This window comes from Vibrio eleionomae, from assembly GCF_009874545.1.
GTDB classification, from domain to species: Bacteria; Pseudomonadota; Gammaproteobacteria; order Enterobacterales; family Vibrionaceae; genus Vibrio; species Vibrio nitrifigilis.
The window spans coordinates 1-48,693 of sequence record NZ_WEKT01000037.1; the positions used below are offsets into that span (position 1 = coordinate 1).

General features: G+C 42.2%; 37 protein-coding genes. 19 read left to right on the forward strand and 18 right to left on the reverse strand.

Translation table 11 applies throughout. The features are described 5' to 3' along the window. Positions 1 to 246 precede the first annotated feature (246 nt). Entirely contained in the window at positions 247 to 2,901 is a 2,655-nt protein-coding gene (gene gyrA / locus F9817_RS16525) for a DNA topoisomerase (ATP-hydrolyzing) subunit A (RefSeq protein WP_161157264.1), read from the reverse strand. 371 nt (positions 2,902 to 3,272) lie between these two features. On the opposite strand from gyrA, the gene ubiG reads away from it, so the two are divergent. The 4 genes from ubiG (at position 3,273) to yfaE (ending at position 8,246) form a co-directional block, all read left to right on the forward strand. Continuing rightward, entirely contained in the window at positions 3,273 to 3,980 is a 708-nt protein-coding gene (gene ubiG, locus F9817_RS16530) for a bifunctional 2-polyprenyl-6-hydroxyphenol methylase/3-demethylubiquinol 3-O-methyltransferase UbiG (protein ID WP_161157265.1), read from the forward strand. A 447-nt stretch (positions 3,981 to 4,427) separates the two neighbouring features. Further along, positions 4,428 to 6,713 carry a class 1a ribonucleoside-diphosphate reductase subunit alpha gene (gene nrdA / locus F9817_RS16535; protein WP_161157266.1) on the forward strand — a complete coding sequence of 762 codons (2,286 nt, stop codon included), beginning with the start codon at positions 4,428 to 4,430 and terminating at the stop codon, positions 6,711 to 6,713. 121 nt (positions 6,714 to 6,834) lie between these two features. Then, complete coding sequence (nrdB, locus tag F9817_RS16540) at positions 6,835 to 7,968, forward strand: class Ia ribonucleoside-diphosphate reductase subunit beta (protein WP_161157267.1); 1,134 nt, start codon at positions 6,835 to 6,837, stop codon at positions 7,966 to 7,968. Beyond that, positions 7,968 to 8,246 carry a class I ribonucleotide reductase maintenance protein YfaE gene (gene yfaE / locus F9817_RS16545; protein WP_161157268.1) on the forward strand — a complete coding sequence of 93 codons (279 nt, stop codon included), beginning with the start codon at positions 7,968 to 7,970 and terminating at the stop codon, positions 8,244 to 8,246. The genes nrdB and yfaE overlap by 1 nt, the downstream gene beginning before the upstream one ends. An 88-nt stretch (positions 8,247 to 8,334) precedes the next feature. Here the strand turns inward: yfaE and F9817_RS16550 are convergent, their stop codons facing one another. Both F9817_RS16550 and F9817_RS16555 read right to left on the reverse strand, forming a co-directional pair. Continuing rightward, positions 8,335 to 8,589, reverse strand: coding sequence for a 30S ribosomal protein S6 modification protein (locus F9817_RS16550; RefSeq protein ID WP_161157269.1), 255 nt, complete (start codon positions 8,587 to 8,589; stop codon positions 8,335 to 8,337). A gap of 271 nt (positions 8,590 to 8,860) precedes the next feature. Further along, positions 8,861 to 10,096 (reverse strand): CinA family nicotinamide mononucleotide deamidase-related protein, encoded by a 1,236-nt coding sequence (locus tag F9817_RS16555; protein WP_161157270.1) that lies wholly within the window; start codon positions 10,094 to 10,096, stop codon positions 8,861 to 8,863. Between the two features lie 533 nt (positions 10,097 to 10,629). Between F9817_RS16555 and F9817_RS16560 the strand changes: the two genes are divergently transcribed. Next, positions 10,630 to 11,145, forward strand: coding sequence for a glycine cleavage system transcriptional repressor (locus F9817_RS16560; RefSeq protein WP_161157271.1), 516 nt, complete (start codon positions 10,630 to 10,632; stop codon positions 11,143 to 11,145). Positions 11,146 to 11,496: 351 nt separating this feature from the next. Next, positions 11,497 to 13,107, forward strand: coding sequence for a methyl-accepting chemotaxis protein (locus F9817_RS16565; RefSeq protein WP_161157272.1), 1,611 nt, complete (start codon positions 11,497 to 11,499; stop codon positions 13,105 to 13,107). Positions 13,108 to 13,187: 80 nt separating this feature from the next. On the opposite strand, the gene nspC is transcribed toward F9817_RS16565, so the two are convergent. The 7 genes from nspC to F9817_RS16600 all read right to left on the reverse strand — a co-directional run bounded on the left by nspC (position 13,188) and on the right by F9817_RS16600 (position 25,041). Next, positions 13,188 to 14,321 carry a carboxynorspermidine decarboxylase gene (gene nspC / locus F9817_RS16570; RefSeq protein WP_161157273.1) on the reverse strand — a complete coding sequence of 378 codons (1,134 nt, stop codon included), beginning with the start codon at positions 14,319 to 14,321 and terminating at the stop codon, positions 13,188 to 13,190. 89 nt (positions 14,322 to 14,410) lie between these two features. After that, a complete protein-coding gene (locus F9817_RS16575; RefSeq protein WP_161157274.1) occupies positions 14,411 to 15,661 on the reverse strand; it encodes a carboxynorspermidine synthase in 1,251 nt (416 codons plus the stop codon). Between the two features lie 14 nt (positions 15,662 to 15,675). Continuing rightward, the gene (locus F9817_RS16580; RefSeq protein ID WP_161157275.1) at positions 15,676 to 18,564 is read right to left on the reverse strand and encodes a pyridoxal phosphate-dependent class III aminotransferase; all 2,889 of its coding nucleotides are present in this window, start codon (positions 18,562 to 18,564) and stop codon (positions 15,676 to 15,678) included. Between the two features lie 705 nt (positions 18,565 to 19,269). Next, positions 19,270 to 20,439, reverse strand: a complete 1,170-nt coding sequence (gene nhaA / locus F9817_RS16585; RefSeq protein WP_161157276.1) for a Na+/H+ antiporter NhaA — start codon at positions 20,437 to 20,439, stop codon at positions 19,270 to 19,272. A 351-nt stretch (positions 20,440 to 20,790) separates the two neighbouring features. Beyond that, positions 20,791 to 21,915, reverse strand: coding sequence for a lipocalin-like domain-containing protein (locus tag F9817_RS16590; RefSeq protein WP_161157277.1), 1,125 nt, complete (start codon positions 21,913 to 21,915; stop codon positions 20,791 to 20,793). Further along, positions 21,915 to 24,389 carry an ABC transporter permease gene (locus tag F9817_RS16595; protein ID WP_161157278.1) on the reverse strand — a complete coding sequence of 825 codons (2,475 nt, stop codon included), beginning with the start codon at positions 24,387 to 24,389 and terminating at the stop codon, positions 21,915 to 21,917. Before F9817_RS16595 ends, F9817_RS16590 begins: the two co-directional genes overlap by 1 nt. After that, complete coding sequence (locus tag F9817_RS16600; protein WP_161157279.1) at positions 24,370 to 25,041, reverse strand: ABC transporter ATP-binding protein; 672 nt, start codon at positions 25,039 to 25,041, stop codon at positions 24,370 to 24,372. Before F9817_RS16600 ends, F9817_RS16595 begins: the two co-directional genes overlap by 20 nt. Positions 25,042 to 25,459: 418 nt before the next feature. Here F9817_RS16600 and F9817_RS16605 point away from each other — a divergent pair, with 418 nt between their 5' ends. After that, on the forward strand, positions 25,460 to 26,911 hold the full coding sequence (locus F9817_RS16605) for a DUF2867 domain-containing protein (RefSeq protein ID WP_161157280.1): 1,452 nt from the start codon (positions 25,460 to 25,462) through the stop codon (positions 26,909 to 26,911). A gap of 129 nt (positions 26,912 to 27,040) precedes the next feature. On the opposite strand, the gene F9817_RS16610 is transcribed toward F9817_RS16605, so the two are convergent. The 3 genes from F9817_RS16610 to rsuA form a co-directional block, all read right to left on the reverse strand. Then, positions 27,041 to 27,700 (reverse strand): DUF2913 family protein, encoded by a 660-nt coding sequence (locus F9817_RS16610; RefSeq protein WP_161157281.1) that lies wholly within the window; start codon positions 27,698 to 27,700, stop codon positions 27,041 to 27,043. Beyond that, positions 27,700 to 28,899, reverse strand: a complete 1,200-nt coding sequence (locus F9817_RS16615; protein WP_161157282.1) for a Bcr/CflA family multidrug efflux MFS transporter — start codon at positions 28,897 to 28,899, stop codon at positions 27,700 to 27,702. Before F9817_RS16615 ends, F9817_RS16610 begins: the two co-directional genes overlap by 1 nt. 310 nt (positions 28,900 to 29,209) lie before the next feature. Next, the gene (rsuA, locus tag F9817_RS16620) at positions 29,210 to 29,905 is read right to left on the reverse strand and encodes a 16S rRNA pseudouridine(516) synthase RsuA (RefSeq protein WP_161157283.1); all 696 of its coding nucleotides are present in this window, start codon (positions 29,903 to 29,905) and stop codon (positions 29,210 to 29,212) included. 85 nt (positions 29,906 to 29,990) lie between these two features. On the opposite strand from rsuA, the gene radD reads away from it, so the two are divergent. The 4 genes from radD to F9817_RS16640 all read left to right on the forward strand — a co-directional run bounded on the left by radD (position 29,991) and on the right by F9817_RS16640 (position 34,286). Next, entirely contained in the window at positions 29,991 to 31,748 is a 1,758-nt protein-coding gene (gene radD, locus F9817_RS16625) for a DNA repair helicase RadD (RefSeq protein WP_161157284.1), read from the forward strand. A gap of 134 nt (positions 31,749 to 31,882) precedes the next feature. Beyond that, positions 31,883 to 32,275: a PepSY domain-containing protein gene (locus F9817_RS16630; RefSeq protein WP_161157285.1), complete on the forward strand. Its 393-nt coding sequence runs from the start codon at positions 31,883 to 31,885 to the stop codon at positions 32,273 to 32,275. A 3-nt stretch (positions 32,276 to 32,278) separates the two neighbouring features. Beyond that, positions 32,279 to 32,938 carry a response regulator transcription factor gene (locus F9817_RS16635; RefSeq protein ID WP_161157286.1) on the forward strand — a complete coding sequence of 220 codons (660 nt, stop codon included), beginning with the start codon at positions 32,279 to 32,281 and terminating at the stop codon, positions 32,936 to 32,938. Further along, positions 32,928 to 34,286, forward strand: coding sequence for an ATP-binding protein (locus F9817_RS16640; protein ID WP_161157287.1), 1,359 nt, complete (start codon positions 32,928 to 32,930; stop codon positions 34,284 to 34,286). The genes F9817_RS16635 and F9817_RS16640 overlap by 11 nt, the downstream gene beginning before the upstream one ends. 136 nt (positions 34,287 to 34,422) lie before the next feature. Here F9817_RS16640 and F9817_RS16645 read toward each other — a convergent pair whose 3' ends face one another. Further along, a complete protein-coding gene (locus F9817_RS16645; RefSeq protein WP_161157288.1) occupies positions 34,423 to 35,157 on the reverse strand; it encodes a glycosyltransferase family 2 protein in 735 nt (244 codons plus the stop codon). A gap of 375 nt (positions 35,158 to 35,532) precedes the next feature. Here F9817_RS16645 and rplY point away from each other — a divergent pair, with 375 nt between their 5' ends. The 5 genes from rplY to F9817_RS24085 all read left to right on the forward strand — a co-directional run bounded on the left by rplY (position 35,533) and on the right by F9817_RS24085 (position 37,651). Then, entirely contained in the window at positions 35,533 to 35,811 is a 279-nt protein-coding gene (rplY, locus tag F9817_RS16650; RefSeq protein WP_161157294.1) for a 50S ribosomal protein L25, read from the forward strand. Positions 35,812 to 36,465: 654 nt separating this feature from the next. Next, positions 36,466 to 36,642 (forward strand): Hcp family type VI secretion system effector, encoded by a 177-nt coding sequence (locus tag F9817_RS24070; protein WP_230389363.1) that lies wholly within the window; start codon positions 36,466 to 36,468, stop codon positions 36,640 to 36,642. Between the two features lie 26 nt (positions 36,643 to 36,668). Further along, the gene (gene tssD / locus F9817_RS24075; RefSeq protein WP_230389453.1) at positions 36,669 to 36,938 is read left to right on the forward strand and encodes a type VI secretion system tube protein TssD; all 270 of its coding nucleotides are present in this window, start codon (positions 36,669 to 36,671) and stop codon (positions 36,936 to 36,938) included. After that, positions 36,935 to 37,189 (forward strand): hypothetical protein, encoded by a 255-nt coding sequence (locus F9817_RS24080; protein WP_230389364.1) that lies wholly within the window; start codon positions 36,935 to 36,937, stop codon positions 37,187 to 37,189. Before tssD ends, F9817_RS24080 begins: the two co-directional genes overlap by 4 nt. Positions 37,190 to 37,204: 15 nt before the next feature. Next, on the forward strand, positions 37,205 to 37,651 hold the full coding sequence (locus tag F9817_RS24085) for a DUF4225 domain-containing protein (RefSeq protein ID WP_329604829.1): 447 nt from the start codon (positions 37,205 to 37,207) through the stop codon (positions 37,649 to 37,651). Positions 37,652 to 38,334: 683 nt separating this feature from the next. On the opposite strand, the gene F9817_RS16665 is transcribed toward F9817_RS24085, so the two are convergent. Next, the gene (locus tag F9817_RS16665) at positions 38,335 to 40,164 is read right to left on the reverse strand and encodes an FG-GAP repeat protein (protein WP_161157289.1); all 1,830 of its coding nucleotides are present in this window, start codon (positions 40,162 to 40,164) and stop codon (positions 38,335 to 38,337) included. Between the two features lie 245 nt (positions 40,165 to 40,409). Next, the gene (locus F9817_RS16670) at positions 40,410 to 40,688 is read right to left on the reverse strand and encodes a DUF968 domain-containing protein (protein ID WP_161157290.1); all 279 of its coding nucleotides are present in this window, start codon (positions 40,686 to 40,688) and stop codon (positions 40,410 to 40,412) included. 166 nt (positions 40,689 to 40,854) lie between these two features. Here F9817_RS16670 and F9817_RS16675 point away from each other — a divergent pair, with 166 nt between their 5' ends. Then, positions 40,855 to 41,352, forward strand: coding sequence for a hypothetical protein (locus F9817_RS16675; RefSeq protein ID WP_161157291.1), 498 nt, complete (start codon positions 40,855 to 40,857; stop codon positions 41,350 to 41,352). A 135-nt stretch (positions 41,353 to 41,487) separates the two neighbouring features. Here F9817_RS16675 and F9817_RS16680 read toward each other — a convergent pair whose 3' ends face one another. Further along, positions 41,488 to 43,455, reverse strand: a complete 1,968-nt coding sequence (locus F9817_RS16680; RefSeq protein WP_345789741.1) for a hypothetical protein — start codon at positions 43,453 to 43,455, stop codon at positions 41,488 to 41,490. An 819-nt stretch (positions 43,456 to 44,274) separates the two neighbouring features. Here F9817_RS16680 and F9817_RS16685 point away from each other — a divergent pair. Together F9817_RS16685 and F9817_RS16690 are read left to right on the forward strand one after the other, a co-directional pair. After that, the gene (locus F9817_RS16685) at positions 44,275 to 45,558 is read left to right on the forward strand and encodes a diguanylate cyclase (RefSeq protein WP_230389367.1); all 1,284 of its coding nucleotides are present in this window, start codon (positions 44,275 to 44,277) and stop codon (positions 45,556 to 45,558) included. 240 nt (positions 45,559 to 45,798) lie between these two features. Beyond that, entirely contained in the window at positions 45,799 to 46,188 is a 390-nt protein-coding gene (locus tag F9817_RS16690; protein WP_161157292.1) for a hypothetical protein, read from the forward strand. A 136-nt stretch (positions 46,189 to 46,324) separates the two neighbouring features. Here the strand turns inward: F9817_RS16690 and F9817_RS16695 are convergent, their stop codons facing one another. Then, the gene (locus F9817_RS16695) at positions 46,325 to 48,523 is read right to left on the reverse strand and encodes a TonB-dependent receptor (RefSeq protein WP_161157293.1); all 2,199 of its coding nucleotides are present in this window, start codon (positions 48,521 to 48,523) and stop codon (positions 46,325 to 46,327) included. Positions 48,524 to 48,693: the final 170 nt, after the last annotated feature.

Genomic DNA, 48,693 nt, shown 5'->3' on the forward strand with positions numbered 1-48,693 from the left:
CTATCAAACAAACAACCAAAACAACCGAGCAATTAATTAATGATCAAAATGTATGATCACATTATATTCGCATGATCATTAAAAGATCCTTTATTTGATCCCGATAATTTCTCTATTCTTGATAAAAGAAAAACAGCATCTATAGGTTATTTAACGCGCATTAAAAAGCCGGATTTTTAAATCCGGCTTTTATATTTCTTAGGCAAGAAAAGTTATCTAACCAAAATAATGGAAAGAGGTTTAATGCTATTCTTGCTCGTCTTCTGCATCAGAGTCATCACCTTCTTCAGGTGCAGCAGAATCTGTAGTTTCTTGAGAATCAACAACTTGTTCTTCTCCGTCCACAATTTCTTCTACTTCTTCTAACTCTTCAATTTCTTCGATGCGCTGCAAAGCAACCACTTGTTCGCCTTCAGATGTACGAATCAGTGTGACACCTTGGGTGTTACGACCGACTTGGCTCACTTCAGACACACGTGTACGAACCAGCGTACCCGCGTTAGTGATCATCATGAATTCGTCAGCTTCGTCTGCTTGGATCGCACCCACAACGGATCCGTTACGCTCAGAGACTTTGATCGAAACAACACCCTGAGTCGCACGACTCTTCGCTGGATATTGTTCTAGCTCTGTACGTTTACCGTAACCATTTTCAGTCACAGTTAGTACATCACCATCAGTCTTCGGTACGATGAGTGATACCACTTGGTCACCATCAGCGAGCTTCATACCACGTACACCAGATGCAGTACGACCCATTGCACGAACTTGATCTTCTTTAAAGCGTACTACTTTACCGAATTTCGAGAACAGCATGATATCGTTTTCGCCGTTAGTGATATTAACACCAATCAACGAGTCATCGTCACGCAGGTTAACAGCGATTAGACCGTTAGCACGAACATTAGCGAACTGAGAAAGCGTAGTTTTTTTCACAGTACCGTCGCCAGTCGCCATGAAAATATAACTATCTTCTGTGTATTCACTCACTGGAAGAATCGCAGAAATACGCTCACCTGCTTCAAGAGGCAAAATATTAACAATTGGCTTACCACGAGCGGTACGTGTTGCATGCGGCAATTGATAAACTTTCAAGCGATATGCTTTACCACGAGTAGAGAAGCACAGAATGTTATCGTGAGTATTTGCCACCAGCAGACGATCGATGAAGTCTTCATCTTTCATGCGCGTTGCACTCTTACCACGACCACCACGACGTTGCGCTTCGTAATCACTTAGCAGTTGGTACTTAACGTAACCTTCGTGTGACAGTGTCACTACTACATCTTCACGAGCAATCAGCTCTTCTAGGTCGATGTCATGGCTCGCTGCAGTGATTTCAGTACGGCGCGCATCACCAAAGCTATCACGAACAATTTCAAGTTCTTCGCGAATCACTTCCATCAAACGAGTTGTGCTTGAAAGAATCAATAGATATTCAGCGATTTGATCAAGAAGACCTTTATATTCATCCAAGATTTTTTCATGTTCTAGACCAGTTAAACGGTGTAGACGCAAATCAAGGATTGCTTGAGCTTGTTGTTCAGTTAAGTAGTAAAGACCGTCGCGAATACCATATTCTGGTTCAAGCCATTCTGGACGAGCAGCATCTGAATCATCACCGGCACGTTCCAGCATCGCTGCAACATGACCCAGTTCCCAACCACGTGCAATTAAGCCTTCTTTCGCTTCTGCTGGTGTTGGTGCTTTACGAATCAGTTCAATGACTTCATCGATGTTTGCAAGAGCCAGAGCCAAACCTTCAAGGATATGAGCACGGTCACGCGCTTTGCGCAATTCATAGATGGTACGACGAGTCACCACTTCACGGCGGTGGTTAACGAAGCACTTCAGCATATCTTTCAGGTTGAACAACTGAGGTTGGCCTTCGTTTAGCGCTACCATGTTGATACCGAAAGTAGTTTGTAGCTGAGTATTGGTATAAAGGTTGTTTAAAACCACTTCACCAACTGCATCGCGTTTACACTCGATAACAATACGCATACCGTCTTTATCAGACTCATCACGTAGCGCACTGATGCCTTCTACTTTTTTATCTTTTACTAATTCTGCAATTTTTTCGATCAGACGAGCTTTGTTCACCTGATAAGGGATTTCCGAAACAATAATGGTTTCACGACCATTTTTATCTTGTTCGATATCCGCTTTAGAACGCATGTATATTTTACCGCGCCCTGTTTTGTATGCGTCAACAATCCCTTTGCGACCACTAATGATCGCCGCTGTTGGGAAATCAGGTCCTGGGATGTATTCCATTAGCTCATCGATCGTGATCTCTTCATTTTCGATGTAAGCCAAACAACCATTGATCACTTCGGTCAAGTTGTGTGGTGGAATATTTGTTGCCATACCTACCGCGATACCAGAGGCACCGTTAACCAGCAGGTTAGGAATTTTTGTTGGTAGAACAGCAGGAATTTGTTCTGTACCGTCGTAGTTATCAACAAAATCGACGGTTTCTTTGTCTAGGTCAGCCAGCAACTCGTGCGCAATTTTCGCCATACGTACTTCGGTATAACGCATTGCTGCTGCGGAGTCGCCGTCGATCGAACCAAAGTTCCCTTGACCATCAACCAGCATGTAACGCAGTGAGAAAGGCTGTGCCATACGAACAATAGTGTCGTATACAGCAGTATCACCATGCGGGTGATATTTACCTATTACGTCACCCACGACACGGGCAGATTTTTTATAAGGCTTATTCCAGTCATTACCCAGAACATCCATCGCGAACAAAACACGACGGTGAACCGGTTTTAGGCCATCACGCACATCAGGAAGAGCACGACCAACGATAACTGACATCGCATAGTCTAGGTACGAACCACGAAGCTCATCTTCAATGTTAACGGGCGTGATCTCTTTAGCTAGATCGCTCATAGAGCCATTATCCCTCTATAGTTTGATCGGTATATCTAAGTAAGAACAACATGTCATTTTATTAGTGGTATTTTTACCACAAAAAATGAGCAGTGCGGTTTTCTAGATATAATTGATACATATAAGGTGAAAAAATATAACACAAATTTCTGGGTGTAGGCATCACTTTCCTTGTCCTTTTATTATGTTGTGACCTCCGTTGAGATTCACTTGACGACAAATTATACATTCTTGACGTTTTGCTTAAATAAGCGCTCAAAAAAACATCACCCGGACCAGATTCAAGGATAAGCACTGGTGAACTTCTGATGCAGGGTTATAATGCATCCACAATTTAATTGGTTAATGATGAGTATCATAGGCAAATAATTATGGCTCAAACACAAAACGTCGACCCGAACGAAATACAAAAATTTGAAGATATGGCCTCACGCTGGTGGGACCTAGAAGGTGAATTCAAACCTCTTCATCAAATTAACCCTCTGCGTCTTAACTATGTATTGGACAAAGCAGATGGTCTATTTGGCAAAACCGTATTAGACGTTGGTTGTGGCGGCGGTATTTTAGCTGAGAGCATGGCACGCGAAGGTGCTAACGTGACTGGCCTTGATATGGGTAAAGAGCCACTTGAAGTCGCACGTCTACACGCGCTAGAAACTGGCACTAAACTCAACTACATTCAAAGTACAATTGAAGATCATGCACAGCAACATCCCCAGCACTATGATGTTGTTACTTGCATGGAGATGTTGGAGCACGTGCCCGATCCTCAATCAGTGATTGATGCCTGTGCAAAACTTGTAAAACCAAACGGTCATGTCTTTTTCTCAACCTTGAATCGTAATTTCAAATCCTACTTGTTTGCGATTGTTGGGGCTGAAAAGCTACTGAAAATTGTGCCTGAAAACACCCATGACCATGATAAATTCATTCGTCCATCAGAAATGATGAAGATGATTGACCACACTCCTTTGCAAGAAATGGGTATCACAGGATTACTTTATAATCCGTTAACTGACACCTATCGCCTTGGTCGAAATGTTGATGTGAATTACATCGTTCACACGCAATTATTCTAATCTGGATATTGATCGTGCAAGAACGTTCGTATGTGTAAATATTTACCGTACTTTGAACGGTTTTTGTGCGCTTGATTCCACTTTGTACAGTGCCTTTTTGAAGGTCATTTTCGGGCAAAGATCAAGAAGTTTTTTTTTGATCCTGGTTATCTATAAAACAATCTGAGAAATGGTTTTTTTTCACTTCAATCCTGCTCTTAGATCATCAGTAAGTAGACACTAACTGTTTTTTTTAGTTTTGTAAGTTATCCACAAACTGTCCAGAATCTCTCACTTGCAATAGCCCTCTGATGGCACTATCTTGTAATGCGAAACGACACAGACCCCTATATATAGTGTTTTGACCCATTATCTATAGGGTTTGCTTTTTGAGAAAAGTTCGCAAAATATTGACAACAACTACACAAAATGCCGCTTTTATCAGTTTTGTTAGGGAAATAAAGCAGAATGAACCAAGAACTTACTGTCACTAAGCGTGATGGCCGTAAAGAAAAGATCAATTTAGACAAAATTCACCGCGTAATCACATGGGCGGCTGAAGGTTTAGATAACGTATCTGTTTCACAAGTAGAACTACGCGCTCACATCCAGTTCTATGAAGGCATCACGACATCTGACATTCACGAAACCATCATCAAGTCCGCCGCCGACCTTATCTCTGAAGAGACACCAGATTATCAATACCTGGCTGCGCGTCTTGCTATTTTCCATCTTCGTAAAAAGGCGTATGGCCAATATGAGCCACCGACGTTGTTTGACCATGTTTCAAATATGGTTGAAAAAGGCAAATACGACCGTCACCTACTTTCAGACTACACTCGTGCAGAACTAGAGCAACTTGATAGCTTTATTGATCACCGTCGCGATCTGAACTTCTCTTATGCTGCTGTTAAACAGCTAGAAGGTAAATATTTCGTTCAGAACCGTGTAACAGGTCAAATCTACGAAAGTGCACAGTTCTTATACATTTTAGTCGCCGCTTGTCTGTTCGCCAACTATCCCAAAGAAACACGTTTGGACTACATCAAACGTTTTTACGACGCGACATCGACATTTAAGATTTCTTTACCTACGCCAATTATGGCGGGGGTACGCACACCAACTCGTCAATTTAGCTCTTGCGTGCTTATCGAATGTGGCGACAGCCTCAACTCAATCAACGCAACAGCAAGCTCTATCGTTCGTTACGTATCGCAACGCGCTGGCATTGGTATTAACGCTGGTCGTATTCGCGCACTCGGTTCAGAGATTCGCGGTGGTGAAGCATTCCACACTGGCTGTATCCCATTCTACAAATACTTCCAAACAGCAGTAAAATGTTGTTCGCAAGGTGGTGTACGTGGTGGAGCTGCGACTGTGTTCTACCCACTTTGGCATGGCGAAGCTCAATCACTCCTCGTACTGAAGAACAACCGCGGTGTTGAAGAAAACCGTGTTCGTCACATGGACTATGGTGTTCAATTAAACAAATTGATGTATCAACGCTTGGTTGAAGGTGGCAATATCACCCTATTCTCTCCTTCTGACGTTCCAGGGTTGTACGATGCATTCTTTGAAGACCAAGATGAGTTTGAACGTCTATACGTTAAATACGAAAACGATGCGAGCATTAAGAAAACCACTGTCAAAGCTGTTGAACTGTTTTCACTTCTAATGCAAGAACGTGCGTCTACTGGCCGTATTTACATTCAAAACGTCGATCACTGTAATACACATAGCCCGTTTGATGAGAAAGTCGCGCCTGTACGTCAATCGAACTTATGTCTTGAAATCGCACTACCAACTAAACCACTAGCCAATGTAGAAGATGATGAAGGCGAAATCGCCCTATGTACTCTGTCTGCATTCAACTTGGGCGAGATCAAATCACTGGATGATTTTGAAGAACTGTCAGAGTTGGTTGTTCGCGCTCTCGATGCCCTGCTTGATTACCAAGATTATCCACTGCCAGCTGCGCGTAAATCATCAATGAACCGCCGCACTCTTGGTGTGGGCGTGATCAACTACGCATACTACTTAGCGAAAAATGGTGTTCGTTACTCAGACGACAGCGCAGTCGGCCTCACTCACCGCACATTTGAAGCGATGCAGTACTACTTACTGAAAGCTTCTCTTGAATTGGCAAAAGAGCGTGGACGTTGCCCACTGTTTGATGAAACCAACTATGCGAAAGGCCTAATGCCTATCGATACGTATAAAAAAGATGTAGATATTATCTGTGAAGAGCCGCTTCATTACGATTGGGATGCATTGCGTGCAGAAATCATGGAACACGGTCTACGTAACTCGACGTTGACGGCATTGATGCCTTCAGAAACATCATCGCAAATTTCAAATGCCACCAACGGTATTGAGCCGCCACGTGGTTACGTTTCAGTCAAAGCATCGAAAGACGGTATTTTGAAACAAGTAGTGCCTGAGTACACTAAGTACAAAGACAACTATGAACTGCTGTGGAATATTAATGGCAACGACGGTTACCTACACCTAGTTGGCGTTATGCAGAAGTTTGTTGACCAAGCTATTTCATCAAACACTAACTACGACCCAAGCCAATATGAATCTGGCAAGGTTCCGATGAAACAACTACTAAAAGATCTGCTGACAGCCTATAAATTTGGTGTAAAAACCTTGTACTACCACAATACTCGTGATGGTGCAAAGGATGAGCAGAGCGGTACAGTGGTACAAGCTCAAGATGATGATTGTGCAGGCGGCGCTTGTAAGATCTAAGCGAGACATCGCCTCTTCCCTTAATTATTCGTTGCGGCTTATGCCGCAACGTATTCTATTAAGGCTGACTCATTAATTGAACGTTCCTCCCCTCGGAGGGAACAAAACGGATGAAAGTGATATGGCTTATAGTACTTTTACACAAAATAAAAACGACCAGTTAAAAGAGCCTATGTTCCTCGGTCAGCCGGTGAACGTAGCGCGTTACGACCAACAAAAATACGAAATTTTTGAAAAACTTATTGAGAAGCAACTCTCTTTCTTCTGGCGTCCAGAAGAAGTCGATGTTTCTTCTGATCGTATTGACTACGCAAAACTACCAGAGCATGAAAAACACATCTTCATCTCGAATTTGAAATATCAAACACTGCTTGATTCGATTCAAGGTCGTAGCCCAAACGTCGCACTATTACCGCTGGTCTCTCTACCTGAACTAGAGACTTGGATTGAAACATGGTCTTTCTCTGAGACTATTCACTCACGTTCTTACACTCATATCATCCGTAATATCGTTAACGATCCAGCGGTTGTTTTTGATGATATCGTTGAAAATGAACACATCATTAAACGCGCGAAAGACATCTCAACGTACTACGACAAACTGATTCAGTTGACTAATGACTACCACCGCTTTGGCGAGGGTGTACATGAGCTAAATGGTGAGAAAGTTGAGGTTAAGCTTCACGAGTTGAAAAAACAGCTTTACCTATGTTTGATGTCAGTGAACGCACTTGAAGCGATTCGTTTCTACGTGAGTTTCGCGTGTTCATTCGCGTTTGCTGAGCGTGAGCTCATGGAAGGTAATGCTAAAATCATCAAATTGATCGCTCGCGATGAAGCGTTGCACCTAACAGGTACCCAGCATATGCTGAACCTACTACGCAATGGTATGGATGATTTTTCATTTATTCAAATCGCAGAAGAAGCAAAACAAGACTGTTTTGATCTATTCAAAGATGCCGCGGAACAAGAGAAAGAATGGGCAGAATACCTATTCAAAGATGGTTCAATGATTGGCCTTAACAAAGATATCCTAAGCCAATATGTGGAATACATTACCAATATCCGTATGCAAGCAGTAGGTCTTGAACCTGCGTACCCAGGTGCTGATACCAACCCTATTCCATGGATCAATGCTTGGTTGTCTTCAGATAACGTTCAAGTTGCCCCACAAGAAGCTGAAATCAGTTCTTATCTTGTTGGTCAAATTGATAACCAAGTTAGCTCTGATGATTTTGAGGGCTTTGAACTGTAATGGCTTCTGTCAAAATCAACAATCAAGTGACCATCGAATCAAACGCCTCTGATACTTTGTTAGAGACGATGGAAAAAGCAGGCCTAGAACCAGAATATAATTGTCGTGATGGTCATTGTGGCGCATGTCGCTGCAAACTCAAAGCTGGGTCTGTCGAGTATGTTGGTTTTGCCATGGCATTCACTCAGCCAGACGAAATCTTACCGTGTATCTGTAAAGCAAAAACAGCGTTGGAAATTGAAGAAGTTCATTACCAACCTAAAGCAAAACGCGCCTAATGGCGCGTTTTAGTAACAATTCTGAACCGGTGTTACGCTCCTAGTTTTCATCCGATGAAGACTGGGAGAACAGATAAAAAAGCCAGAGCTACGCTCTGGCTTTTGTCATTCCGGATAGAATTTCATCTACAAGTCCAACAGAGATAGGCTTAGCCGCTACCTCTCGACCATCTGCATCGAAAAGAGAGAGACGGTAACCTAAATGACTCTTGTCTTCCTGATCAGTTGGGACGTGACGCCAAAGAGAAGCAATGTCATAAGCACCACTGCTAAGTGCCTCTCCTAGTATCACTTTTTGACTCGATACTTCATACCAAACCAATAATTTAGATTGGTTAAACATACCAGCCTCCTGCCGAAATATCCTCAATGGGAGCTTTCAGTGTACTGGTAAAATCGATCAAAAAAAGCGCAATTTTGGTGTTTTTTCCCCCGTACTTTCTAAATCAGATGGTTACACGTTAGATAATTTGAGCATATGTAATAGCATTTTCCCTTACCGCAGAATAAGTCTAGCCATCATAGAGTTAGGAAAGAGGATCTGTTTTGGTACGACCAAAAAATACAGCGTAATGAAGCGAGATCATCACCACGCTGTATAAAAGGGGAAATTATTACAGAGCACTGGTTGGGATAAACAGTTCTTTCACTTTTAACGTTGCCCCATATTCAGTGAAGACGGGTTTACCTGATAGATAACGACGTAAAATATCTGCTGCTAACGTGCCAATAATCTGTTTTTGATCCTCAATGGTATACTGCCGAGTAAAACGGAAAATTTGTCCCCATTCCCCTTCTGGCGCCGAGAGTGCAACGGTAAATTCCCCATCTTTAATTGGTCCAGTAACAAGAGAAAGGTCAGTGTTACATTTCTCTTTCGTTGCCCCGGCTAGAGCGAAAATCGACGCTAATGGATCTTGCACACCTAAATCGGCGGCGACTTTAGGACTGAGCACCCAACTGTGTCCACAGCGCTGAGCGACGTCCACATTGCTCAGCAACCAGTGCGATAACCAGCCTTTGGTCGATTGCTCCGCAATTGATAGGCTTTGTCCTTTGTCTTCAAGTAAATGTCCTAGGTGATCAAGCATAGGTTCATCAATACTGACAATATAACGCTCTAGATGTTGATATATCATACTCGAGAGTTTCATCCGTTTCTCAGTATCCCTTTTAGGGCCAAACAACTTCACTTCGATAAACGGTAAATATGAACGATAACCCAATGAATACCCTTCAGGTAACTGCAGCTTATCCAACTTCTCACCAATGCCAGACTCTGAGGAACCGAATGTATAAAAATAGCTGCATTCTAAACCAGCCTGCTCGGGATAGCTCTTGCGCAGATCTGGCACAATTTGCTCTTTTACCATTCGCTTAAACTCGCTTGGTACGCCCGGTGTGAAATAAAACCAACAGTCATTGATTTGCAATTTAAACCCGCAAGCGGTACCGATGGGATTATCAATGATAATAGACTTAGCGGGAAGCATGGCCTGCTTTATATTGTTTTGCGGCATCTGGCGCTGGCGAGTAGCGAAAAATGCTTCCATCTGGGTCACCCATTCAGGAAACAAAATTAATTCTTGTTCAGAAACTTCAGCGGCGGCTTCTGCACTTAAGTCATCAGTAGTAGGCCCTAACCCACCATTCACGATGACCACATCGGTATTAAAGCTAAGCATCATTAATTCTTCTACTAATGCAGCTTTAGTGTCTCCAACAGTCGAACGTTTGGCTAGCGGGAAACCGTGTTCAAAAAACTCACGCCCTAACCATGCTGCGTTGGTATCGACGATATCGCCATGTAGAACTTCTTCCCCGGTACTCAACATCGCTATTTTTAGCATTTCTTACCTACCTGTTCTTTTCATTCCGACTGCCCAACGGTTGCTTACAATACAAAGGTGACAGAAAACTCCTAAAGAATATACCTAAAATAGCACGAGAGGCAGAATTTCGAGTCTAAGTATCGGCCATGTAAATCAGTGATTATGTCTTACAACCGGGACATCATATAGCCCAGTTATCGCTGGGTATATATTTGATACTCTACTTGTGCCCATTAGCAAAAATCAACTGTATTTTTAATATCTTATACCCAAGTAAGCTCAAGATGCTATTTCAGTGAGAATCGTTTCACTCTTAGGGCAAGACAATGATTTGAAAACATAGTGATGCTACATTAAAAATCAGTAACACATCCTAGGATAGAATAAAACGCGTCCATCGGATTTAAACGTTTAAGGATGCGTGATTGGCTTACTACCTCTTTAGAGGGCAATTTACCTCAGGTGATAGATTTTTGAACATAATCATAACTAAATTTATTCAAATCTATACACTTGTAACCTGAGTATAAAAAGAAGTTTGGAGACTCAGTATGATTCGTAATTTCGTCATCAGTTTTATGGGTAAAACAACCCCTTCTACACTGAAAACTTTAGCCGCAATTACTAACGAAAACGAGGGCAAATGGCTGATCAGTAAAGTCAATTTCATCGATCAACAAGTGGCAGGTATCATCAAAGTAGAGGTGCCGATGGATAAAGCTGATATAGTAAAAGACGCTTTCCAATCTTTCCCAGAACTCAACGTCAGTATTGTTGACACCGATGTGGCTCCCCATGATGAACAGACCATCTTTAAATTACGCCTAGATGCCACCGACCGAGCAGGTATCGTTAATGATATTACTCACCTCCTCGACTCACAGGGTATTAGCTTACTCGATATGGATTGTAACCGCGTATTTATTGCTGACGTTTCTGGTGTTCAGTCCTCGTTATTTACCGCCAATATATCGCTGCGCTTACCCGCCGAAAGACAAATCGATGACTTAGCAAAAGAGTTAGAATCTTTATACGAAGACACCAAAGTCATTGTACATTCCCACTAAAAAATATTGATGAAATAAATCAGTGGAGGTATTAAGCCTCCACTTTTATTATCCGCAGTAAAAAAAATCTTGAGCTAGTTAACATTCTGATTTTTTAAAGTAGAAAATTTAGCCTTATCGACCACCCTTAATATGTCACTTTATGAGTACTCATATAGTTTCACTACAAAAATACACTTTACTTTGGCATGCTATCCCAACGATTTAGAAACTAAGACGTTTAGCAGCCTCAATTCGCTTGATAGAGTCAAATCCCCCAACCCTATCGACCTATTGTGACTGGAGCGCCCCCTTCTGCGTTTTGCATAGTGTGTTATTGGGCACCGTACTAGTCGCTAGGTGGTATACGTAATGTTTCAGCTTAAGAACATAAAAGTGGGTCGCAAGTTCACGTTAATCATAGTTGCAAGTATTATTGGCTTTATTTGTCTGCTGTTAATCGCAGCCAATGCCTTAGAAGATAACCTCAAATATGAACGTCAAGCTCGGTTGAAAGCCGTGGTACAAAGCACCGTTTCACAAATCCAACACATCAGTCAAGAGTACCCTCAAGACCAAGCCCAAAGAATGGTTGGTCAGCTTATCAATCATTTACGATTTGATGGTGATAATTATGTGTTCGTTATGAATGAGGACCGCAAGATTATTATCCACCCTAGCCAACCCAACTTGGTCGGCAAGGTGATGGGCAGCAACCCATCAGATGAATCAAGCAAAATTTGGTATGACGCGGTAAACACCGCCAAAGGCGGTCAGCACGGAGTGATTGAATACAACTGGAAAACTGACACGGGTGAAGTAGGCGATAAAATTTCCTTTGTACAAGGTTTTGCCCCTTGGAAATGGGTGGTTGGCGCTGGCATGATGATTGATGATATTCAATCTGCGGTGTATAAGCAGTTTATTTCCATGGGGATAGCGGCATTAGTTGTCATTGCCGTTATGATCGTTCTTGGTGTTGTGGTACGTAATTCTATCGTACACCCTCTCAACTCCATTATGGACACCATGAAACTCATTGCCAAAGGAGACTTGACCGCACGTGTCAGTTACGATGGCAAAGATGAAATTGGCATACTTGGCAAACGTGTTAACGACAGCATGATAGCGGTTCATCGTGCTCTCTCTGATTCAGTCAACTCAGCCAATCAAGTGGCCGAAGCAGCCATTCGCATTGCGTCCTCCGCAGAAGAAACCAGCCAAGCCGTTGGCAGCCAGCAAACGCAACTAAATAGCCTTGCAACGGCAATGAACGAAATGAGCGCCACCGTTTCAGAAGTGGCTCGACACGCTGAAGATACTGCACAAGATACCCAAGAAGCCAGTCATGAAGCCAGCACCGGTGATAAAGATGTGAACGCCAGTGTCGATAGTATTAAGGCGCTTACTGATGAACTGGAAACCGCGAACAACAACGTGAACAAACTCAAAGAAGGCGTGATGGAAATTAGCGAGGTCACAGCGGTTATTAGCGGTATCTCTGAGCAAACTAACTTGCTGGCGTTAAACGCTGCCATTGAAGCTGCGCGTGCGGGAGAACAAGGCCGAGGGTTTGCGGTCGTGGCTGAAGAGGTACGTAATTTGGCTAGCCGTACTCATCACTCTACCGATGAAATTCAAACCACAATTAATCGCTTGCAGCAATTGGCGGTTACATCCGTTGCTTCAATGGAAGCGAGCCAAAAATTGGCCTACGACAGTGTGGAACGCGCTGAAAATGCAGGTAATGACTTAACTCAAATCGTCAACCACATTCAAAAAGTCAGTGACAATGCTACTCAAATTGCGACGGCAGCTGAAGAGCAAAGTGTGGTAGCAGAAGATATGAACAAAAACGTCAGCGGTATTAATGAATCAGCTTATGAAATGGCTGATGCTGCCAACTATCTTGCTGAAGAAAGTGAAAAATTGGCCGAGCTTTCTCGTCAATTAGATGAAGAACTTAAACGCTTTAGACTCTAGGTAAAACCACTGCCCAATGGGCAGCCAACAGAAAGGTCGGCATTATAGCCGACCTTTTTTTAATAGCGCTGATTCGTTATCTATTGCACAGACCATTGCGAAAGTGCACGCTTAAAATCTTGGAAATCAAATTCATTGAGCTTTTGAAGCTCACCATTTGCGCGCTCACAATACACGGTTGGCATACGTAAGCCATTGAACCAATTCAATTTGACCATGGTATAACCGGCACTATCCATGATGTGTAATTTCTGGCCAATTTCTAGTGGTTCAGCAAATTTAGCTACGCAGAACTGATCGCCCGCTAGACAAGAACATGACCCAATGACATATTCATGTTCACCGTTCTCATCCGCTTCCATAATAGAGGCAGGCTCATTATAAATTAGCGTATCTAAACGGTGGGCTTCTGTCGCTGAATCGACAATAGCGGTTTTCATACCGTTTTCCACGACATCGACTACCGTCACCACAAGATCCGTGGTTTTAGTAATAATCGCTTCACCTGGTTCTAGGTAAACTTGAACACCGTGTTTATCAGAAAATGCTTTTAATGCTGCTGCCAATTTTTCAATTTCATAACCCGGCCAAGTGAAAAATACTCCACCACCTAAACTCACCCACTGCATGTTATCAAGATAACGACCAAAACGGTCCGAAATCGAGTTCAGCAAAGTAATAAAGTTATCTGCACTTTTGTTCTCACAGTTCATGTGGAACATCACACCATCGATAGAGCTAAAGACTTCCTCATCGATATGGTCAGCTTGTACACCCAAACGCGAAAATTGACGTGCTGGATCCGCTAAGTCTTGACCTGCGCAACTCACGCCTGGATTTAAACGCAAACCAATCGAGGCTTTATCTTCAATCAAATGTCGATAAGCTTTGAGCTGTGACTGTGAGTTGAAAATCATTTTGTCACACATATCGGCGACAGCTTTTACGTCATCTTCGCTATAACCCACACTGTAAGCATGTGTTTCACCACCGAAGGTCTCATAACCAAGCTGAACCTCGTAAGGACCAGAACTGGTGGTACCATCAAGGTATGGTTTGATGATGTCAAACACGCCCCAAGTTGAGAAACATTTCAATGCTAGCACCAATTTGACACCCGAAAGCTCTTTCAAGCGTTTCGCGATTTCAAGGTTGCTGATTAACTTGGCTTCGTCAATCATGAAATATGGGGTTTTCAATTCGTTCTTTTGCATGATTATCTCTCGGTATAAATGCAAAAAACAGCCATAGCAAGCTATAGCTGTTTGAGCGCATTACTCGTCATAAAATGACTGGCAATCCATTACTTGTTTAGTGTGTTAATCACTGGTGGAATCGCTGGATCTAACTCCAACACATCCCAGCCTAAACCGATTGAAGGCATCGTTTCTAGGAACGGGTCTGGATTCAGCTGTTCAATGTTAAAGATACCTTTATCTGCCCACTCACCACGGAAGTATTGAAGTGCTGCAGTAATTGCAGGTACACCAGTCGTGTAAGCAATTGCTTGATGCTCAACGTCTGCATAAGCAACTTCGTGATCAGCGTTATTGTAGATAAAGACACTACGTTCTTTACCCTCTTTCTTACCGCGAACCCAAGTACCGATACAAGTCAGTCCTTTATAGCCTGGTGCAAGCGAAGTTGGGTCAGGGAGCAACGCTTTTAGTACGTGTAGCGGCTGTACCACAGTACCATCATTGAGTGTCAACGGATCAGGACTTAAAAGGCCGATATCGCGCATACAATTAAAGTAATTCAGATAACGGTCACCAAAGCCCATCCAGAATTCGATACGTTTTGCTGGAATAAATTCCTGCAGTGAACGTACTTCATCGTGCGCCATTGAGTACACTTTATGTGAACCACAGTTAGGAAATTCAAATTCCATCATACGGGTGTGACACGGTACTTGTTTCCAAGCTTCATTATCCCAGTAGAAAGAATCACCTTGAATTTCTAGCATGTTGGTTTCAGGGTCAAAGTTAGTCGCAAACTTTTTACCATGATCACCAGCGTTTACATCCATTACATCGATGGTGTCGATCTCATCAAATAAGTGCTTAACTGCATAAGCAGCAAACACGCTAACTACGCCAGGGTCGAAACCAGCGCCTAGAATACCGGTGATGCCAGCTTCGGCAAATTTCTCTCGGAATGCCCATTGAGGGTCATAAGCTTCAGGAACTTGTTGACCCTCAGAACATAAATCCACAGCGACAGATGTGTCTAAGTAAGAAGTTTTCGTGCGGTAGCATGCTTCCATAATAGAAACGTTAACCCATGGAGGACCAGCGTTAATCAATAAGCCTGGTTTCACTTCTTCAATCAATGCAACAAGTGCATCAATGTCATCAGCGTCTAGAGCACGAGCTTCTAACTTCTTAGTCGAATCTTTAAGGTTATTTTTACCTTTAATTGATTCAATGATCTTCTCACACTTCCCGATAGAACGAGAAGCTATGGTAATATCACCCAGCACGTCATTGTTCTGAGCTGCTTTGTGTGCAACAACCCAGCCAACGCCGCCCGCACCAATCTGTAGAATTGACATTTATACGATTACCTTTAGTTCGCTAGCTCTTGAGCTAGAGTTTCAATGTTAGCCAGTAGAGATTCGAAATCCGAAATCTTCAAGCATGGGTTCAAGATTGTGAACTTCAGTGCAGACTGACCATTCACAACGGTTTCGCCTAACACAGCGATACCTTTTACTAACGCTTCTAGACGCACTTGTTGATTTAGTTTGTCTAAGTCTGAGGCGTTAACATTTACGGCACGGAACAATACCGTAGATAAAGCAGGCTCTGCCAACAGTTCAAATGCCGAATTGTTGCGAACCAAATTAGCCACTTGCTGGGTTTGAGCCAACAGATGGTCATACATAGCACCAAGCTGTTTTGGGCCAACACTTTGCATCGTCATAAAGACTTTAAGTGCATCAAAACGTTTGGTTGTCGCGATAGATTTGTCGACCAAATTTGGTAACGTATCGTGCTCACGATTTAGGTAATCCGCATGGTGTAGTAGGTATTTCAAGTTAGCACTATCGTTAACTAACAATGCACCACAACTAATTGTTTGATAAAACAATTTATGAAAATCAACGCTGATTGACTGAGCTCGCTCAATACCAGCAAGGCGATCTTTATGGCTGCTCAGAATCAGAGCGCCACCATAAGCGCTGTCAACGTGCATCCACAACTCATTGGCGGCAGCCACATCAGCAATCGCGTTCAAATCATCGATGGCGCCATGATCGGTCGTGCCCGCCGTACCCACAATCGCAAATGGAATTAAACCTTCTGCTTTAACCCCTGCAATCACAGATTCAAGTTTAGACACATCCATTGTACCGTTTTCATGGGTTTCAACGGCAACAATTGCTTTCTCACCTAATCCCATCCACGCAGCAGATTTTTGCACTGTGAAATGAGATTTGTCTGAACAGATGATACGTAACTTGTGAGCGTATTCTGGTAGGCCAAATTTTTGGATAGAGTGACCGGATAGCTTATCTGCAATCCAATCACGCGCTAGCATTAAGCCCATTTGGTTACTTTGCGTACCACCACTAGTAAAGATGCCATCCGCTTTATCAGATAGGTCAAACTTGCCACATAACCAGTTCACAACTTTCTGCTCAACATAGGTTGCAGCTGAGGCTTGATCCCAAGAATCCATGGATTGGTTTAATGCACCAATCATTGCTTCAGCAACCACAGATGGCATTAATGGTGGCGTATGCAAGTGCGCAATAGTATGAGGGTGCTGAACAATGATGGAATTTTTACCCACCAATTCCGCGGTTTCTTCAATCACATCTTGCAACGACGCGTGTTTGTTATCCAAATCAACGGCATTAATCGCTTGTTCTAGCTGCTCTGGGTTCAAACCTGAATAAGGCGCACCAACTTCTTCAAAAACTTCACGCAAAGCTTCCGTTGTTTGGTTCATCGCACGAGCGAAATCTTTTGCACCCAATGCACCGGTATGAATGAAGTGTTGTTTCCACTCATCATTCTGCGCATCTTCTTCAGCGCGTTGACCACCACCAGCAGCAATGATTGCTTGTTCAAATACACGCAAAGCAAAATCAAGCTGTTCAAATGAAATAATAATTGGAGATAGGAAACGAATTACTGCTCCTTCGCGGCCACCTTTTTCAACAATCAAGCCACGTTCCAATGCCGCGTGTTGAATCGCGAGCGTTAACTTAGAATCGGCTTGCGGTTCACCAAATTTATTTAACGCACCACTTGGGTCTTTGATTTCAACACCCAGCATTAAACCTTTACCGCGCACGTCGGCAATACAGTTCACGCGAGTCGCAATTTTTTCCAGACCCATGCGTAAATATTGGCCGGCAATATTGGCGTGCTCAACCAATTTATCACGTTGAATGATTTCAAGCGCTTTGGCACCTGAGATCATCGCCAATTGGTTACCACGGAAAGTACCTGAGTGTTCACCTGGCTTCCATGTATCGCAGTTCTTGTTGATGACCAAAAGGGACATTGGCATACCACCGCCAATCGCTTTTGATAAACACAGTACGTCAGGCACAATACCCGCTTCTTCAAACGCGAAGTTATAGCCAGTTTTACCTACGCCGCACTGAATTTCATCGAAAATTAGCAAGATGCCGTGCTCATCACAGATGCGGCGCAATTCACGAAGCCAGAACGCAGGAGCAGGAATCACACCACCTTCACCTTGCACTGGTTCAACAATGATCGCCGCTGGCTTCGCCATACCTGCTTCATCGTCATTCAACAGACGTTCAATGTAACGAATGCCCGCTTTGGCACCTTCATCACCACCAAGACCAAACGGACAACGAATATCGTATGGGAATGGCATAAAGTGTACGTCAGACATCAAACCAGTACGGCGCGCTTTGGTACCTAAGTTGCCCATCATGCCCATCGTGCCGTTCGTCATACCGTGGTATGCACCGCGAAAAGCAAACATTGTGTTACGACCGGTGGTCTGCTTGGCAAGTTTGATCGCCGCTTCCACACAGTCAGCACCAGAAGGACCACAGAACTGAATCACGCAGTTATCACCAAGCTCTGATGGTAAGAAACCTTTCACAGCTTTGATGTAGTTTGTTTTTGCTTTTGTTGCGATATCGAGAGTTTGATATGGCAATCCCGCATCCAACTGATCTTTCAACGCCTGATTAATTTCTGGATGGTTATAACCCAAAGCTAACGTACCAGCGCCAGCTAAACAGTCTAGAAACAGTTGACCACGAGTATCCTCAACCAAGCAGCCATGAGCTTGCTTGATTGCAATTGGTAAGCGACGTGGGTATGAACGAACTGCGGATTCATTTTCTGCTTGGTCAAGCAAAACTTGGTCTGGTGTAAGATCATAGATACCTTCAACAACAGGTACCTCATTAGAAAAAATAGTCGAGATAGTGTTTTCGACTTCAAAGGCTGTACTCATTTTATCATCACCTTGAATACAAAATTTTAGTTCACTCCCCCACCCACGCGGTTTGAGGAGACGGACAAATAGCAAACAATCCACTAATGTAAAAACAAAAGTGGTACAACAGCTGCAATGTGGCAGACAAGGCCACAAGAATTAACTTCAGAAAATCAAGGTTCTGTTATGCTCCGGTCTTCTAAGACTGGACATAGAGGAAGTACAAAGCTGATTAATGTGTGCAAGTTACGTGAGTTCAATGTTGGGTTTCCCATTCGTTTGCTGTATCCGCAGCAAGAGTATCCCGTCTACTAATAAAAGGATTTATCAGTACCTACCCTACGCAGTGTCCCAATCAGCCTGATGGTCACTACGCGTATCCCCCAGAAACAACGTCCGAGATTGTTGCGGAAATTAACATAAAAAGATCCACCGGCGCAATCACTTTTCGATGACAATTGACCATAATGAGAGGATTTTATTTTGGGACCAAGATCAAAAGACGTGTTAGATAGTCTTATTTGCAACATGTTGTATATTTACTTCCAAATTTATAAATTTGGTACTATATGTTGTATTTAATTAGTTTGTTGACATGTAATTCTAAATTAATTCTTTATGGTTAGATGCATGGTTAAATTTCACCCAATACGCCTATTTTAATAAAACAAAAAAAAATGAAGCGACATTGCGCTTCATTTTAATTTAGTGATAGAGGTCATTTTATTCAGTAACAGACGCTTCTGCTGTTACTTTTTTGGGCAATGACGCACTTAATAGAAAATAACCAATCACAGCTGCTGATGTTGAGCCCATTAAGATGCCTAAACGTGCATAGGTATCGTAACTTTCTAATGCAGTACCAAACGCAAGTGATGAGATAAAAATCGACATCGTAAAACCAATACCGCACAAAACAGAAACAGCAAATATCTGTTTAAGCTGCACACGGTCGGGCATTTTTGCTAACCCTGTTTTTAGCGCAACCCAGCAGAAGGTGAAAATGCCCAGAGGTTTACCAATAAACAGCCCTAACGCAACCCCCATCGGCAACGTTGATGCTAAACCACTTAATGAGACCCCCGCTAGTGAAATGCCTGCGTTTGCAAAGGCAAACAAAGGCAATATCCCATAAGCAACATAAGGATGCAGCGCATGCTCTAAATGCTTGAGTGGGGAATGCTCACCTTTTTCTCCTTTTAATGGAATAGCAAAGCCAATCACCACACCTGCTAAAGTCGCATGTACGCCAGATTTCAGTACCGCAACCCATAAGATTGCACCAACGATCAGGTATGGCGCTAAGTGGGTAACTTTCTTCGCATTTAATAAAAACAGCAATGCGGTCATAGCGAAACCGACAGCCAACGCTACCGTTGATAAATCACTGCTGTAAAATAGCGCAATAATCACCACCACGCCAAGGTCATCAATGATCGCCAAAGCAAGCAAAAACACCTTCAAGCTGGTTGGCACCCGACTCCCCAATAACGCCATAATACCAAGAGCAAATGCTATATCGGTGGCAGCGGGAATCGCCCAACCTTGAATAGCCTGTGGGTCTTGCATGTTAAAAAGTGAGTAGATTAACGCTGGAGCCAGCATACCACCGACCGCAGCAATGGCTGGGAAAATGGCCGTCTCTTTTGATTTCAGCGCTCCAACCATCAATTCACGTTTGACTTCTAAACCGATTAATAAGAAAAATACCGCCATTAAGCCATCGTTAATCCAATGAGATAAAGACATACCAAACACATAGGTATGCAATGTACTTGAATACGCTTTGGCAAGAGGGGAATTAGCCACAAACATTGCGATAATCGCAGCGATAACGAGTAGAACTCCTCCAGCTGACTCCATTTGAAAAAACTTCTTTACAGATGCAACCATCCAATTCACCTATTCATTATTAGTTTTGTAACATGATGATAACTAAAGTGTAGCTGCTTAATAGAGCGGTGAATAATCGCTTGTAATGAACTTAAACCTCGGAATAACCGATAAATAAGGCCATATATTACGATATTTATACTGGTTTGATTAAATTCCCATCAAAGCAGATGGCTGAGAATGAGTAATATCAGGTCAAAAAGTAATAAAAAGGTGAGATTTTATTGGGTATTATAAACAGTTAATTATTAATAACTGATTACACTATGCTTAACCAATAGTTGAGAACAAGACGCTATTATCGACAATAGCGTCATTAATACTTGAGTAAAAAGTGGGAGGAGAAGCACATTAATAACCGGATAAGATCATGAATCCACGTGCGTTGTGGGAACCGCTTACATTAACAGGACCTTCCCAGTATGGAACAACATATGGAAACCACATATTGGCGTTCACAGCAGTTGCTGTAAAATTAATATGATATCTCGGGACTTTGATATGCCATTGGGTCGGCACTAAATGACCGTTTGTCGTCGTATTAAGTGTTGGTATCATAGACATATCGTCTTGAGTCAGCGCGATACTCTCTCCTTGTGGCGAGGTGATCGTGCCAAAAAATCTTGGTGCCTGAACCTGTTGACGAAAACGCGTCACGGTTAGTGTCATGCCATTTTGGATATGAAAAACTAACCAATCCCAATGGCGATTAGATTCCAACACAAAATTATTACCCCAACGCTTACCTATCCAAGCAACACCATGAACCCTTAGAGCTTTGCGCTGTCCTTTGATACGAATTTTGCCTGCAACAGCAACTTGAGGAACATCAAATCCATACAGAGCAGCGGATAATGACGGCTCAATATGTTGGTATCCTTGTTCGCCCGGAAGTTGAATCGGCTGTTTTAAAGCCAAGCCGAGCTGAAGAGATACCTGATCGGTATTCGTATTCAGTTCACCGGGAAACGGATTGGCTTCTTTACCGTTTAAAGACCAATTATCAATCCAAAGTTTAAACGGCTCACGCTGAAATCCTGCTTGGCCAATACCGCCACGTGCCAATTTCTGATCGAACCAAACCTGATGTTTATGGGAAATAGCGACTTGTGCCAAATACAGTTGAGGATGATCCCAACTTACTGATTTACGATCATCATGAGCTAGGCGCATCAAATTCCAGTGCACTCCATAGCGGTTACCTTGCTCATCTTCCACATTAGCAACAAAAGACCACCACTCATTTTGAAAACTGGGATGAAACGCAAAATCGTCCGGCAGAACCACAGGATGATCGGGCATCACTTGTTGATAGTGCTGCTGGTTTAAGAAAAAACTTTCTGCCTTCTTAGAATGCAAAGATCCAGTAAGAAGCCCAGCCCCTGTTGACCACAGTAAATAAGCAAGAGCAACAAAAAACAGAACGATGATTCCGATAACCACAGGTACGCAGCTATTACGACGGAAAAACTTCATTAGAGAGCGTCCCTTAGTGAGGTCATCGGCGATTTACGGACTAAACGTAAAACAGGCAAAGCACCTGCGACAAGTAGAGCTAACATGGAAAATAACGCGGTTTCGATATATTTACTGGTCACTAACTGTACTTGCATGGTCCAGCCAAAAGAATCTCTAATGAGTACATCGACCATCAGGTTAGCTAACATTATCCCAAGAGGCACTGCAATAAGTAACGCAATCGCCCAAAAGACAAATAACTGTAGTGCTCCAACAAAAACTAACTCTTTCGCTGAAACGCCTAAACAACGCAAAAGAGCCACATGCCGTTGGCGCGATACTTCTCCGGCTAAAGTGGCGAAAAAAATGCCACATACTGCAATCAATAACGTAATGTTGCCGAATGTATCAGTTATAACGAATGTGCGATCAAATACTTTCATTGCTTGCTGATGGATATGCTGATTGCTATAGACTCGCTCAACATCGTAATGAAAACGAGCATACAACCTCTGTTTGAGTTCTTGCATATCGGCACTACGGTCATCTTTTGCGCTGTCTGGCTGAGTAACAACAGCGAGTGAAATATCCCCTACGCCAGTGAATACAGACATCCATTGGTATTGAGACATCATAATTTGACCATATGGATTACCGTAATCGTAATACACACCAGTGACTAACCAACGTGGACCGAGTGGTGATGGTAAATCGATAAAATCACCTGGCCGGATATGATTTTTGATCGCCATTGATTCACTCACCATCAACGCTTTAGCTGAATGAGTGAAATACCAATACTGCGGAATTGCAGTTTTAATGGTCAAGGAGCGGCGTTCTTGCTCAGAGTTACCCGTACTCACCACTTGAATCGTGCCCGTTGAAGTAGCGACATCTTTCTTCCAACGCCACCAAACTGCTTTAACCTCTGGCTGTTTTTCTAGCCAATTGCTCACTTGAGTCGCACTGTTGTTGGTAGGATAGATATATAGGTCTGCCGCTAATCGATCACTTAACCAATGGTCTGTAGTGTTACGAAAGCTGCCAACCATGGTTTCGACACCAATGTTCGCCGCCATAGCAATCATAAATGCCATTGTGGCCACACCACGATAACTCATACTTGCAGCGGCATCAGCAAAAAACCAACGCACTTTCACCCAAAAAAGCCGGTAAGAAAGGAAATCGAAAATCTTCCAAACCACATAGGGAGTAAATAGAGCGACACTTAATAACACTAAGCCAATTAGAACAAACCCAAGTGCTTGAGTTTTAGGGGCTTGATAAACAGCAAAAGCCAACATTGCCAGAACAACGGCGAGAATCGCTTGCACAGTAAATTCGGCTCCAGCAAAACGAACTAAAGAAAGTCGCGCTGTTAGGCGAATCGGTTGCGACTTTAATAGGCGCCACAACGGCCAAGCACATGAGCCAAGCGCACCAATGACAGCCATCACCAAACTATATAAGCTCCAGCTCCATTGCCAATGGATCGCGAGGCCAACATTGGCACCGTACAAATCATGTAAACTGGCAGATACTGATGGAATCAGGCGATTAGCCAGCATTAAACCAAACATATTACCGCATATCCAGCTCACCAATATCAGCAAAGACAACTCAACAAGTAACGCTTTAGCTAACTGAAAATCCGTGACACCAGCTTGACGCAACATCCCAACCAAAAGTTGGCGCTGAACAAACGATAAAGACATCGCTTGATAAAAAATAAAGATCCCGACCAAAAATGACAACATGCCCATGGCAGTTAAATTAAGATGGAATGCGTTCGTGAGTGCCGATAATTCGGTTTTTACTGTGCGGGAAAGCACCATGGTTTCAGGTATTTGCTGCTTGAGTGATTCCAACTCAGCCTTGGTCATCTCTCCACAACCAATTTCGGATAGACCCATATGATGTTTGTAATGACGGACCAATGACATATCCGCCACCATATGAGTGCCTTTAACCAAACCGACAGTATCAATCATGATGGGGCCCAATTGGGTACCATCATCTAGAGTAATAAAATCGCCATCTTGCCAACTTTGTAGTTTAGCTAGGTCGGCACTCACCAAAATGGGATGTGGTGGATACATTAACTGTAGTGTGGATAAATGGTTTAACGACAACCCCTTCTTTAAGGGCACCATCGCCACCGGATCAATACCCACTAAATTGATGTCGACACCTTTACGAGTCGTTAGCGTCGCATTATCAAAAGGCACACATTGACTAAAACCAGCTCGGCGCAAATTAACGTAAAGGTCTTGTGGCACACGTCCGGCCAAATAACGAGGACGAATACGGTATGGTAAAGGCGTTGCAAAAAGTTTTTCACCGTGTTCGTAGGATTGCTTGGCGTATTGATTAATTGCGGTAACGCCGGACAACAGTGACACACCTAAAGTCAGTCCGAGCCACACCAAAATGATTTGCAGGGGATACCGGCGGTAGTGACCCAGCAGCGCTTTAACTACTGGCCATAACATGTAACTGACCTCCCTGCAGCTTAATGCGCCCGTCCATATGTTTGGCCACTTGTTCACTGTGAGTGACTAACAAAAGTGTACATTCCACTTCTCGTGCCAGATTAGTCAGCAGACGCATCACAGCTTCTGCGTTACGCTCATCTAAACTGCCTGTCGGTTCATCAGCGAGCAAGATACGAGGCTCCATATACAATGCGCGTGCTATCGCTGCGCGTTGCTGCTGACCACCAGAAACTTCTTCAGGATAACGTCCTAATAAAGGCATCAGATTGAGAGCAGTAAGAATTTGACGCCACAACCCCGGATCATGCGGTAAACCTTTTAGCTGGCGGCAAAAGCGAATATTATCTGCGACATTAAGTGTTGGCAGCAGGTTAAACTGCTGAAAGATATGGCCAATATTATTACGACGAAATTCGGTTCGCTTCTTTTCAGATGAAGAGTGTAAGGCAAAATCATCAAACCAAATCTCACCTGCATCAGCGATATCGAGACCAGATATGAGATTAAGCAACGTACTTTTTCCAGAGCCGCTTTCACCCATTAGTGCAATTTGATCGCCTCGGTTTAATGTTAACTGAGCCCCCTGTAGCACTGGATGAAATTCATCGCCGTCTACATATCCTTTGGATAGGTCCTTTAGTTGTAACATTAATACTCTCGCAATCTGATTTAACGGGTGCAGAATCTACACCAAATTACGTTTCGGAGAAAGTAATTTGCAGTCCAGATCACATTATATGCAATATTTTGCACTTAAGTGGAAAAATATTCGCCATTTATAGGGTCTATGCCCCATTTTGTGTCACGACCAATGTAGATTACAAAGTAGTTCGGGTGCCTTGCTAGCTACTTAGGCTAGCAATGATCATTGAGCACAAATCCTAACATACTTCTCCTTATCATGGACAAGGAATTAGATTACCTTTATCACTTATTGACACCTTTTCAATGAGGAATTGCTAAATAACAAACGAATCAAGCAAGATACTGATTTGTCAGTAATAGATTCGATAGTGCGTGCTACACTGTTCACCAAGCGGTGAGATTTGGCAACACAAGGACAACGAATGAAACGAATATTAGTACTCGGTGCCTCAGGATATGTAGGATCACAGTTGGTCCCGCTCCTCATTGAACAAGGTTACAGGGTCACAGCTACTGCGCGTAATGTTGCTTTTCTTCATGGGCGATTTCATGCCCACCCTCGCCTAACCATTACTGAGCTCGACCTTTCCGATAAACACGCTGTGGATAACACCATCATGGATTATAATCTGGTCTTTTTTCTCGTTCATGGCATGGCCAAAGGTTATGACTTTTTGAGTTATGAGCTCTCACTAGCGCAAAATGTGCGCGATGCGCTCGCAAAAAGCCAAATCGAGCATGTGATTTACCTAAGTGCTATTCAGCCTCCTTCAGGTTCATCAGAGCACATTCAAGCACGTAAAGAAACGGGCAATATTCTACGCCAAAGTGGCGTTAAAGTGACCGAATTAAGAGCGGGTGTCATCATTGGCCCCGGATCCGCTGCCTTTGAAATCATGCGAGATTTTGTTTATAACTTACCCATCCTTATCGCGCCTAAATGGGTTGATTCTAGAGCAAATCCGATTGCACTTGATGATCTCAATTACTATCTCTTATGTTTAATCAATCATGTTCCCGAAGAGAATGAAATTTTCGAAGTTGGCGGTCCAGAGGTGCTTAGTTATCGTGAGCAATTTGCGATTATTTGCAAACTCGCTAACCGACCGTTTCGTTTGTGGTCAACTCGATTATTAACCCCTAAAATGGCCTCTTACTGGCTATCTCTCGTTACATCCGTGCCCAAAAATATTGGTAGCGCATTACTCGACGGGCTGTCGCATGATTACATCGCTGATTCGCGCCCGATTCAAGAACGCTATCCTCAACCTCTTACTACCTATCGCGATGCCGTAAAAGCGACCATTGAAAAAGAAGGATTGTTCATGCGCAGTAAGGTGTGGGGATACGATCCAACAGCTTTGACACGTTGGCAATCTGGGTTCGGCTTCTATCCTAAACAAGCCGGGGCAACACTCACGACTTCAGCGAGCACTGAATCATTATGGGAAGTCATCCAGACAATTGGCCACCCAAATGTGGGTTACTTTTTTGCCAATATTTTGTGGCGTACTCGAGAATGGCTCGATCTTTTTGTGGGCGCTGGCCGTCCGGTAAGACGTACACCACCAGGGCCAGAATTACAGGTCGGTGACTTTATTGACTCTTGGAAAGTGATCCGCTGTGAAAAAAATGCCTTTCTATCGCTCTTCTTTGGTATGCGAGCACCGGGATTAGGCCGGTTGGAATTTCGTATCGATAACAAGGAACAGCAGCGCAGTATAGATATTCGGGCGTGGTGGCACCCAAAAGGTTTTTTAGGCTTATTGTATTGGTTTGCTATGATGCCTGCCCACTTATTTATTTTCCGCGGCATGGTCAAAGCCATCGAGAAAAAAGCATTAGCGTTAGATAAAGCCAAATCACAGCGATAAAAATGCCGCCAACATATGGCGGCATCAGATACCAGTCACGTCAAGATGCTGTTGCTGCAAGAATGTATTTGAGCTTCATGAGCTCATCAACAAGCGTATTTCTGCTTCTTAACGTCGTTTGGGAACGGTTTACTTAACCTGAAACCCTAGCGGGATTTCAGCTAACTGCAAACCTTGGTTAGCAGGGTAAACAACATATTCACCGTGATATTTTACGTTTGATTTGTAATCAGTGCGCTTGTGCACCATAAAGCCAGCTTGTGAGGCCAACTCAATAAATTGATTATGATTGCCACGCACAAACCAACTCATCGGTTTAACCAAACGTTCACCATCAAAACATGATTCACATTGGTCGGCACACAGTGCCAGAGAGTTTTGTCCTGAGGTAAATATTTGTACTTTGCCCTGCCCGACAATCGGTTCAGATGTAGACACTTCCCAATCAGCACTTTCCATCAGATCAAGAAAGGCTTCAATCTGTTGATCAGTAACGATTGTTTCTACAGCATTAGCAAAAAACTGTGCGTAAAAAGCGGCAATTCGCTGAAATGTCGGTAACAAGTTGGCATAGTTACCTTTTGATCGCCCTGCCTTTTGCCAGCGAGTTAAATCATCGCCGACACAACGATGGAAACGTTGTCCTTTAAGCGCTTTAGTCACCCAACGCACTAAAAAATGATTATTTGCTACAGGTGCATTCGCCAACTTACCCGATTGATGCTCTGCATCAAGTTCAGCTAAGGCAGTGTTGACCACATTTTGAATTTCTAAATAATACTCTGTCACTATGCTTTTCTTCCAAATATCCAATAGCAAGTTACTGATAAAACTGAACACCCAGCCATCACAAACACCATAGGCCAAGTGGTATGGTCGGGCATAGCGGCCACTAATGAGCCAATCAATGAACCGGTACCAAAACGTAACGTACCAGCGAGAGAAGATGCCGTTCCGGCCATACGTGGATAACCGCTCAATAGTAGCCCCATTGAATTACTGCCAATGGTTGAGATGGTTCCAATGAACAAGACAACAAAAGGAACTGTCCCCCAAATACCAGCGCCAAGCCACCAGCCAATAAATAGGCCAATACCTGCGAGCAACTGTACCGTCAGGCCGAATCTAAGCATGGCATGAGAACCGACTTTTTTCACCAAACGTCCGTTGATCATCGTCATCACGATCATCGCAATGATATTGGAACCAAATAAAAAGCCAAACTCTGAGGGCGTGACACCGTAGATATCGATATAGACAAAAGAGCCCGCGGTTAAAAATGCAAACATTCCGGCAAAAGAAAAGGCGCCAGAAAAAATCAGCCCCATCGCTTCTTTATTACGACATAAACTGAAATAATTTTTCAGTGTACTGCCCAAATGCAATGGCAACCTATTCTCTGGCTTTAATGTTTCTGGGATCTGCCACAGAACAAGTACAATCACTAAAAATGCGAAGATCACCAGCGCCCAAAAAATAGAACGCCAACCAAACCAAATTGCAAAATACCCACCAAGCATTGGTGCTAATAACGGTGCTAATGTAATCGTTAAGGTCACAAAAGACATCGCGCGGGCAAAATCTTCGCGGTCAAACATATCACGGACAACAGCCTGAATAATGACGGCTGCCGCAGCACCAGCAAAGCCTTGTGCTGCGCGAACCCAAGTCAGCTCATAAATGCTCGTCGATGTCGCACTAATAATTGCGGCCAACGCAAAGAAAAAGATCCCAGCAATCATCACTGGGCGACGACCATAACTATCAGCTAGAGGCCCATGGATCAATTGACCAATTGCGAACCCTGCGGTATACGCAGTCAGCGTTACTTGAACAGCACCGGGGCTCACGCCAAAGTCTTTTGCAATGGCAGGCATTGCTGGTAAATACATATCGATTGCAAGTGGGGTCAGGGCGCCAATAGCCCCCAGTGCAATAAACATTAACAACCCAATATGGGAATGAGAATCAGAAGTTGTTGAGCGCATAACTCTCCATTGTGAAAAAGAAGCGAAATAGTGAAACAACGTCACTTCGCTGAGATTGAGGTGTTCCTCAATATTGCATGACTTTATGGGGCGACTGGCTAAAGCAATCGTCCCTTGTATAAAAAGGTGTTGTTATAATTATACCCAAGAGCTCTTTAGATGGAGGATTCAAAGCCTTATTTAAGGCTAATGTATTCTCGCTGAAACAGCATCTAGAGACTACTTAGGTATATTATTATTTATTAAATGAATTGAAACCGTTCAGCTTGGTTAAGTTATTCGAACGATTCGAACAACATAATATTTGTGGTTATTTCCAGACCGAAGCAATTTCGTCTTCGGTAAGATACCGATACTCGCCCGGCTCTAAATCTTGGTCGAGAACAATATCACCAATCCGTTCGCGATGTAGCCCAACGACTTTATTACCTAAAGCGGCAAACATGCGTTTTACTTGATGATATTTTCCTTCATGAATGGTGAGTAATACTTCTTGTTCATCAATGACTTCAAGTTCCGCAGGCAATGTGTTTTCACGTTCATTACGTAACTCAATACCCTCTTGGAATGCTTGGACATAGTTGTCTTGCACAGGATCAGCCAACCAAACACGATATGTTTTATCGCATTTATGTTTTGGCGATGTAATACGGTGAGACCATTGACCATCATCAGTTACAAGGACAAGGCCTGTCGTATCAGCATCCAAGCGACCCGCAAAGTGAAGATCTTTATCATTCACTTCATCTAACAACAAAAATGCCGTATCGTTATAGTCATCAACGCGAGTACACACGAAACCTTGTGGTTTATAAAGCATGATATAGCGCGGTCCAGACAAAACCAGCTCGCGGTTTTGCCACATCACTTCATTATCATCGCTTAGTTTGGTGGCACCTTTTTTCTCAACGCTACCATCAACCTCGATTTCACAACTTTTTAGTAACTTAGTGGCTTCTTTGCGGGTAACACCTAGGGCGTCACATAAGAATTTATCTAATCGCATGCATACCTCATTTGCTTTGAGTCGGGTATTATACAGACCCAAACTTAATTAGTTGAGCTATTTCACATAAATATTTACGAGGCACATGTATACACTTCGCCCTTATCAAAGCGACTCCGTTAAAGCCGTTATTCACTATTTTCGTGAGCATGACACTCCTGCTGTCATCGTATTACCCACAGGTGCAGGCAAAAGCTTGGTGATAGCAGAACTCGCCCGCCTAGCGCGTGGTCGCGTTTTGGTGCTGACTCATGTCAAAGAGCTGGTTGAGCAGAACCACGCCAAATATGAAAGTTACGGATTAAAAGCCGCTATTTTTTCAGCCGGTTTAGGCCGTAAAGAGACGGATGAAAAAGTCGTTTTTGCCTCGGTGCAATCAATGGCGAATAGCCTTGATGCCTTTGCCGAAGAGTTTTCTTTGTTGGTCATTGATGAATGCCATCGCGTACCAGATAACGAAAACAGTACCTATCGAAAAGCCATTGCGCATGTCCAAGCCGTTAACCCCAATATTAAGATTCTCGGCTTAACGGCAACCCCTTATCGCTTAGATATGGGCTGGATTTATAAATATCATACCCGTGGACAAGTACGTACTGAGCAAGATCGTTTTTTCCGCGACTGTATTTTCGAATTACCTATTCGCTATTTATTGGATGAAGGTTTTCTCACTCCCGCCCGAATCCTTGATATGGCAGTCATAGGCTATGATTTTTCCAGCATTCGCCCCTCTGCCAATGGGTACTATCGTGAAGCGGATTTGAACTCGGTATTGCGCAAATCTGAGCGAGCAACACCGGCTATCATCGAACAAGTCACCGAGTACGCTCAAGATAAACAGGGCGTTATGATTTTTGCTTCTACCGTCGATCATGCCAAAGAAATCATGAGTTACTTAACGGATGAAAATGCAGCTTTGGTGATTGGTGATACATCGACGGATGAACGCGACCTTATTATCGAATCGTTTAAACGCCAAGAAATTAAATACTTAGTCAACGTGTCAGTGTTAACTACTGGATTTGATGCCCCGCATGTTGATCTCATTGCGGTATTACGCCCAACAGAATCCATCAGTTTATATCAACAAATTATTGGCCGTGGCTTACGGTTGGCCGAAGGTAAAAGCGAATGTTTGGTATTGGAATACGCAGGAAACCATTACGACCTATTTCAACCTGAAGTGGGCGAACCTCAACCTGACTCAGATAGCGAAATCGTCACCATCCCGTGCCCTGCCTGCGGCTTTAACAATAACTTCTGGGGCAAACTCGATAGTAACGGCTTTTTAATTGAACATTATGGCCGACGCTGCCAAGGCTATTTTGAAGATGAAGACACGGGTGAACGAGAAGAGTGCGGCTACCGCTTTCGCGCTAAATTTTGTGCCGAGTGTGGCGCCGATAATGACATTGCGGCTCGACGCTGTCACGAGTGCGACGCCGTCTTAGTGGACCCAGATAAAAAACTCCGCGAAGCATTGAAGTTAAAAGATGCGTTGATTATGAATTGTGTCGACTTACGCATGGAACCAGGTAAAAACAAATTCGGTAAACCTCAGCTAAAAGTCACGTACGTGAGCGACCAAGGGGCCGAAATCAGTGACGTTTGGCAACTGACCAATAAAACACAAAAAAATGAGTTTCTCCAACGGTTTGTGAATCCTCATCTAGTGGATAGGCATCGCCCGTTTACCGATACCGCACCAACCAAAATCGCCTCACATGAACATCGTTTTCGACCACCAGAAATCATCATCGCACGCAAAAATGGTCGATTTTGGGTGATTCGTGACAAGTTGTTTGAACGCCCGAGTGATGAATCTCTATTACATCGTCAATAAGCGTTTCGCTAAAATGACTCTATAGTTCAGCTCCTATTCATATTTACGGCGTTAAACTAAGGTTAATAATTCAGCGTCACAGATTTCATGTTGTGGCACAATACCGTTTAATCCAATGAATAACCGGGGTTTTTATGATGAAGAAAACAATCGCCTCCTTGTCGTTCGTTGCGGTGCTAACCAGTTTATCGCTTCCCGTTTGGGCGGAAGGTGCAATGCCCCCTCCACCACCTGCACAGAACATTCATCCCCCAGGAGCTCAAGTCAACATTGATGAGCAGCAGCGCGAAGTGTATCAAGCGGTGCAAGAAGGGAAAATTAGACCGTTCTCTGAACTTTACCAAACGGTCGATGCGCAACTCTTTGGTCGTGTGATAAAAGTAGAGTTAGAAAAAGAAGGTCACCTTTGGGTGTACGAATTAAAGCTTGTCTACCAAAATAAGGTATACAAAGTGGAATATAACGCCCGTAATCTGGACATGATATCGATTCGTGGCAAAAACGTTATTGAACTAATAAAAAGATAAACCATGAAGATTTTAGTTGTTGAAGATGATGTTCGTTTAAGCGAACAAATTATACAAACTTTGGAAGGAAACGATTGGGTTCCTGAACTCTCACAAGATGGGATCGATGCTTTGTATCGCGCTACGTCCGAGGAATGGGATGTCATTGTTCTGGATCTCGGTCTACCAAAGCTCGATGGTTTAACGGTATTAAAAAGTATTCGTGATGAAAATATTAATACGCCAGTGGTTATTTTAAGCGCACGCGATAATCTGACTCAACGCGTCGAAGGTTTAAACGCTGGCGCTGACGATTACCTTACGAAACCATTTGAAATGATGGAGCTGATTGCTCGCATTCGGGCACAGTTACGTCGTGCCTCTGGTAATGCGTCTCCGGTATTGCAAGTAGGAGCGTTAAGTTTGGATACACGCAGTTCTAAAGTTTCTTGGCAAGGCCAGCCAATCAGTCTTACGGCTCTAGAATATAAAGTCATCGCTTATTTTATGCACAACCCAGATAAAGTCATTTCGCGCACAGAGCTGGTTGAACACATTTACAAACAAGATTTCGACCGCGATTCCAATACTATTGAAGTGTTTATTGGGCGCTTACGAAAAAAGCTTGCCCCTAATGTCATCAAAACCGTGCGCGGTTTAGGATATCAATTGCATGCAGAATAAAACTCAAGCAAAACGTAAACATCAACTCAGTATAAAAAGCCGCCTCCTATGGGCGGCTGCTTTATGGTTAAGCGTTATGTTAGTGGCTGCGGGTTACCTTATCCCTAATTTGGTAAAGCACTATTTGGTACAAGATGCTCAAGACCAAATGAGCCTAGCGATGGATGAGATCACCGCCAATTTAGGCGCGAATGATAATGGCCAGCTTACCCTCCCCGTTCGCCTTTCCGATCCTCGTTATAGTCAGCCATACAGTGGGTTATATTGGACTATCCATATGGGGCATGACACCCTTCGCTCACGTTCTCTTTGGGATCAAACATTAACCACAGAAAAAGACGGATTGAAAACGGTTACCAAAGGTGCGCGGAATGAACCGTTGATTACATTAAACCGTAGTATTTACTTACCCGAATTTCGTCACGCGATTAATATTACCGTTGGTATGGATCAAGCCCCACTGCAGAGTACGCTGCAGCAAGTGATGGGCCAGCTTTGGATTATTTTAGGCCTACTGTTTATTGGCATTTTAGTGCTCATCAGCATCCAAGTTTCATGGTCTTTATTACCGCTAAGGCGTATGCAAAGAGAATTGGCTGCGCTTCGTAAAGGTGAGCAATCAGAGTTAAACGACACGTATCCACAAGAAATTTCGCCATTAGTGGATGACCTCAATGCTTTACTCTTTCACTATCAAGAACTGCTGGATCGTGCCCGAAATCACGCAGGTAACCTGTCACATGCTTTGAAAACACCGCTCTCAGTGCTTAAAAACGAAGTCGACCGCTTGGATGACGATCAATACCAGCGTCTGTCAGCGCCAGTAGCGCAGATTCAAGGACAGATTGACTACCACTTAGGGCGAGCACGTATGGCAGGCTCGACCAACATTTTATCGGTCAAAACAGCCCCCAGTGAACGTATTGATGCTATTTCAATGGCCTTCGATAAAGTGTATGCCGAAAGAGAAATTACCTTAGTCAATGAGCTAGAATCTGAATTGCAGGTCGCGGTGGAAGAATCCGATCTTGATGAAATGGTAGGTAACTTACTGGAAAACGGATACAAATGGTCTCAATCTCTGATCCGTGTTTACAGCGAAGACACGGAGCAAAGCGGTTGGGTCAACATTTGTATAGAAGATGATGGCCCAGGTATTGAAACAGAAGCGATGGAAAAAGCGATGCAGCGTGGTGTTCGGTTGGATGAAACTACTCCAGGAACGGGATTAGGATTGAACATCGTCAGTGAAATGGCACATAGCTATCGCGGCAAACTCACACTAGAAAAAGCCAAGCTCGGCGGCTTAAAAGCGACGTTACGTCTTAAGTTAGCAGGCATCAAATAAGCAGATATAAAAATCCCCCAACAACTGGCAGGTTGTTGGGGGTATCTGCACGGTCAATCAACGTTTGTGGACGACCAATAAAAGAGCACACTCAATTATCGGTTTGTTTGACGCTTTGTGCTGATTCGGTTGCGGTTTATGATTCGCGATAGTGGCCAAACTCATATGGAATCTCTCCATTACGCATTTCACCAAACACCAAACGACGTAAGTTTGCTTTCAAATACAGGCCGCCGGTTTTTAAGTAACCATCTTGGTCTAAACGTCTTGGATCAAACTGAAATGCAGTCGGCATTGGCAACATACGGTAACGCCAGGTTTTCGATGCGCGTTTTACGTAATCACAGTCTTCACAGAGCTCGATGTTTTCATCAAATCCGCCCAGCTCTTTATGCGCTCGCTTAGTCGAAAATAGACAAGCACCAACCGCTGTTGGGAAAAAGTACTGCGTGCTAAATAAACCTAAATTGAACAAACTGTACCCTACTTTATAGCGTACGGGTAGTTTTTTAGCACTTCGATATACCCCGGCAACTTCTAATCCATTATTTTCCAAGGAATCAACAGCATTAGCTAAAAAATCAGGTTCTAGTCGTACATCTGCATCCAAAAATAGTAAGCGATTATGCTGAGCAAGCTTTGCCCCGGTATTACGGCCAAGACTTACCCCACGTTTATCCATTTTATGAATAGTCATTGCAGGCAAATGTGGCTGATAGCCTTTTGCCACATTAATGGTCAAATCATCACTGTTTGAATCGACCAATATCACTTCAAAGTTACGATAATTTTGTACCACCAAGTCACTCAATAGGCGGCCAATCCGTCTTTCTTCATTAAGAGTAATGATCACAATACTTAAAGGCTTCATGTGGGCTCCTTGTTGGTTTATCCACGATTTGGATTAGTACTAACAACAGCCAACTGAACCATTCATGATCCTAATATTCAGATTCCGTTCATCTTGTAATTACGTATTTTTCTCTCATTGCTCTTAACCCGATGTATAATTCCCAAATACTGAATTAGCTATTATTAGCACTAGACGTTAATTTGGTTAGTAATACGCCAAACAGGCAGAAAACCTAAGTAAAACCATAATTTCTATTGCTCAAAAAGACTTTGAATGATAGTATCCGCGCTCGTTTTGATGTTGCTGATTATCAGTCATCGAAGCTTTACCACAGGAGGACAAGGTCGCATTGTTCACTGTGAAGTCTTTTTTACTATTTTGAGAGTAAATACTATGAAATTTGAAGCAGTAGTACGTACTGAACTAGGTAAAGGTGCGAGCCGCCGCCTACGTCGCGCAGGCAAAATCCCTGCTATCGTTTACGGTGGTGAGGCTGCGCCTGTATCTATCGAACTAAACCACGACGATATCTTGAACCAAATGGACAAACCTGAATTCTACGAAGCAATCACTCTAGTAGTTGATGGCCAAGAAGTTCAAGTTAAACCTCAAGACGTTCAACGTCACGCGTTCAAGCCAAAAGTTGAACACATGGACTTCATCCGCCTCTAATTCCCTACCAAGGAATTATTGAGGATTTAATCCAACTTTTTGCATAAAGATTATCGGCCTTACCAACCGAGATATCTAAAAATTCGAAACCCCGATGCTACCAACATCGGGGTTTCACCGTTTCTAAAGCCCGAAAAAGCCAACTAATCAATATTTATCAATAACTTACAATACCTGACTAACCAGTGGGTGTATTTGGGGTGTAGTTAGGGTGTAGTTATACAGTAGTCAGATCTAAGCCGATTTCTTGCAGTTTCTGCCCTATCCCACCAGCATACTGAATATAGGTTTCTTTATTTTTCTGACCAAAGGTAAATATTTATTCCTTTCTCTTATCAGGTGGCCAAATTCACTATGCCACTACAAACTCACTAACTTTAGTGAGTGGTACAAGGTAAATCGCTCTGTCCAATAAGCATCTTAAACTGGTGTAAAAGAAATTTAATATAGATAATTTGTCATACCTACTGGCAAGATAAACATTAATGGTTTTTAATTCAATAACCTGTATAAAGACCTTGTCAGTTCCTTTCCCCTTGAACACTCAATATGTGTCGCTAATATGATCTTACTACCAAAACTATGCATGTCTTTTCGATTTTTAATCCGTTAACAATATAATCTTTTTTATTTTGTGAATAACGGCAAAACAATATGGCTCATACAGCATACCTCTCTATCATTGGCAAAACACAAGGTTGTATCTCTTCTGGTTGTAACACAAAAGATTCCATTGGCAATAAAGCGCAAGAGTCTCACAGTAATGAAATCACCGTTCTAGCTTGTAATTACACCCTAAGCAAGCACGGTGGTCCTGCAGAACTAGGATAACCAAACCCATAGATAAGTCGTCACCACTGCTTGGAAACGTTTTTTCTAAACAAGAGCATTTACAGTGCACAATCAATTTCTTCCGTACCAATGAGCAAGGCTATAACGAAAACTTCTATTCCATTGAGTTAGTAGATGCCTTAATTACCACTCTGTCTTTTGACCAACCTAACGTACTTAGTTCAGGCGATGAAGATATGTCCGAAGTGCTTCACCTTTCTTATAGAGACATTATTTGGAAACATAAAATAGCTGGTACAGAAGGCTATGAGACGTGGGAAAGAATGGCAGGATGAGAGACACAAACAAGCCCGATACATGGAATGTTAGACAGGTAGAAAAAGCCGGTAAAGGCCTCACCATGCAAGCTGTTACGCTTTCACATCGCTACATTTCAAATGGCAGTTTCAAGATGCAGTTTGTTAGGGAGGTCGATCGCTTTGAACAATGCCTTGTCAATGACTTTAAGAACGGAAAGAAAGACAAAGCAACCGTATTCAAAGAGCTTCGAAAGGAAAAACAAAGTCTGATAGAACAAGGTAGTTAGATTGCCCCAAAAGGGATCGGTTTTATAGCAGGTGTCATGCAAGTAACGGCTGGCGCTGGGATATGCTATGCCTCCGCGACAACCTTATGCTTAATTGGTGCACCAATGATGGCTCATGGTGCCAATAACATGTATGAAAATGGCAAATATTTTTGGGACGGTGATGAGAATGCCACCGGGTTAGTGAGAGAAGGTTATCAATATGCAGCAGAATCGCTAGGTTATTCCAAATCTTATGGGGACATTGCATACTACGGCGCTGATTTAGACATGTCGGCTTATGGTTTAGCTGCTAAAAGCACTACTGCTAAGGATGCCGCAGAGGCTTATCAAATTGCCTCTAAACCTAACTTAAAAGCGATGCCATGGACAAAAACGCCAAAGGCCAAACAATTTAAGCTATTTAGATACAGCTCTGAGGACTATCTAAGGGGTTATCAAGCAATGAGTAAAGGAGCTTGAGCTCTTGAAACTGGTGCAGATGCTATAACAATAAAATCATTAAACAATGAGCTTGAAAATGATTAGCCAAATAACTTTTATAACAATTTCAGTAATCGCTGTAGTTCTAATTAAACAACTAAGTAAACGAAGGTCAAAAGGAATAATCTTTTTTTTAAAATACTCCATTATGCTTACAACAATGGCTCAATTTTATTCAATATTCCTTTACGGAAGCGACATAAAAGGAGCACCTGCAAGCATATTATTCTTCGAGAACGTTATTGTAAATAATTTAAATTTACCGGGGAATATACAATTCGTAGCTTTACCTATATTCTTATATCTAGCTTTTTTCTGTCATCCAAAGCACAAAAAATAACGACGAGTAGGATAAATGTGCCAGAAGCTAAACAAATTAAGTCATTTAGATACAGCTCCGAAGACTTCTTAAGAGGCTACCAAGCATCAGGTAGAATATCGCTCATTACAGGAAATTCCTCAGAACTATCTATGCTCATCGACATAGAGTTACATAATGAATTAATTTAAAACTTACTATTGATAGATATTATGGAAATATCACAATAACGATAATTGATGCTCTCTTCGCTGGTCTTCAACATATAAAAAAGCCTCACCAATTAAAGTGAGACTTTCGAATAAAGTGTTCAGAAAAGTGTTGTTAATCAGCTTTAATCTGATTAATACATATATACTGCCCCTGAATCTGTTGCGGTTCCAGTGTCTGTTGTTTCTGAGCCATCGGTAATCACCCCAGTGGCACTGTTATCTTCACCAAGAGCCCCAACAACCAAAGTATCGCCATCAGAACTTAAATCTAAAGAGGTGCTAGAAGAATTAGGTATGCCACCAAAATAGTCACCCTCACCAGTGTTAGAAGCTTTAATATACGCAGTCTGTGACCACGCATTATCCTCTTCGGTAAACAGATAGACGGTGCCGGAGTTTTCGGCTGTTCCTGAGTCACCATTCGCTTCAGACGTATCAATAATTACTCCAGAGGCACCGTTATCTTCCAATCCTGATGAGATAGCCAAAGTACTGCCGTCACTGCTTATGGCGATACCAGACCCAAAACCGTCTTCTTCACCAGTGTTTGAGGCTTTAATATACGCTATCTGTGACCACGCATTATCCTCTTCGGTAAACAGATAAACAGCGCCGGAATCTGTTGCGGTTCCACTGTCTGTTGTTTCTGAACCATCGGTAATAACCCCTGTAGCACCATTATCTTCATTTGTAGCCGCAACAGCCAGAGTACTACCATCGCTGTTTAAGGCCACCTTGACACCAAAATAGTCACCCGCACCTGTATTAGACGCCTTTATATATGCGGTTTGTGACCACGAGCTGCCATCTTGGTTAAACAGATAAACAGCCCCAGACTCACTGGCCGTACTGCTATCGGTGGTTTCAGAATCATCAGTAATCACCCCTGTAGCCCCATTATCTTCTCTACTGGCTCCGACAGCCAGAGTGTTACCATCTCCACTTAAAGAAACGCTATAGCCAAAATAGCCACCAGCTCCAGTATTGGAGGCCTTCAAATAGGTGTTCTGTGCCCAGCTGTCATTGGTTCTACTAAACAAATACACGGCCCCAGAACGAGCGGCCGTGCTGCTATCGGTGGTTTCAGAACCATCGGTAATAACCCCAGTTGCCCCATTATCTTCATATTGAGCCGCAACAGCCAGAGTGTTACCATCACTGTCTAATGACACACTCCAGCCAAAATAGTCACCTTCAGAAGGATTAGATGCTTTAATATATGCTACCTGAGTCCAGCCAGTTGCCTCTTCATCGTGATACACATAGACTGCGCCTGATTTTGTTAATGTAGAACTGTTGTCCGGGACATCGGAACCATTGGTGACTCCTGTGGCATCATTATCATCATCAACAGTACCAATAGCCAAATAACTGCCATTACCACTTAACGCAATATCAGCAACTACCGAAATATCAGTGCCAACATGTGCGGTTTGCGTCCAGCCATCATTATATTCAAACAGGTAGACACCAGCTCCATCTGCGCCAATCGCTAAAGTATGGCCGTCGTCACTCAACCTCACATAATCGCCAAAATCATCACCCGCAGTGGTATCCGAGGCTTTAATATAGCCAATCATCTTAGTAACCGTATCTGCAGTTAGGGACGCTTCAGACGAAGATTCGCTATTTTCACCCGCAGTGGCGAGAATAAAATAATCAGCAGAAAGTGCACTAACCAGACTATCGACAGTAATAGAGGTGGATAAAGAATCTTCGACAGACCCCAATGCCAAGCAATCATTATCTTGTGAAGTATCTTTTTGGCAGACCGTGTAAGTAACGCCTGAAGAGTCCGACGCTGACGTCCAAGTTAGCGTCATGGTTTTTACATTACCGGATGAGGCGCTAATATCAGATAAATTAAAAGAAGACAAAGAAACTGATTCTGATTTACAACCGGTTAGAGCCATCGAAAAAATTAGCGGGACGATATACATCGACTTAGATTTAAAATTCATAATTAAGCATATGCTCGTAATAAATTGGTAAGATTGAATTTATAGACATAACTATCATTAGCAAGCTATTAAAGACACCTTATTTATTATATTCCTTATTTTTAATAAACCACTCCAAATTGAAAACATTGTCGGTATCAATTCAGTATCAATTCGGTATCAATGCGACATCAAAAAAACATTTACAAAAACATTAATAAAGCATTTTAGGTATAAACAACATAAATAAATGACAAATGCATCATTTATTCAATCACCAGCACACCAATATCTAACGCTTTCTTAATCGTCTGCTTAACATAATAGAGCTGGGAGCCATTCATTGACTCCCAGCCTGTTGGATCATCATGAAAATTCCGATATTCATCAACATGCAATGGCATCGTGAATAAATCATGAGCTTTACTTCCCATCTTCCCCTCACTATGCCCAATAAGATGATGAGCAGCGATATCTACATTTTTATCACTACGGGGTATTTCACGAGTTTCCGTACACCAACTAATGTTCCACATGCTACCCATGCATCAACATCCAATTTAGATATGATTTTATTATCATATATTTATTTAAAAAATGTTTTTGTGTGCAATGATTCCCTTAACATATAGGAAGACGGAGGTTAGGTGGCTTTTCGGTCTTCTTGCCTTCTTAATATTAAAACTATTATTAGCGTGGCTAGGAACTACGATGGATTGGATAGAAAGTGAAATGGCGAAATACACCAAAGAGCGAGATGTAATGCTCAGAAAGCGTTGGTATACATTGAAAAGCTGGGTATTTCGAACATGTACCAGAGCAAAATATGATGAAATGGAACGCCTTATTAAAATTGAAAAAGAATTTAATCTTCAATGGAAACGTCGGTTAAGATATGTAATAAACCAAAACAGCCTCACAAATATAGATATCAATGATGCAAAAACTATTATTGATACTCACAAAGTCAAACATTCAGAGCGCGATTTCTATTTGATATTAGTTGGCGTCATTTTCGTTATGACGATGAAGATGTTTGACAGCCGTGACTTATTTAATATTTCCATTTTGCTATGTGCATTTTTTGTTGGTTATGAACGTATTTTTGGCAGCACAACTAGCTCTAGTGTCTCCGAGTTCAAGTTACTTTTAGAATCTGTAGAGAAAGACATGCAAGATCACCCCTCTATCATTAACTCGCCCCTTTAATACACAATTTTAAGTTAATGAAATAAAAATACCCACTTTTTACAGTGGGTATTTACTACCTAACCTAAATTGATAATACCAATAAAAATCGAAATCAGGCCTTGTTGGGATGACTTAAATAAGTTTTATCTGCCATTAGTACAGATAAACCGCACCTGAATTAGTGACTGTGGTTCCCTCATCGACAGTACCAATTTGGATACCCGTTTCGCCGCCATCTTCCGATGGGGCATCTACTGCCAGTGCCGAACCATCACTGCTTATTGATAAGTTCCTACCAAAATAAGCATCATCCCCCAGATTAGACGCTTTAATATAAGCACTTTGTTGCCAACTGCTGGTGCTTTTAGCACTAATATCAAATAGATATACCGCTCCAGATTCAGTCACCGAAGTAGTACCTTCATCTATGGTTGTGCTTGTCTGGATACCCGCTGTACCACCATCTTCATATGGAGCACCAACTGCTAATGTCGAGCCATCATTACTTAAAGCAACGCTAAAACCAAATTCATCGTCATCTTCAAGGTTGGACGCTTTAATATAAGCACTTTGTACCCAATAACTGCTGTCACTGTCGCTTAGGTCAAAAAGATAAACCGCCCCAGAATCAGAGCTTTCAGAGCCTTCATCTATCGTGGTGCTAGTTTGAATACCGGTTGTACCGCCACTTTCACTCGACGCCCCCACAGCCAGTATCTGGCCATCTCCACTTAAAGAGACACTTTTACCAAAATAATCATAATCTTCCCCGTTAGAGGCTTTGATATAAGCACTTTGTTCCCAAGAACTGCTGTCGCTATCACTTAGGTCAAAGAGATAAACCGCGCCTGAGTCAGTCAAACTCGTGTTCTCACTGTCAGTGAGAGTGGTGCCTGTTTGGATGCCTGACTCACTACCATCTTCCAAAGGAACCCCGACAGCTAAAGCCGAACCATCCGTACTAAGAGATAAATTGCTACCAAATTCGTCTCCAGAACCAACGTTAGAAGCTTTAATGTAAGCGTCTTGAGTCCAGTTATCACCGTCTAATTTAAATAGATAAACGGCACCAGATGTGGTCACAACACTATCATCAGTAAAATCCGAGGATGTCTCGATTCCACTTAAATCATTATCCTCAAAAGGCGCACCAACGGCCAGAGTAGAACCATCTCCGCTTAACGCTAAATTCAGGCCGAACTCGTCAGATATACCTAAATTACTGGCTTTGATGTAAGCACTCTGAACCCAATTACTGCTGTCACTATCACTTAAATCGAAGATATATACAGCACCTGAATTACCCGTACCATCAGAATCAGTAATTGGCAGTTCAGTCTGAACACCAGCTTGATCACCATCTTCTCCCCAAGCGCCTACGGCTAAGGTTCCGCCATCACTACTTAACGCAATGCTATAGCCGAACACATCATTAGACTGTGCATTTGATGCTTTTATGTAAGCCGCTCGCGACCAAGTGTTATCCACTTTTTTAAACACATACACCGCCCCTGATTCCGCTGCATCACTATTATCATTAAAAGAGCTGGTTGTGATTCCTTGATAATCGCTATCGTCAAATGGCACAGCAATGGCTAACGTTGTACCATCTTGGCTCAAAGCAACATTTACAGCGTTTGTACTTGAAATATCGTTGTCATAAGAATCGTCTTCATCCACATGATCCGCTTTAAAATAGCCAATCATCTCGTTGGCTGTTTCAGTCGTTAAGCTATCCTCATTGGAGCTGACCGTACTTGAGCCGTTTGATGCTAAGATAAAATAATCTTGAGCGAGTGCTTCCACTAAGCTATCCACTGTAACGGTGGCCGTTAAGGTATCTTCAACGGTATCTAACGCTAAACAATCATTTTCCTCCGACGTGTCTTTCTGACAGACTGTATAACTAATCCCCGTTCCACTTGCCGCCTTGGTCCAAGTTAACGTCATGGTTTTAACGTTGTCTGTAGAAGCACTGATATCTGTAAGATTAAAAGAAGATAGCGTGGTAGAGGTAGAACTCGTAGAACTGGGTAGATCACCAGAACGAGAAAGACAACCCGTTAAGCCTGCAGCACTTAGAAGTGCTACTGCATAAATAGACTTATTTTTAAAAATCACATTCGAACCTTTCGAAAATAATAAATAGCAACATGAGAGAAGAGTTTAACCTCAGATATTAACTACCTATAAAAATCAATAACAATCATTAATAATCTAAAAATTTTTACTTTCTTAATTAATTTATTCTTATTTACCATTATCTAATTAAAACGGACAATTTATAAATCCATAGCCCTATCGGTCAGTAATATGGGTACTATAAAATAGAATTAATCACCAAAAATATAAAAAAGCAGCTTACTGTAAAAATAAATGCATTGCTAAAACAATAGACTAATTAATAAGCAAAATATTTAAAATATCAATAATGAAAGACTCAGTAAATCTGTCTTATTTTTAAGACGATAAATAGCACGAATTATCTAACATTAAGAAATAAAAGAGAGTGATACTTTATCCAATCAAGACATAATGATGACTACCTACAGATTTAATATGCCTTTAGTAGCCTAAACGATATATTCTTATACTCATTAACTTGCTTATTATAAATATCCTCAAATGACCTCAAGATGCAGGATTTAGCATCTTGAGATTAATTGGGTATCAGAATAGTTTCATAACACTATGTGGTCCAAACTAACAATCTCCCCCTATCACTGCAATTTTTGCAGTATAAGTCGTTAAATACAGCAATATTACTGTGTATTCACACTATCATTACCTCAACTTGGTCTACAATGAACAACAGATAATCAATCATTTAGTGTATCTAGTGCGAGAGTCGATTTGTTAAAACAGTTTAAATGCAGCCCTTCAACCTTTTGCCTGCTTACGTTAATTTATGGCCTGTTCAGTTTTATGGTGGTAAACCTCATGACTGATCGATTTGTCGATGAGCAAATTCAGCAAGCTAAATCGTCTATTCAACATGATCTTGCACTCGTTAGATACAGTATTGAAGCGAATATTTACCGCGATGCCTATCTCGCTGACAGTTTTTCCACATTGGTGGCCCTCAACCCTGAATTTGCAAAGAAAAACTGGAACTCATTAGCAGAGCAATTTCTGTCTAAATCTTCTTTTGTGCGTAATATTGGCCTTGCCCCAAATGATGTCATCTCATACATGTATCCGATAAAGGGGAATGAAAAAGCGATAGGGTTAGATTTTAGAACCGTTCCTGAACAGTACAAAACCGTCCAACTTGCGAAAGAAAGCAAAAAAGTCTTTATTGCTGGACCGTTAGATCTAGTCCAAGGAGGTCGAGGAATTATTGCCCGTTACCCCATTTTTACCGACCTGCCTCATATGAATGATTACTGGGGTACGCTCAGTGTAGTAATTAACTATGAAGCACTCATTAATGCGTCGAAGCTTCATACACTTAAAGGCGCTCAAATTGCACTAGTAGCAAACGACAATAACAATACAAATGGCCGATTGATTGAAGGTGAACAGTCTGTATTAACTGAACCGGACCTCGATTATCCTATCTATTTACCTAACAAAAGTTGGCGTTTATATGCTAAGTACGGTGACTTTGATGAAGTAAAAAGTGTGAGTACTTTCAAGAGTCTATTCATATCATTCGGAGTTATTTCCTTTTCTATCGGTTATATTTTATTGCTCTTTATTTTGAATAATTACCTGAAAGTACAAAAGCTTTCCTTACATGATGAACTGACACATTTGCCTAATCGGCGATATTTGCTCAATACCATGAATCAAGTCATGTCTAAATCGGGCTCTGCGGTACAATTTTCGGTGTTGAATATTGATTTAAACAGCTTTAAGAAAATTAATGATTCCTTTGGCCATGATGCTGGTGACCAAGTACTAAAACATGTTGCTGCTGCTCTGACTCACTGTTTAAGAGCATCTGATTTTATTTCCAGAATTGGTGGCGATGAGTTTGTGGTGATTTTATTTAGAACCAATAAGAATAGCGATATCGAAAAAATCATTGAGAAAATTCATCTGTATTTACAATCTAACCCGCTACCGTGGAAAGAAGAGTACATACAGATAACCGTAAGTATCGGCTATTATAGCTTTATAGGGGAAGCTGATCCTTTCCTCATCGACACAATCTTATCTTCGGCAGATAAGAGTATGTATGAGCAAAAAGCGCGATTTAAGCATCAATCCAGCGAGTAGAGGCTCAGGATCAATCAACAGTAAACCTGCGCCTTACATTGCACTCTCATCACCGCCAGCCAGAATTTTTTACTCTTCACCTCTAATTGATACCAATTTGATACCTTTGTGAGACCAATTTGATACTAATTATCACGTTACTTATCATTAAAATGGATGTTGCTCACACAAAGATGAATTGCATTATTCATGCATTACATCAGTATTCAATCTTAGTCACTTCAGTTAAAGAGGCGATATATGTCCAGGCCAAACCCAAACAATTTTAATGGCTTATTTGAAAAGACAGGCACATCCACTTGCCAAATAATTTTTGGAGAAAAACACTACATTCCGGATGAAAATACGTTAATCAATTTATACGGTTCCAATGATTTAACTTATACGGCAACGAATTTAACGACCAATATCCCTAGCCTATTACATTCGGGAGCATGTCTAGCAAGCGGAATAGATTCCCAGTTTTTATACCTAATTACAAATCGACGCAAATATCGAGTAGAGAGTCATGATGTGATGGTTCAATATAATTTTTTAGGTCGTATTCATCCAGTACCAGACATCATTTTAGAAAGTATTCCATCGGGTAAAGACATCACGCTAGGAGGAGGACCAAAGCCATTAGATTAAACACTAAGGTACTTAGAAAAATACAGCAATCTGATGGGTCGTGCTACAGTAAATTTGAAAGGTTAATAAGCTCACCCGCTGCTTTCACAGATGATGAGCTTAGTTATTTAGTCAGTTAACTATTTAATGTATGAAATTAGAATTTCATCGATGCGGTTAGATGTGCTTGTAAAGGTGCTCCCAAAAAGGCCATAGCTCCAGCACTAGAATCACCATATAACGATCTAGGGAATGACGCAGCCCAGTAACGTTTATTGGTCACGTTATCGACCGACAAACTCAATGTAAGCGGTTTGTTATAAAAACGTTTTGTGATGTATTTTGCACCAAGATCCAATGTCGTATAAGCACTCATCCACACGTCATTATCTGCGTCGCCAGCGCGTTTCCCGACATAATGAACATTAGCATTGATAGAAAGTCCAGGCACAACATCAAAATCGTATTCAGTCAGCACATTCGCCTGCCACTCAGGGACACCGACAACGCGTTTACCCTCAGTTGAATCACTATAAGAATCGGTTAACGTCGCATCTAACCAAGTGGCATTCGCCATGATTTTTACTTGGCGCGTAACATTGCCGTTTAGCGCCGTTTCAATACCATAGTTGCGCTGCATACCTTGGACGCGATAAATGCTATCACTACTGGCGTAAGCGAGAGGTCGCTTGATACGAAACGCTGCGAGAGACGCATCCAATGAACCTAGGTCCTGTTTTAAACCAAGCTCAATCTGTCGACTCCGATAAGGATCGAGTGTTTCGCCATCATTCTTATAATCGTCGTCATCCACGACCTGACCAGCTTCTAATGTATCGGAATACGCCACATAAGTCGTCGTTTCTGGAATAGGCTTAAAAATCAAAGCTTCAGTACTACTAAAACCATCATCATGATAATTGGCTGAGTCGACATTTAATGTATCAAAATGGTTATAACTGCCCACGAGTAGCGTCGACCATTGCTCATTCCACTTAATCATGTCACCTAAAATAGCTGATTGGGTTATATTCTTTGAATTAAGTTCAATATCCCCATCGGTATAAAATACGGGTTGAGAAAAGGTTTGGGGATCGTCAATATCAATATTATTACCTAAGGTGACCTTTGAACCTGATGAATTAGCAATTGAATAGGTATTCCAAGTATATCCTGTTGTACCAATGGTTACTTGATGCTCGACTGAACCTGTATCGATATGTCCATTTAAACGAGCTTCATTACTGATCAATTTAAAACGTCGCGCGGTTTTTTTTGTGGTTATCGTCTGTGTAAATGTACCATCACTATTCAATTTATTGGTCACACTCATCAATAAACGGTCTACTTTTTGCCCAAGAATGCCGACTTCGGCTTTCCAATTGTCATTGATATCATGTTTAAGTTTAAAACTTCCGGTCGTCGTTTTTAGATCACTACCAGCAAAACTTTGACCATAGCCCTTTTTAGTCGCATCTAAAGCACTGGGTAAGCCGGTCGAGCTTGAGTAATAAAAACCACCAGGATAGCCATACTTTTTGTAGCGATAGTAACTCGCATTCAGCTCAATAGTGGTTTTGTCTGTTGGGTGGAGATCAAATGCGGCGCCAACAGCCTTACGGTCTATTTGAGAACCTGAGACATAACCGTCTCCCTGCTCTTTGATAACATTAATACGATATCCCATGTATTGATTTGGCGTTCCCCCCAAATCAACGGTCGCTTCTCGCGCCCCATTACTGTCTAATCCAATAGATACATCGTTCAGATAGTCCAAAGTAGGTCGCTTAAATTCATAGTTAAAATCACCTGCTGGTGTCGCTGGGCCATAAAGTGCGCCAGTTAAACTATGAATAATTTCAAGCCGCTCATAAAGCTCCATTGGTTGAGCCGTTGTGACGACGACATTCATACCATCTAGGTGAGAGTTAGCCACAACGCTCCCCTCAACCCCACGACTTTGTGGACGTCCGACATCGACACCACCACGCGCTTCCATTTGGGTGGAAGAATCATATTTCAGAGCATCGAATAACCCTTTCACATGTCGATCTTTTAAAAAAGCGCTATTCATTACTGTGGCCGAATATGGGAGATCACTTAAAGCCAGCTCACCTAAAGGACCAACCGTTAGCACATCAGGTCTAAACTCAGTCTGTGTTTCATTTTCTCCATATACAACGACGGTATTATCAGCGTTTACTGTCGATTTGGTTGAAGGTTTGCGCTTACTGGAAGAAGAGTGGGATTGAGATGTGGTTACTTGATCATTTGCTAAAGACGGCATAGAAACGATATTACCTAGACACAAAGCACCAATAATAGCCGCTAGGTTATTGCGTTGAATTTTTTTCATTGACATTGTCCGAATGTAATTAGTAAAGACTAAACACCACCAACACTGATGATATTTATGATTACAAAGACGTTCTGTTTATTAAAATTACGACTGGAATTAATAATTGAAGAATAATTAGGGATATATTTTTATTGATTTAACTCAATCCGACACCATTAATATAATTA

Excerpts from the sequence above, each read along its gene's own strand:
- F9817_RS16645 (WP_161157288.1), bottom strand. The coding sequence starts at position 35,157 with ATGAAGCCTTTAAGTATTGTGATCATTACTCTTAATGAAGAAAGACGG.
- F9817_RS16675 (WP_161157291.1), top strand. The coding sequence starts at position 40,855 with ATGGATTGGATAGAAAGTGAAATGGCGAAATACACCAAAGAGCGAGAT.
- F9817_RS16600 (WP_161157279.1), bottom strand. The coding sequence starts at position 25,041 with ATGTTACAACTAAAGGACCTATCCAAAGGATATGTAGACGGCGATGAA.
- F9817_RS16560 (WP_161157271.1), top strand. The coding sequence starts at position 10,630 with ATGATTCGTAATTTCGTCATCAGTTTTATGGGTAAAACAACCCCTTCT.
- F9817_RS16665 (WP_161157289.1), bottom strand. The coding sequence starts at position 40,164 with ATGAATTTTAAATCTAAGTCGATGTATATCGTCCCGCTAATTTTTTCG.
- ubiG (WP_161157265.1), top strand. The coding sequence starts at position 3,273 with ATGGCTCAAACACAAAACGTCGACCCGAACGAAATACAAAAATTTGAA.
- F9817_RS16595 (WP_161157278.1), bottom strand. The coding sequence starts at position 24,389 with ATGTTATGGCCAGTAGTTAAAGCGCTGCTGGGTCACTACCGCCGGTAT.
- radD (WP_161157284.1), top strand. The coding sequence starts at position 29,991 with ATGTATACACTTCGCCCTTATCAAAGCGACTCCGTTAAAGCCGTTATT.
- F9817_RS16550 (WP_161157269.1), bottom strand. The coding sequence starts at position 8,589 with ATGTTTAACCAATCTAAATTATTGGTTTGGTATGAAGTATCGAGTCAA.
- F9817_RS16565 (WP_161157272.1), top strand. The coding sequence starts at position 11,497 with ATGTTTCAGCTTAAGAACATAAAAGTGGGTCGCAAGTTCACGTTAATC.
- F9817_RS16615 (WP_161157282.1), bottom strand. The coding sequence starts at position 28,899 with ATGCGCTCAACAACTTCTGATTCTCATTCCCATATTGGGTTGTTAATG.
- F9817_RS16690 (WP_161157292.1), top strand. The coding sequence starts at position 45,799 with ATGTCCAGGCCAAACCCAAACAATTTTAATGGCTTATTTGAAAAGACA.
- nrdA (WP_161157266.1), top strand. The coding sequence starts at position 4,428 with ATGAACCAAGAACTTACTGTCACTAAGCGTGATGGCCGTAAAGAAAAG.
- nhaA (WP_161157276.1), bottom strand. The coding sequence starts at position 20,439 with ATGGTTGCATCTGTAAAGAAGTTTTTTCAAATGGAGTCAGCTGGAGGA.
- nspC (WP_161157273.1), bottom strand. The coding sequence starts at position 14,321 with ATGCAAAAGAACGAATTGAAAACCCCATATTTCATGATTGACGAAGCC.
- F9817_RS16580 (WP_161157275.1), bottom strand. The coding sequence starts at position 18,564 with ATGAGTACAGCCTTTGAAGTCGAAAACACTATCTCGACTATTTTTTCT.
- rplY (WP_161157294.1), top strand. The coding sequence starts at position 35,533 with ATGAAATTTGAAGCAGTAGTACGTACTGAACTAGGTAAAGGTGCGAGC.
- F9817_RS16575 (WP_161157274.1), bottom strand. The coding sequence starts at position 15,661 with ATGTCAATTCTACAGATTGGTGCGGGCGGCGTTGGCTGGGTTGTTGCA.
- F9817_RS16695 (WP_161157293.1), bottom strand. The coding sequence starts at position 48,523 with ATGAAAAAAATTCAACGCAATAACCTAGCGGCTATTATTGGTGCTTTG.
- nrdB (WP_161157267.1), top strand. The coding sequence starts at position 6,835 with ATGGCTTATAGTACTTTTACACAAAATAAAAACGACCAGTTAAAAGAG.
- F9817_RS16630 (WP_161157285.1), top strand. The coding sequence starts at position 31,883 with ATGATGAAGAAAACAATCGCCTCCTTGTCGTTCGTTGCGGTGCTAACC.
- F9817_RS16635 (WP_161157286.1), top strand. The coding sequence starts at position 32,279 with ATGAAGATTTTAGTTGTTGAAGATGATGTTCGTTTAAGCGAACAAATT.
- F9817_RS16640 (WP_161157287.1), top strand. The coding sequence starts at position 32,928 with ATGCAGAATAAAACTCAAGCAAAACGTAAACATCAACTCAGTATAAAA.
- F9817_RS16605 (WP_161157280.1), top strand. The coding sequence starts at position 25,460 with ATGAAACGAATATTAGTACTCGGTGCCTCAGGATATGTAGGATCACAG.
- F9817_RS16590 (WP_161157277.1), bottom strand. The coding sequence starts at position 21,915 with ATGAAGTTTTTCCGTCGTAATAGCTGCGTACCTGTGGTTATCGGAATC.
- yfaE (WP_161157268.1), top strand. The coding sequence starts at position 7,968 with ATGGCTTCTGTCAAAATCAACAATCAAGTGACCATCGAATCAAACGCC.
- F9817_RS24080 (WP_230389364.1), top strand. The coding sequence starts at position 36,935 with ATGAGAGACACAAACAAGCCCGATACATGGAATGTTAGACAGGTAGAA.
- F9817_RS24070 (WP_230389363.1), top strand. The coding sequence starts at position 36,466 with ATGGCTCATACAGCATACCTCTCTATCATTGGCAAAACACAAGGTTGT.
- rsuA (WP_161157283.1), bottom strand. The coding sequence starts at position 29,905 with ATGCGATTAGATAAATTCTTATGTGACGCCCTAGGTGTTACCCGCAAA.
- F9817_RS16685 (WP_230389367.1), top strand. The coding sequence starts at position 44,275 with ATGACTGATCGATTTGTCGATGAGCAAATTCAGCAAGCTAAATCGTCT.
- gyrA (WP_161157264.1), bottom strand. The coding sequence starts at position 2,901 with ATGAGCGATCTAGCTAAAGAGATCACGCCCGTTAACATTGAAGATGAG.
- F9817_RS16670 (WP_161157290.1), bottom strand. The coding sequence starts at position 40,688 with ATGGGTAGCATGTGGAACATTAGTTGGTGTACGGAAACTCGTGAAATA.
- F9817_RS16555 (WP_161157270.1), bottom strand. The coding sequence starts at position 10,096 with ATGCTAAAAATAGCGATGTTGAGTACCGGGGAAGAAGTTCTACATGGC.